This is a genomic window from Prevotella sp. ne3005 (assembly GCF_900110085.1).
Classification (GTDB): Bacteria; Bacteroidota; Bacteroidia; order Bacteroidales; family Bacteroidaceae; genus Prevotella.
Window position 1 is genome coordinate 576717 of record NZ_FOCK01000001.1, and the last position, 57671, is coordinate 634387.

At 50.1% G+C, this 57671-nt stretch carries 47 protein-coding genes and 2 tRNA genes (1 of these 49 only partly in view); 29 read left to right on the top strand and 20 right to left on the bottom strand.

Annotated features, from left to right (window positions below; translation table 11 throughout):
• Positions 1 to 523, bottom strand: partial view of a sodium:proton antiporter NhaD gene (nhaD, locus tag BMY16_RS02350; protein ID WP_091839527.1) — the beginning only. 809 nt of this gene lie to the left of the window's left edge; only the first 523 of its 1332 coding nucleotides appear in the window; its start codon is at positions 521 to 523; its stop codon lies off the left edge, out of view.
• Positions 524 to 703: 180 nt separating this feature from the next.
• Between nhaD and BMY16_RS02355 the strand changes: the two genes are divergently transcribed.
• From BMY16_RS02355 to BMY16_RS02370, 4 genes are all read left to right on the top strand, one after another.
• Positions 704 to 2206, top strand: coding sequence for a rhamnulokinase (locus BMY16_RS02355; RefSeq protein WP_091839530.1), 1503 nt, complete (start codon positions 704 to 706; stop codon positions 2204 to 2206).
• A gap of 28 nt (positions 2207 to 2234) precedes the next feature.
• Complete coding sequence (locus BMY16_RS02360) at positions 2235 to 3665, top strand: arabinose isomerase (RefSeq protein ID WP_091839532.1); 1431 nt, start codon at positions 2235 to 2237, stop codon at positions 3663 to 3665.
• 4 nt (positions 3666 to 3669) lie between these two features.
• Positions 3670 to 5001, top strand: coding sequence for an MFS transporter (locus tag BMY16_RS02365; RefSeq protein WP_091839535.1), 1332 nt, complete (start codon positions 3670 to 3672; stop codon positions 4999 to 5001).
• A 108-nt stretch (positions 5002 to 5109) separates the two neighbouring features.
• Positions 5110 to 6390: a FimB/Mfa2 family fimbrial subunit gene (locus BMY16_RS02370; protein ID WP_170835975.1), complete on the top strand. Its 1281-nt coding sequence runs from the start codon at positions 5110 to 5112 to the stop codon at positions 6388 to 6390.
• Positions 6391 to 6472: 82 nt separating this feature from the next.
• On the opposite strand, the gene rhaD is transcribed toward BMY16_RS02370, so the two are convergent.
• Positions 6473 to 7282 (bottom strand): rhamnulose-1-phosphate aldolase, encoded by an 810-nt coding sequence (gene rhaD, locus BMY16_RS02375; protein WP_091839540.1) that lies wholly within the window; start codon positions 7280 to 7282, stop codon positions 6473 to 6475.
• A gap of 154 nt (positions 7283 to 7436) precedes the next feature.
• On the opposite strand from rhaD, the gene BMY16_RS02380 reads away from it, so the two are divergent.
• The 3 genes from BMY16_RS02380 to recA all read left to right on the top strand — a co-directional run bounded on the left by BMY16_RS02380 (position 7437) and on the right by recA (position 10410).
• Complete coding sequence (locus BMY16_RS02380) at positions 7437 to 8048, top strand: DUF6621 family protein (RefSeq protein ID WP_091839543.1); 612 nt, start codon at positions 7437 to 7439, stop codon at positions 8046 to 8048.
• Positions 8049 to 8118: 70 nt separating this feature from the next.
• Positions 8119 to 9354, top strand: coding sequence for a saccharopine dehydrogenase family protein (locus BMY16_RS02385; RefSeq protein ID WP_091839545.1), 1236 nt, complete (start codon positions 8119 to 8121; stop codon positions 9352 to 9354).
• Positions 9355 to 9381: 27 nt separating this feature from the next.
• Positions 9382 to 10410 (top strand): recombinase RecA, encoded by a 1029-nt coding sequence (gene recA, locus BMY16_RS02390; protein WP_091839547.1) that lies wholly within the window; start codon positions 9382 to 9384, stop codon positions 10408 to 10410.
• A 42-nt stretch (positions 10411 to 10452) separates the two neighbouring features.
• Here recA and BMY16_RS02395 read toward each other — a convergent pair whose 3' ends face one another.
• A complete protein-coding gene (locus tag BMY16_RS02395) occupies positions 10453 to 11832 on the bottom strand; it encodes a hypothetical protein (protein WP_091839550.1) in 1380 nt (459 codons plus the stop codon).
• 185 nt (positions 11833 to 12017) lie between these two features.
• Between BMY16_RS02395 and dnaK the strand changes: the two genes are divergently transcribed.
• Positions 12018 to 13934 (top strand): molecular chaperone DnaK, encoded by a 1917-nt coding sequence (dnaK, locus tag BMY16_RS02400; protein ID WP_091839552.1) that lies wholly within the window; start codon positions 12018 to 12020, stop codon positions 13932 to 13934.
• A gap of 83 nt (positions 13935 to 14017) precedes the next feature.
• Here dnaK and gltS read toward each other — a convergent pair whose 3' ends face one another.
• Complete coding sequence (gene gltS / locus BMY16_RS02405) at positions 14018 to 15286, bottom strand: sodium/glutamate symporter (protein ID WP_091839554.1); 1269 nt, start codon at positions 15284 to 15286, stop codon at positions 14018 to 14020.
• Between the two features lie 19 nt (positions 15287 to 15305).
• The gene (locus BMY16_RS02410; RefSeq protein WP_091839555.1) at positions 15306 to 16844 is read right to left on the bottom strand and encodes a TonB-dependent receptor; all 1539 of its coding nucleotides are present in this window, start codon (positions 16842 to 16844) and stop codon (positions 15306 to 15308) included.
• Between the two features lie 202 nt (positions 16845 to 17046).
• Between BMY16_RS02410 and BMY16_RS02415 the strand changes: the two genes are divergently transcribed.
• Positions 17047 to 18585, top strand: coding sequence for a phosphatase PAP2 family protein (locus BMY16_RS02415; RefSeq protein ID WP_091839559.1), 1539 nt, complete (start codon positions 17047 to 17049; stop codon positions 18583 to 18585).
• Here the strand turns inward: BMY16_RS02415 and BMY16_RS02420 are convergent.
• Together BMY16_RS02420 and BMY16_RS02425 are read right to left on the bottom strand one after the other, a co-directional pair.
• Positions 18556 to 19521 (bottom strand): D-alanyl-D-alanine carboxypeptidase family protein, encoded by a 966-nt coding sequence (locus BMY16_RS02420; RefSeq protein ID WP_091839561.1) that lies wholly within the window; start codon positions 19519 to 19521, stop codon positions 18556 to 18558. The two genes, BMY16_RS02415 and BMY16_RS02420, sit on opposite strands and share 30 nt — an antisense overlap.
• Positions 19518 to 21632, bottom strand: a complete 2115-nt coding sequence (locus tag BMY16_RS02425; RefSeq protein ID WP_091839564.1) for a virulence-associated E family protein — start codon at positions 21630 to 21632, stop codon at positions 19518 to 19520. The genes BMY16_RS02420 and BMY16_RS02425 overlap by 4 nt, the downstream gene beginning before the upstream one ends.
• Positions 21633 to 22475: 843 nt before the next feature.
• On the opposite strand from BMY16_RS02425, the gene BMY16_RS02430 reads away from it, so the two are divergent.
• Positions 22476 to 22793 carry a type II toxin-antitoxin system RelE/ParE family toxin gene (locus tag BMY16_RS02430; protein WP_091839567.1) on the top strand — a complete coding sequence of 106 codons (318 nt, stop codon included), beginning with the start codon at positions 22476 to 22478 and terminating at the stop codon, positions 22791 to 22793.
• Positions 22786 to 23151 (top strand): HigA family addiction module antitoxin, encoded by a 366-nt coding sequence (locus tag BMY16_RS02435; protein WP_091839569.1) that lies wholly within the window; start codon positions 22786 to 22788, stop codon positions 23149 to 23151. The genes BMY16_RS02430 and BMY16_RS02435 overlap by 8 nt, the downstream gene beginning before the upstream one ends.
• A gap of 188 nt (positions 23152 to 23339) precedes the next feature.
• Here the strand turns inward: BMY16_RS02435 and BMY16_RS02440 are convergent, their stop codons facing one another.
• From BMY16_RS02440 to BMY16_RS02450, 3 genes are all read right to left on the bottom strand, one after another.
• Complete coding sequence (locus BMY16_RS02440; RefSeq protein ID WP_091839572.1) at positions 23340 to 24296, bottom strand: hypothetical protein; 957 nt, start codon at positions 24294 to 24296, stop codon at positions 23340 to 23342.
• 281 nt (positions 24297 to 24577) lie between these two features.
• Complete coding sequence (locus BMY16_RS02445) at positions 24578 to 24934, bottom strand: HepT-like ribonuclease domain-containing protein (protein ID WP_091839575.1); 357 nt, start codon at positions 24932 to 24934, stop codon at positions 24578 to 24580.
• On the bottom strand, positions 24918 to 25202 hold the full coding sequence (locus tag BMY16_RS02450; RefSeq protein WP_244512823.1) for a nucleotidyltransferase family protein: 285 nt from the start codon (positions 25200 to 25202) through the stop codon (positions 24918 to 24920). The genes BMY16_RS02445 and BMY16_RS02450 overlap by 17 nt, the downstream gene beginning before the upstream one ends.
• Positions 25203 to 25307: 105 nt before the next feature.
• On the opposite strand from BMY16_RS02450, the gene amrB reads away from it, so the two are divergent.
• The 5 genes from amrB (at position 25308) to BMY16_RS02475 (ending at position 30906) form a co-directional block, all read left to right on the top strand.
• Positions 25308 to 26756: an AmmeMemoRadiSam system protein B gene (amrB, locus tag BMY16_RS02455; protein ID WP_244512825.1), complete on the top strand. Its 1449-nt coding sequence runs from the start codon at positions 25308 to 25310 to the stop codon at positions 26754 to 26756.
• Positions 26737 to 27600, top strand: a complete 864-nt coding sequence (amrS, locus tag BMY16_RS02460) for an AmmeMemoRadiSam system radical SAM enzyme (protein ID WP_091839577.1) — start codon at positions 26737 to 26739, stop codon at positions 27598 to 27600. Before amrB ends, amrS begins: the two co-directional genes overlap by 20 nt.
• A 97-nt stretch (positions 27601 to 27697) precedes the next feature.
• The gene (locus BMY16_RS02465) at positions 27698 to 28765 is read left to right on the top strand and encodes a glycerate kinase family protein (protein ID WP_091839580.1); all 1068 of its coding nucleotides are present in this window, start codon (positions 27698 to 27700) and stop codon (positions 28763 to 28765) included.
• Positions 28762 to 30147 carry an MATE family efflux transporter gene (locus BMY16_RS02470; protein WP_091839583.1) on the top strand — a complete coding sequence of 462 codons (1386 nt, stop codon included), beginning with the start codon at positions 28762 to 28764 and terminating at the stop codon, positions 30145 to 30147. Before BMY16_RS02465 ends, BMY16_RS02470 begins: the two co-directional genes overlap by 4 nt.
• 12 nt (positions 30148 to 30159) lie before the next feature.
• Positions 30160 to 30906: a peptidylprolyl isomerase gene (locus BMY16_RS02475; protein ID WP_091839586.1), complete on the top strand. Its 747-nt coding sequence runs from the start codon at positions 30160 to 30162 to the stop codon at positions 30904 to 30906.
• Positions 30907 to 31310: 404 nt separating this feature from the next.
• On the opposite strand, the gene rsmA is transcribed toward BMY16_RS02475, so the two are convergent.
• On the bottom strand, positions 31311 to 32117 hold the full coding sequence (gene rsmA / locus BMY16_RS02480; RefSeq protein ID WP_091839589.1) for a 16S rRNA (adenine(1518)-N(6)/adenine(1519)-N(6))-dimethyltransferase RsmA: 807 nt from the start codon (positions 32115 to 32117) through the stop codon (positions 31311 to 31313).
• A 339-nt stretch (positions 32118 to 32456) separates the two neighbouring features.
• Between rsmA and BMY16_RS02485 the strand changes: the two genes are divergently transcribed.
• The 4 genes from BMY16_RS02485 to BMY16_RS02500 all read left to right on the top strand — a co-directional run bounded on the left by BMY16_RS02485 (position 32457) and on the right by BMY16_RS02500 (position 38086).
• On the top strand, positions 32457 to 33503 hold the full coding sequence (locus BMY16_RS02485; protein WP_091839592.1) for a lysylphosphatidylglycerol synthase transmembrane domain-containing protein: 1047 nt from the start codon (positions 32457 to 32459) through the stop codon (positions 33501 to 33503).
• Positions 33504 to 33505: 2 nt separating this feature from the next.
• Positions 33506 to 34963, top strand: coding sequence for an aminoacyl-histidine dipeptidase (locus BMY16_RS02490; RefSeq protein ID WP_091839595.1), 1458 nt, complete (start codon positions 33506 to 33508; stop codon positions 34961 to 34963).
• Positions 34964 to 35237: 274 nt separating this feature from the next.
• Positions 35238 to 36164: a magnesium transporter CorA family protein gene (locus BMY16_RS02495; protein ID WP_091839597.1), complete on the top strand. Its 927-nt coding sequence runs from the start codon at positions 35238 to 35240 to the stop codon at positions 36162 to 36164.
• 113 nt (positions 36165 to 36277) lie between these two features.
• Positions 36278 to 38086, top strand: a complete 1809-nt coding sequence (locus BMY16_RS02500; RefSeq protein WP_411267763.1) for a DUF349 domain-containing protein — start codon at positions 36278 to 36280, stop codon at positions 38084 to 38086.
• 34 nt (positions 38087 to 38120) lie between these two features.
• Here the strand turns inward: BMY16_RS02500 and BMY16_RS02505 are convergent.
• Positions 38121 to 38191 (bottom strand) — tRNA-Gln (locus tag BMY16_RS02505).
• Positions 38192 to 38370: 179 nt separating this feature from the next.
• On the opposite strand from BMY16_RS02505, the gene rsfS reads away from it, so the two are divergent.
• From rsfS to BMY16_RS02520, 3 genes are read left to right on the top strand one after another with little or no spacing between them, the layout of a single operon-like run.
• Positions 38371 to 38730 carry a ribosome silencing factor gene (gene rsfS / locus BMY16_RS02510; protein WP_091839603.1) on the top strand — a complete coding sequence of 120 codons (360 nt, stop codon included), beginning with the start codon at positions 38371 to 38373 and terminating at the stop codon, positions 38728 to 38730.
• Positions 38731 to 38787: 57 nt separating this feature from the next.
• A complete protein-coding gene (ftsH, locus tag BMY16_RS02515; protein ID WP_091839606.1) occupies positions 38788 to 40857 on the top strand; it encodes an ATP-dependent zinc metalloprotease FtsH in 2070 nt (689 codons plus the stop codon).
• 2 nt (positions 40858 to 40859) lie between these two features.
• On the top strand, positions 40860 to 41711 hold the full coding sequence (locus BMY16_RS02520) for a phosphatidate cytidylyltransferase (RefSeq protein WP_091839864.1): 852 nt from the start codon (positions 40860 to 40862) through the stop codon (positions 41709 to 41711).
• Here the strand turns inward: BMY16_RS02520 and BMY16_RS02525 are convergent, their stop codons facing one another.
• A complete protein-coding gene (locus tag BMY16_RS02525; RefSeq protein ID WP_091839609.1) occupies positions 41712 to 42179 on the bottom strand; it encodes a hypothetical protein in 468 nt (155 codons plus the stop codon). It lies immediately after the preceding gene.
• A 92-nt stretch (positions 42180 to 42271) separates the two neighbouring features.
• Here BMY16_RS02525 and BMY16_RS02530 point away from each other — a divergent pair, with 92 nt between their 5' ends.
• Positions 42272 to 44332 carry a TonB-dependent receptor plug domain-containing protein gene (locus BMY16_RS02530; RefSeq protein WP_091839612.1) on the top strand — a complete coding sequence of 687 codons (2061 nt, stop codon included), beginning with the start codon at positions 42272 to 42274 and terminating at the stop codon, positions 44330 to 44332.
• A 4-nt stretch (positions 44333 to 44336) separates the two neighbouring features.
• Positions 44337 to 45146 (top strand): DUF4249 domain-containing protein, encoded by an 810-nt coding sequence (locus BMY16_RS02535; protein WP_091839615.1) that lies wholly within the window; start codon positions 44337 to 44339, stop codon positions 45144 to 45146.
• On the opposite strand, the gene BMY16_RS02540 is transcribed toward BMY16_RS02535, so the two are convergent.
• Together BMY16_RS02540 and BMY16_RS02545 are read right to left on the bottom strand one after the other, a co-directional pair.
• Positions 45116 to 45601: a hypothetical protein gene (locus BMY16_RS02540; RefSeq protein ID WP_091839617.1), complete on the bottom strand. Its 486-nt coding sequence runs from the start codon at positions 45599 to 45601 to the stop codon at positions 45116 to 45118. The genes BMY16_RS02535 and BMY16_RS02540 overlap by 31 nt on opposite strands.
• Entirely contained in the window at positions 45591 to 46604 is a 1014-nt protein-coding gene (locus BMY16_RS02545; RefSeq protein ID WP_091839620.1) for an aspartate-semialdehyde dehydrogenase, read from the bottom strand. Before BMY16_RS02545 ends, BMY16_RS02540 begins: the two co-directional genes overlap by 11 nt.
• A 102-nt stretch (positions 46605 to 46706) precedes the next feature.
• Here BMY16_RS02545 and BMY16_RS02550 point away from each other — a divergent pair, with 102 nt between their 5' ends.
• The 4 genes from BMY16_RS02550 (at position 46707) to BMY16_RS02565 (ending at position 52432) form a co-directional block, all read left to right on the top strand.
• Positions 46707 to 48845, top strand: coding sequence for a cation:proton antiporter (locus BMY16_RS02550; RefSeq protein ID WP_091839622.1), 2139 nt, complete (start codon positions 46707 to 46709; stop codon positions 48843 to 48845).
• Between the two features lie 2 nt (positions 48846 to 48847).
• The gene (locus BMY16_RS02555) at positions 48848 to 49555 is read left to right on the top strand and encodes an ABC transporter ATP-binding protein (protein ID WP_091839625.1); all 708 of its coding nucleotides are present in this window, start codon (positions 48848 to 48850) and stop codon (positions 49553 to 49555) included.
• Complete coding sequence (locus tag BMY16_RS02560) at positions 49519 to 50349, top strand: CvfB family protein (RefSeq protein ID WP_091839628.1); 831 nt, start codon at positions 49519 to 49521, stop codon at positions 50347 to 50349. The genes BMY16_RS02555 and BMY16_RS02560 overlap by 37 nt, the downstream gene beginning before the upstream one ends.
• Positions 50350 to 51043: 694 nt before the next feature.
• Positions 51044 to 52432 (top strand): aminopeptidase P family protein, encoded by a 1389-nt coding sequence (locus BMY16_RS02565; protein ID WP_091839631.1) that lies wholly within the window; start codon positions 51044 to 51046, stop codon positions 52430 to 52432.
• Here BMY16_RS02565 and BMY16_RS02570 read toward each other — a convergent pair.
• The 5 genes from BMY16_RS02570 to BMY16_RS02590 form a co-directional block, all read right to left on the bottom strand.
• The gene (locus BMY16_RS02570) at positions 52429 to 53301 is read right to left on the bottom strand and encodes a hypothetical protein (protein ID WP_091839634.1); all 873 of its coding nucleotides are present in this window, start codon (positions 53299 to 53301) and stop codon (positions 52429 to 52431) included. The two genes, BMY16_RS02565 and BMY16_RS02570, sit on opposite strands and share 4 nt — an antisense overlap.
• 16 nt (positions 53302 to 53317) lie before the next feature.
• Entirely contained in the window at positions 53318 to 54754 is a 1437-nt protein-coding gene (gene asnS / locus BMY16_RS02575; RefSeq protein ID WP_091839636.1) for an asparagine--tRNA ligase, read from the bottom strand.
• A 27-nt stretch (positions 54755 to 54781) separates the two neighbouring features.
• Positions 54782 to 56104, bottom strand: coding sequence for a pseudouridine synthase (locus BMY16_RS02580; protein ID WP_091839638.1), 1323 nt, complete (start codon positions 56102 to 56104; stop codon positions 54782 to 54784).
• Between the two features lie 62 nt (positions 56105 to 56166).
• Positions 56167 to 57513, bottom strand: coding sequence for an adenylosuccinate lyase (gene purB / locus BMY16_RS02585; protein WP_091839641.1), 1347 nt, complete (start codon positions 57511 to 57513; stop codon positions 56167 to 56169).
• 25 nt (positions 57514 to 57538) lie between these two features.
• Positions 57539 to 57613: transfer RNA gene (locus BMY16_RS02590), tRNA-Val, on the bottom strand.
• Positions 57614 to 57671 lie beyond the last annotated feature (58 nt).

Below are 57671 nucleotides of genomic sequence, written 5' to 3' on the forward strand. Positions count from 1 at the left end.
TAACATCGCCAATCGGAGAGAAAGCACCACCGGAGTTGGCAGAGATAACCACCAGGGCGGCATAGATGAGCCGGTCGCCACGTGACTGAACCAGTTTACGAAGCACCATGATCATGACAATCGAAGTGGTCAGGTTGTCAAGGATAGCCGACAGGAAGAAGGTCATAAAGGCCATGCGCCACATGAGCTTACGCTTAGAGCGGGTTTTCATGGCATCGCGGACGAAGTTGAAGCCACCGTTGGAGTCGACAATCTCCACAATGGTCATGGCACCCATCAGGAAAAAGAGGGTACCTGCGGCATCTCCGAGGTGATGCTCGATGACCTCAGAGATGTGGTGAATCACCTCACCACCAGGAATAGCGGGGTAATAAGATGCCGGCGCCATCATCAGCAGTGTCCAGCAGCACACACACATCAGCAGGGCAATGGCTGCCTTGTTGATCTTTGTCAGGCTCTCCAGGGCGATACACAGGTAGCCGATACAGAAAACCGTGACAATCAGAATCGTTAATGTTGACATTTGACTAGTATAATTATAATTGTTCGTATCTGGGTGCAAAGGTACGGCAATTCGAGGGAAATGCAAAATAAATATGGGTTTAAAATCAAATTTTCAAGACTAAAAATCAAATAATAATGGTATATCTATCAAAAACGACGTACCTTTGCCAGCGAATCTGCTAATCAAACGAAAATTAAGATGGATAAAAAGACCTATTTCTTCGCCGTGGATCTGGGAGCCACCAGTGGACGAACCATCATCGGACGTATCGAGGACGGGACGTTCAGTCTGGAGGAGGTGACCCGTTTCCCCAACAACCTCATTGAACAGGGTGGCCATTTCTACTGGGATATCCATGCCCTCTACTTTGAGATGATCCGCGGACTGAAAGAGGTGGCGAAACGCGGACTGGAGATTACCAGTATCGGTATCGACACATGGGGTGTGGACTTCGTGTTCATCGGGGAAGACAACGCCATCTTAAGAAACCCGCGCGCCTATCGCGATCCTATTACTTTTAAGGCGATGGACGACTATCTGGAGCATGTCATCTCGCGCAGGGAGGTCTATGACATCACTGGTATCCAGCTGATGAACTTCAACAGCATCTTCCAGCTCTATGCCATGCGACAGGAAGACAATGCCGCCCTGAAGCATGCCAAGAAGATACTCTTCGTGCCAGATGCCCTGAGTTGGATGCTGACAGGTCAGGAGGTATGTGAATATACCATCGCCTCCACCTCGCAGTTGCTCGATCCTCGCAGTAAGGAGTTGGACGAGCGACTGTTGGAATCCTTAGGACTGAAACGAGAGGTATTCGGAAAGATGGTGATGCCCGGGGCAGTGATTGGCACGCTGACAGAAGAGGTGCAGAAGATGACTGGCCTGGGGGCTATTCCCGTGATTGCCGTGGCCGGTCATGACACAGGCTCTGCCGTGGCTGCGGTCCCTGCCAAAGACGCACACTTCGCCTACCTCAGCAGTGGTACCTGGAGTCTGATGGGTATCGAGACCAAGGATGCCATCATCAACGACCTGAGTTACCAGCGTAACTTCACCAATGAAGGCGGTATTGAAGGAACGACCCGTTTCCTGAAAAATATCTGTGGCATGTGGCTCTATGAGCGTTGTCGGAAAGAGTGGGCCACCAGTCCTGTAGTAGCAGACCAGGAAGCTGCAGGCATGTCACACCCAGAGTTGCAGGGCTCGGCCATGCAGGTGGAGGCATTCCGCAGTTTGATTAATCCCGACGACCCGATGTTTGCCAACCCAGCCTCGATGTTGGAAGCTATCCGCCAATACTGTCGTCAGACAGATCAGGTCATCCCAGAAACCCCGGCAGAGATCTGTCGCTGTATCTTCGATTCACTGGCCCTGCGCTATAAGCAGGTGTTCCAATGGCTGCAGGAGTTTACGGATATCCCCTTGTCAACGCTCCACATCATCGGTGGTGGCAGCCTCAACAAATACCTGAATCAGTTTACGGCCAATGCCACTGGCGTGACAGTGCTGGCTGGTCCTCAGGAGGGCACGGCCATCGGCAACATCCTATTGCAAGCCAAGGCAGCAGGTCTGGTGAAGGACATCTGGGAGATGCGCCAGATCATTGCCAACAGCCTCGACCTCGTCAGGTATGAGCCTCAGGACCAGGCTGTCTGGGATGCAGCGTATGAGAACTATCTGAAGATAACAAACAAATAAAACTAATATAATAAAAAAAATCACAATTATGAGTAAACCATTAGTAGAAACCAAAGCCAGAATAGGTGTGTTCTCCATTGCCTTGCAGGCATACCTACCTCAATTTCCCCAACTCGTACCAGAGTTCGAGGCCCAGTATGAAGCGTTTAAGAAGACACTGCCAGATACAGTAGAGATCGTTGACGGTGGTATGGTGACCACGAAAGAGCAGTCGATGGCTGCAGGGGATAAGTTCCGTGCTGCCGATGTCGACCTCGTCATCCTGCAGTTGCTCACGTACTGCACCTCTTATAATATGTTGCCTGCCGTGCGTGACCTCGATGTGCCTGTGATTCTCGTCAACGTGCAGAAGAAGAAAGCCCCCGACTATGAGAAGACCGACATCCCCACATGGCTTGGTGAGCTCTATGCCTGTGGTGCTGTGGGTGAGATGGTGGCCGATCTGGAACGTGCCGGTAAGCGCCACGCGGTGATTACAGGTGTTGTAGAGGGTGGCGATCCCCAGGTACAGGCTGAGATAGAGGACTGGTGCAGGGCTGCCCAGGTGCGTCGCAGGTTCCGCGATACCAACATAGCCCAGATAGGTCGCCCCTACCCCGGCATGATGGACCTCTATATCGACGAGACTAACCTCTACCACCGGATGTATGTCTACACGAAGCAGTTTGACTGGGAACAGATGTGGGCCATCGCCGATCATATCACTGACGAAGCTGCCATCCGTGCCAAGGCACAGGATATCCTCGACACCTTCGAGATTGAGGGTGGCGGCAGCATCGAGAAAGTCTGGGACATGGCGAAATATGTCGTGGCTTTCGAACAGTGGGTGAAGGATGAGCAGCTCGGCATGATTGCCTCGCACTATGCCGGTTTTGCGCAGGGTGTGGCCGGTAAGCTCGACTCCATGCTGATTCCCGCATTCTCGATGCTCATCAAGCAGCACACTGCCTGTGCTGTGGAGGGAGACATGAAGGTGGCCATGGCCATGTCGATCCTGAAGACCATCTCCGGCACAGGTACACTGAGTGAGATGTACAGCATCGACTTCGACAAGGATATCTGCATCATCGGTCATAGTGGCTCGGGCGACTTCGACATCTCCCAGGCCAAGAAACCCACGATGAAGATCGTGCCCGTGTTCCATGGAAAGACAGGAGGCGGCTATCTGACGCAGTTCTATCCTCCCACAGGTCCTGTGACCTATCTCGGTATCACGCAGGACAAGAACGGTGTGTTTAAGTTTGTCGTGGCAGAGGGTGTGAATGAGGACGGCCCGATCTTCACCTTTGGTGACACCAACATGCGTACCCGTTTCTCTATAGGAGCCCGTGAGTTCTGTAACCGTTGGAGCGAGGCAGGTCCTACGCATCACATGGCTGCTGCCGTGGGTCATCATATCGACACCATCCTCAAGGTGGCCAAGATCTTCAATATCCAGGTAGACATCGTGTGCAGATAAGGCTATGGCAAAGTCAAGTTCCCTGAAGAGTACCCTTGCGGTCTCGCTCAACAACTATCTCGATGCAGGTGCCATCGTGGCAGGTGCCAGTGGTGTGACGCTCTGGCAGAACTACCTCGGTCTGTCGGAGATGCATCTCGGCTGGCTCAACGCCTTGAGTGCCAATGCTCTCGGTGCAGCCATCGGTGCCATCATTGGTGGATTCCTGGCCGACAAGTTCGGACGCAAGTTCATCTTCACCTACAATCTGCTGGTCTATATGACGGGCGTTCTCATTGTGATGTTAGCCATGAACTTCCCCATGCTCCTGGCCGGTTTTCTTATCACAGGCATCTCCGTGGGTATCGGTGTGCCAGCCTCATGGACCTATATCTCTGAGAGTTCCGAGGTCAACAACCGCGGCAGGAATATCTGTATCTCACAGATGTCATGGGGTGTGGGCCCGATGGTCATCCTTTTCTTCGGCATGCTCCTGGCTCCCGGCGGTTTCCTCTATGCCCCGGTAGAATCGCTGGCACAAGCTGTTGTTGGAGCAGATGCGCCACAGGCGTCCATCCAGGTGTTCTCTTCGCGCGTTGTATTCCTCACCCTCTTTATCGTGGCCTTTATCGCATGGAACCTTCAGCGCCAGTTGGAAGAGAGCGCCGAGTTTACAGCCAATAAAGCCAAGGACAAGAGCGGTATCGTCGAGAATATCAAATTGCTGTTCACCAACCGCATTGCCGTCAAGACCGTTGCCTTCCTTGCCACCATCTACCTCACGTGGAATCTCGTGGCCAGTGTGATGGGATTCTTCATGCCCCACATCTATGAGACAGCTGGCGGACTGAGCAATGAGGATGCCAATATGCTAAGCTGTATCAGTTGGGTATTCGTGGTCGTCACCACCTTCATCATCTCGTTCTTTGTTGACAAGGTAGCCCATCGCTTCTTCTATATCTTTGGTCTGGCAGCAGCACTGACGGCCTGGATCCTGATTATTGGCGGAGGAGTATCAACGATAGGCGGCATCTGGCTATTCACCATTCTATGGGGTATCAACAACGGCAGTTCGGTACAGGTGTTCTATGCCCTCTGGGGATCAGAACTGTTCCCTGCCAAGTTCCGTGCCGGTGCCCAAGGACTGTTGTTCTTCATCGTGCGTGGTCTCTCGGCAGTGTGGGGACTCGTCTTCACCTTCATCTACGGTGACAATGGCGAGGGCTTTACCCTGGCAGCTTATTGCATGGTAGTCCTGCTGCTCATCGCCCTTATCGTGGGTCTGCTGGGAATGCCCAATACCCGTGGCAAGACACTCCACCAGATCACGAAGGAGCGTTACGGCGACGATTATTAAGTTTTTTAATATAGAATTGACAAAAAATCCCGGAATCATTTGGTGGTTTCGGGATTTTTCTTTACCTTTGCACCAGTTAAAATTAATTCTATTTTCATTATGGAAGACATGAGAAAGTATTTTTTGCATTATGTGGCCGCTTTTTGCGGAATGGTAACCCTGAGTTCTTGTGCTCAGGAAGTGATTAACGAAGACATGTCAGCATCTGACAGTAGGATGACCGTCATGACACGTGGTGAGGGGGATCCTGTCACGAGTCCTGTACGTCTCTATGTGTTTGACAGTGACGACGGGTGTGTGACCATGGAGACATTGGATGCCGGGAGCAGTTCTTTTACGAAGAACCTGCCTGCCGGCACTTACGATGTCTATGCCTTAGCCAGTGACGAGAGCCGTTATGCGCTGCCCTCAAAGGACGAGGCGACAAAGACGACACCCATCGCTCTCAAGTCGGGCGAGCAGTATGGCGACCTGATGATTGGACATTCGTCTGTAACACTAAGCGATGGTAACACTAATGAGATCACCTTGAACCTGAGTCGAAAGGTGATGCTCCTCAGAAGCGTCATCATCAAGGATGTGCCTGAAGGTACAACAGACGTCAGCGTAATGGTCAGTCCTATCCAGGAGTCGATACTGCTAAACGGCTCTTACCAAGGCGATGACGGGTCCTTCTCTGTAGCCCTGACCAAGCAGAGCGACGGTACCACCTGGAAGATGACAACGGAGGATGTATTTCTGCTGCCTTCTGTTGGCAAGCCCACGATTACGATCACTATCGGAACGACATCCTTCTCTTATAGCTGTCCGAACGAACTGGAGGCTAATCACAAGATCACCATCGAGGGTACCTACAAGGAGCCGACAACCCAGCCTGCAGAGTTGACACTGACAGGAACCATCAATGGTGTTGCCTGGGGAGAGGACAGTCATGTATCCTTCGACTTCGGGCCAGATGATTCCAGCACAACCACACCCCCAGAAATCCCCGCCCAAGGATCAACATATCTTGGCTGCTATGTGCTGAGTGTCAGTGGGAATGATGTAACCTTACTGTCACCAAGCCAAAAACAACATGTTATTGAAGATAAAGAGGAACAAGCGATTATTTCATCTAAGATAAATGCCAAACTTCAAACATGGGAAACAACTATCTCATCAAACTGGCGGCTAATGACCAAAGAGGAAGCTGGTCTTATTCGGTCTAACTACACTTCGATAAACACCTTGAGTGAAACGGAGAGAGGCGAAACTATAAGCCCGTCATTCTCTTATTTCTGCACAGACGGAAATAGTATTTTTGAATTTCTACCAAATACAACAAATTTCATAGTTGGAGGTAGATATGCCACTTACCTCCGCCCTGTAACAACTATCACTATTCAATAACAACGAAATCCCCGATGCTTCACAGCGTCGGGGATTCAATTAAAACCAAAATATATGTTGTCTGTAGTTTGTTTTTCCTTTTTTATTTAGGCAGGTTGAAAGCCAATGTCATTTCAGCTAACTGCTCGTCGTTCATACCCTCTGGCTCAAAGCCCATAGCCTTGGCATTGATATAGATCTTGGCACTCTTGGAGAGCACGTCAATCTGGTCGAAAGCATCCATCACGTCGAGACCCTTGGCAAACACACCATGCTTCTCCCACATCACCACATCATAATCCTCCAGTTCCTGGAGTGTGGCATCGGCGAGAGCCTTGCTGCCAGGCAGCTGGTAAGGAACGATGCCTAAGCCTAACGGGCAGAAAGCCTTTGTCTCAGGAATCATCGACCACAGGATCTTAGTCAGCACATCCTTGCCAAGGAACTGCTTCGAGTGGCTCATAGCCACCAGTTCGATGGGATGGGTATGTACGGTGGCCTTATAATTGCTACCTTTCTCAATCAGACTGGCATGAACCGTCAGATGGCTGGGCAGTTCACTTGTAGGCATCACGGCATTGTCGGCAATGATAACATACGAGTCACAGCCGTCAAGGATGCGGATGATAGAGCCATTATCCATGGGCCAGCGAGCCAGGTCGCGCATACGTTTCCCTGTACCCTTGCAATAGAAATAGCATCCCTTCAGGGCAGGCAGCTCAACCCCTATCTGTTTCACCTCACTGATAGCCGGCAACTGACGAATCTCATCGTCCACCAGGTCTGTCACGTTGACTGTGATATTACCACCATTACGCTCAGCCCATCCGTTCTGCCACAGATAGCCTGCCACCTCAGCAATCTTCTCAATCTCAGCCTTCAGGGCCGGACGTCCTTCCAATACACTCTTCATTCTTGTCGTATTTAATAGTTGTGTGCAAAGTTACTCTTTTTTTCACTGACAGACCCGCAATATTTGATATTTGAGCCGTGATTTATGATTATGTATAAAAAAAGAAAAAAAGTTTGTGGATTAAGGAAAATCTTCGTATATTTGCACCTTAGATATGAACAACAACCTACAAGAAGCGAAATGGAGTGAAAACGTGATACTCGTCGATGCTGACTACGTCGATAAAGTAGCGTTTAACCTCATCGTGAACTTTGAGCGGATGATAGGCCGCAGGATTCCACAGGCAGACATTGCCAAGTGGATTGACTGTGTGGCTCTCGACGGAGGTATCCGAGAGGGGGAGCATGAGACACTGGTCGTGCTGATCCATCGGAAAGACAAGACGAAGTTGGAGAATTTCACCCCCAGTGACTACGGGAAAGAGTTGAACGGCAAGGCTTTCAAAGACCATCTGGGTGAATTTACCATCAGTGCCTATCCCATAGAGAGCATTGCCGGAGGGGAGGATTATTTCACAGATGCCCTGCAGTTGATTACAGGTCAGAAAGAGGTGAAACGCGTGATGGTGATTCCCGATGCAGAGAACGCCTATATATATAATAAGGTACGCGAGACACTGAATCGTCTGGATGATGACGATGATCCTAAGCGCATCACCGTCTTTGCCATGCAACCCATGCCAGGTGGCAACTTCCGACAGGAAATCCTGGGTTACTCGCTAATGGCAGCCTTAGGTATCAGAAGCGAAGAAATCAGGGAAAGGTAAGAAGGGGAAAAGGTAAGAAGGTAAAAAAGTAAAAAGGTAAAAAAGTAAAAAGGTAAAAAATAGAAGAATTATGGCAAAAGTATTAATGATTGGCGCCGGAGGCGTCGCAACGGTAGCAGCATTCAAGATTGCACAGAATGCTGACGTGTTTACCGACTTTATGATTGCCAGCCGCAGAAAAGCTAAGTGCGACAAGATTGTGGAGGATATCCACAAGGCTGGCTACAAGATGGACATCAAGACCGCACAGGTGGATGCCGATGATGTGGAGCAGTTGAAGGCACTCTTCAACGACTATCAGCCAGAACTCGTGATCAACCTCGCCCTGCCCTATCAGGACCTGACAATCATGGACGCCTGTCTGGCTTGTGGCTGTAACTATCTCGACACGGCTAACTATGAGCCCAAGGACGAGGCACACTTCGAATACTCCTGGCAATGGGCCTATAAGGACCGTTTCGAGCAGGCAGGACTGACAGCCATCCTGGGTTGTGGCTTTGACCCGGGTGTCTCGGGTGTCTATACGGCCTATGCCGCCAAGCACCATTTTGATGAAATCCACTACCTCGATATCGTGGACTGTAACGCCGGTGACCATCACCATGCTTTCGCCACGAACTTCAATCCGGAAATCAACATCCGCGAGATTACCCAGAAGGGACTCTATTATAAAGACGGCCAATGGATTGAGACAGAGCCGCTGGAGATTCACAAGCCACTCACCTACCCCAACATCGGTCCGCGTGAGAGTTATCTGCTGCACCATGAGGAGCTGGAGAGTCTGGTAAAGAACTATCCCACCATCAAGCAGGGTCGTTTCTGGATGACCTTCGGCGAACAGTATCTGAAGCACCTCGACGTGATTCAGAACATCGGTATGAGTCGTATCGATGAGATTGAGTACGAAGCACCTTTGGCTGACGGTTCTGGCACTGCCAAGGTGAAGATTGTGCCCCTACAGTTCCTGAAGGCCGTGCTGCCTAATCCTCAGGATCTGGGTGAGAACTATGAGGGCGAGACCTCTATCGGCTGTCGTATCCGTGGTATCAAAGACGGTCAGGAGCACACGTACTATGTATACAACAACTGCAAGCATCAGGAGGCCTACAAGGAGACTGGTATGCAGGGTGTGAGCTATACCACTGGTGTGCCTGCCATGATCGGTGCGATGATGTTTGTTAAGGGCATCTGGAAGAAGCCGGGCGTATGGAATGTAGAGGACTTCAATCCCGATCCCTTCATGGAACAACTGAACAAACAAGGTCTGCCTTGGCACGAAGTCTTCGACGGTGACCTCGAATTATAATTATTAACTCTTAAATTTCTAAAAGCTATGGCAAAGAAAGAAGAAAGTGCGGAGCAGTTGACTCCGCAACAGCAGAAGCTGAAGGCCTTGCAGGCTGCAATGGCCAAGATTGAGAAAGATTACGGCAAAGGCTCCATTATGCGTATGGGTGAGGAGCAGATTGAGAATGTGGAAGTCATCCCAACGGGTAGTATCGGCCTGAATGCCGCACTGGGTGTAGGCGGTTATCCTAAGGGACGTATCATAGAGATCTATGGTCCGGAGTCATCAGGTAAGACCACGTTGGCTATCCATGCCATTGCCGAGTGTCAGAAAGCCGGTGGTATCGCCGCTTTCATTGATGCAGAGCATGCCTTCGACCGTTTCTATGCAGAGAAGTTGGGTGTGGATATCGACAACCTGTATATCTCGCAGCCTGACAACGGAGAGCAGGCCTTGGAGATTGCCGACCAGCTGATCCGTTCAAGTGCCATCGACATCATCATCATCGACTCCGTGGCAGCCCTGACGCCAAAGAAAGAGATTGAGGGTGACATGGGCGATTCTGCCGTTGGTCTGCAGGCACGTCTGATGAGTCAGGCCCTGCGCAAGCTCACCTCTACCATCTCGAAGACCAATACCACCTGTATCTTCATCAACCAGTTGAGAGAGAAGATCGGTGTGATGTTCGGTAATCCAGAGACCACGACAGGTGGTAATGCCCTGAAGTTCTATGCTTCCGTCCGTCTGGACATCCGTAAGGTGACCACCTTGAAAGACGGTGACCAGCCCATCGGTAACCAGGTACGTGTGAAGATTGTAAAGAACAAGGTGGCTCCTCCCTTCCGCAAGGCAGAGTTTGAAATCACCTTCGGTGAGGGTATCTCAAAGATTGGAGAGATTGTGGATCTCGGTGTGGAGTACGACATCATCAAGAAGAGTGGATCGTGGTTCTCTTACGGAGACTCGAAACTGGCACAAGGTCGCGACGGCACCAAGGCTCTGTTGAAGGACAACCCTGAGTTGTGCGAGGAACTGGAGGCCAAGATCATGCAGGCCATTGCCGATAAAGGATAAATAAGAACCCCAGCCGTTTGGCTGGGGTTCTTATTTTGTATTCTAATTTTGAATCGGGGTTGCATTCTTGCTCTTGGTTGCCGAACGCTTTTTAGTAGCCTTCTTAGCACCAGGAGCATCACCGACGGTGGTCTTCGTCACTGTGCCAGTACCATCGAAGTGTACAAACAGCAACTTATTGTTCGAACGGTTGTAGGTCCATGTATACTGACCATTCTGCCCATAATCCACCTTGTCAGGCTCACCTGCTGCCAGCATCACCTCATCCTCAGAGAAGCCAATACCGACGTGACCAGCACGAATCATCGCACGACTACCCTCGGTAGTCTGAATCTTCTTACCAGGACCAGGAGCGAAGACATAGCCAAAGTAGTCTTCCTGATTATCAGCATTCTGCTGGTCAAGTACCACATCCGTATAGAAATAAGTTCCCAGAATCGTACTCTTCAACTTAATCGTTGCCTTCTCATCGTTCTTATGCGGATTGATAGCCTCAATCTGATATTCTGTCAGACGTGGAATAGGCTGAAGTTTCTTGGAAACCTCATTCAGCATCTTCGTGGGATACTTCGTGTGGATCACCTTACCTATATATACACGATAGTTATAGCTGTTGATGCCCATAATATCGTCAACCAACTCGAATGAATTGTTGAAGAGATATTTGGCCTCGTCCATGATGAACTCATCATCACGCATACCACTATTCGTCTTCGAGATAGCCACGTTCTGATAGAACTCATTACCATCCTTATCCTCAACGATAATCTTGACAGGATAATGGCGCGAGCCAACACCTACTGCAGTCACCTTCACTTCCATGTCCTTGTCGACAAGCACATTCTGGAAGCCTTCGCCATCATACTCCGTGTCCACACGATACAACTGCGTTTTGGTGTAGAGCGTCTTACCCATCAGCTTTTCACGGGCGATATCCACATCCCCCAGATAGGCCAGTGTGGGCACACCTGTCTTCTGATAACAATAATCCTCGAAAGAACCATAAGGGATCTCATAGAAATACTTCTTCCCATTGTCCTGACATTCGAAATCAATTCTCGAATGACCGTCAGTACTCTCATGGTGGCCCTTATAGACCATAATCTTGTACTTCAGGGGCATACTACTCACCTCCTTGCCAGTAGCGGCATCGGTAAACGTTTTCACCACCAGATCATACTTCTCCGGCATCACCATGAACTTCATACCCTCTTTCCAGTCACAAAGACTGTAATACTTGAAGTTCTGACCGATGAAATCCTTAGCATCCTCAGCTTCCTGCTGGGCTTCTGCCAACTCGTCGGCCATCTGGGTCACCGCACTCTTCTTAGCGCCACGGGTCTTCACGATATACGGATTCTCCTGAGCAGATACTGCCAAAAAGACAAGAGCCATAAAGGCTGTACAAACCATTCTTTTCATAACTATCGATAGTTTTTATTTAGAATTCTGACTGCAAAGATAGCGTAAATCCATTGAAATACCAAATTTTATGTGCCAAAATGACGCGACAAGAAACATTTTTCTTCAAAAAAGACATTTTGGCACATGCTTTGCTATCAAAATTGTGTCAAATTGAGTATAAACTAATATAAAAAATAAGAATTATGGGAAAGATTATTGGAATTGACTTAGGAACTACGAACAGCTGTGTTGCCGTATTCGAAGGTAACGAGCCTGTAGTAATTGCCAACAGTGAGGGTAAGCGTACAACACCTTCTGTCGTTGGTTTCGTTGAGAATGGTGAGCGCAAGATCGGTGATCCTGCCAAGCGTCAGGCTATCACCAACCCGAAGAACACCGTTTATTCTATCAAGCGTTTCATGGGTGAGAACTGGCAGCAGACCGAGAAGGAGATTGCTCGCGTACCTTATTCTGTAGTGAATGAGGGTGGTTATCCCCGTGTAGACATCAATGGTCGTAAGTACACCCCGCAGGAGATTTCTGCCATGGTGCTTCAGAAGATGAAGAAGACCGCCGAGGACTATCTCGGACAGGAGGTGACAGAGGCAGTGATCACTGTACCTGCTTACTTCTCTGACTCTCAGCGTCAGGCTACCAAGGAGGCTGGTCAGATTGCCGGTCTGGATGTGAAGCGTATCGTAAACGAGCCTACAGCCGCAGCTCTGGCTTACGGTGTGGATAAGGCCAACAAGGATATGAAGATTGCCGTGTTCGACCTGGGTGGTGGTACATTCGATATCTCTATCCTGGAGTTTGGTGGCGGTGTGTTCGAGGTGCTCTCTACCAATGGTGATACCCACCTCGGTGGTGATGACTTCGACCAGGTGATCATCGACTGGCTCGTACAGGAGTTCAAGAACGATGAGGGTGCCGACCTGAAGGCCGATCCTATGGCTATGCAGCGTCTGAAGGAGGCTGCCGAGAAGGCTAAGATCGAGTTGTCTTCAAGCACCTCTACTGAGATTAACCTGCCTTACATCATGCCTGTAGCAGGTGTACCTAAGCACTTGGTGAAGACTCTGACACGTGCTAAGTTCGAGCAGCTGGCTCACGAGCTGATCCAGGCTTGTCTGGCTCCTTGTCAGAAGGCTATCGCTGATGCCCACCTGACAACGGCCGATATCGACGAGGTCATCCTCGTAGGTGGTTCTAGCCGTATTCCTGCTGTGCAGACACTCGTAAAGAACTACTTCGGCAAGGAGCCTTCAAAGGGTGTGAACCCCGATGAGGTGGTGGCCGTAGGTGCTTCTATTCAGGGTGCTATCCTGAACAAGGAAGGTGGTGTAGGCGACATCGTTCTGCTCGATGTTACTCCGCTGACACTGGGTATCGAGACCATGGGTGGTGTGATGACCAAGTTGATCGAGGCCAACACAACCATTCCTTGCAAGAAGAGTGAGACCTTCTCTACCGCTGCTGATAATCAGACGGAGGTAACCATCCACGTGCTGCAGGGTGAGCGCCCAATGGCTGCACAGAACAAGAGTATTGGTCAGTTCAATCTGACAGGTATCGCTCCTGCCCGTCGTGGTATTCCTCAGATTGAGGTAACCTTCGACATCGATGCCAATGGTATCCTGAAGGTTTCTGCCAAGGATAAGGCTACAGGTAAGGAGCAGGCCATCCGCATCGAGGCTTCGTCTGGTCTGTCACAGGACGAGATCAACCGCATGAAGGCCGAGGCTGAGCAGAATGCTGAGAACGATAAGAAGGAGCGCGAGCGTGTTGACAAGCTGAATCAGGCTGACTCTATGATCTTCCAGACCGAGAACCAGCTGAACGAACTTGGTGACAAGATTCCCGCACAGCACAAGCCCGCTATCGAACAGGCCCTCCAGCAGTTGAAGGATGCCCACAAGGCTGGTGATGTTGCAGCTATCGACAGTGCCATCGCAGCCCTCAATCAGGCTTGGCAGACCGCTTCTGCCCAGATGTACCAGCAGAGTGGTGCAGCAGGTCAGCCTGGTGGCGACACCTATCAGGGTGGTCAGCAGCAGGCTCAGCAGGAAGGCCCGAAGTCAGAGGACATCCAGGACGCCGACTTTGAGGAGGTGAAGTAAGATTGTAATACATATTAGAAATCGTGCGGGCCAATAGTGGTCTGCACGATTTTATTTATCTGTCTTTCCATGGGCACCTTGCCTTACAGGAAATTGAGGAAGAGGGTGATCATTCCTGTATTGATCAGATCGGCGAACATGGCACCAATGATCGGAACGATGAGGAAAGGCTTGACGGTATAGCGGTATTTATAGCAGACGGCACTCATGTTGGCCATGGCATTGGGAGTGGCACCCAGACCGAAACCGCAGAGTCCTGCACACAGGACGGCTGCATCGTAATCACGCCCTAACAGGGGGAATGCCAGGAAGTATGCAAAGAGTGCCATCAGCAGTACCTGAGATGCCAGGATGACAATCAATGGAAGGGCCAGACTCTGAAGTTCCCAAAGTTTCAGGGAGATCATGGCCATACCGAGGAACAGAGACAGACAGATGTTACCTACACTGATGATTCGCTCCATGTCAAGCAGTTTTTCTGCCTTCTCCCATTTACCTTCATCTTTGTAACTGACGAATCCGATGGTGTTACGGACAATGGCGGCTAAGATCAAAGCACCGAAATAGGTGGGGAACGTAACACCTGTCTTTGCAAACAGCCAACTCAACAAAGTGCCGCCACCCATGACGAGGATAATGCAATAAGAAGCCTTCGCATACTGCTGGAACTCCTGTTCGTTCGTACTGATACGCTTTGTACGACCTGTGGGAGAAGCCTCATCACTCTCGATACCAGCCATGGCCGGATCAATATCCTCATCTTGTGGCTGCATCTGTTCATGCGTCAGTTTCTTGCGGATAATCCGCTCTGCCAATGGACCGCCAATCATAGAGCCGGATATCAGGCCAAAGGTAGCTGCTGCCATACCGATCGTTCCTGCGCCCTGCAGGCCCAAGCCTTCGAGCACGCTTGCAAATCCGCCTGCGGTACCATGTCCGCCAGTCATGGATATACTACCGGCTGCCATACCTATCAGAGGATCAACCCCCATGAGGCGGGTAATGCCCAATGGCATGATGTTCTGCATGGCAATGATAACGACCAACAGGACCAGCATGATGATCAGCAGTTTACCACCTTGCTTGATGACTTTCAGGTCGCTTTGGAAACCAACGCTGGTAAAGAACGCCAGCATAAACACATCCTTCAACGTGCCATCAAACGACACCTCTATATCGAACCAACCATATAGTATCAAGGTTATCAATGAGAAGATGATACCTCCGCTTACTGGCGACGGCACACAGAATTTCTGGAGGAAAGCAACCTTTCTCGTTAAGATCATACCGACAAGGAGCGCCAAGGCACCAATGCCAGCCGTTTGTATCATGTCTAGTTCAACATTTGTCATACCCACTTTCTTTTTATCGTTAGAATCTATACTGCAACTTTATATTGGCGGCATGTCTGTTTACTGCCACATCACTACAGACGGCATCAAACATATCATGCCAATCCACGCCCAAATTCCATCTCTTTCCAAATTGCTTGTTCACAGACAGACAACCATACACTGGTTCACCTGTCAACTCACGTCTTGGTGATTCCTTGGTGTAATACACCAACTGCAAGCCTATCTGCCATGCATGAGGAAGATCAGCATGGGGTGCCAACCGGAATGCGGCATAGGTTCTGCTCTCAGCAATATAGAGGTTAGCGCCGCCAGAGATACTCAGCCAGTCCTTCTTCCAATAGGCAGATGCACCCAGTTGCGTGAAATTCTCACCATCTTCAATGACATAATAGCTCGCCTCCGTCTGCACCGTCAGTTTCTGCCTGCTATAGGCATAAGCCAGTTTCATCTGGTTGATGGTCTGTTCCTCCAGTTGTCCCTTCGTCATCGCCCATTCCTCCTCAGATATGGTCCCGGCATCCATAAAGAGAATTGAATAGACAGGATTAGAGTATTTGCGATAATAGCCCAACTGGATCTGATTGCGGTTGTCAGGAACATAGATGACGCATGCATTCGCATTGGTACGGGTGTCGTTATACTTCTGGGTGGTTCCTACATCCTTCATTTTGTAGTTATAGAACATCACACGACCACCAGCCGTAAACTTCCACTGAGGTAAGGCATAGGTAAACTGCAGATAGAGGTCATGGTTGAATACATCCCAGTTTCTGTCCGTATCCTCCTGCCTGGTCATCAGGAAATCACTCTCATAACCCAGCATCATGGACAGCCGTTTGGTCAGGAAAGGTGTATTCAGTTCAACGGAACACATTGGCAGTTTGTTGGAGATAATCGGATCGCTGGCATACTGATAACCACCCACGAGAAGCAGTTCTGTTCCTATATCATTAAAGATGTGGAAAAAGCGCGCTCTGCCCATGAGTTTACGCGATGTCCCTGAAGGATGGTCAAGAAACTGCTGCGTGAAATAGGTCAACAGTCTGTTCCTGTTGTCAAAGCGGTTTGTCATGTGAAGTGTCAGATACTCCTCATTCCCGTCGTTATGACGATATGAGGCGTTGGCATAGAGATCGGTATGCCGACTGCCGTATAGCGCATTCACGGAGCCGATGCCCTGCACATCCTTCCCGAAGTCACCTTGTCCTTCCACGAACCCCTTCAGCTTCTCAGGCATCTTCATTTCTATATCCAACACCCTACCCATTCCAATGGTTCCCTTCGCCACACCCGTATTGTCGCAAACCTGAATCCGTTTGATATCCTTGGCTTTCATCTGACTCAAAATCAGTCTGGTATCGCCATTCACCGGACAGTTGTCGATGCGGAGGTTGTAATTGGAGATGAGATCCTCATAACCGGCAATCATCAGGTCGGGCACCATCTGGAAGATATCCATAAGTGTCTCCTCCCCTGCCAGCTCCAGTCGCTGAGGATAAATCATCGTCCTGTCAGCCTTCATCTCGATGATGGGCAAATCACCTTCTGCGCACATGGGGACAGATAATAGCAAAAGGCTAATCAAAAAAAGAATTCGTCGATGCATACGAGTGTTAGGAGTAATTAATTGCAAATATACAAAATATTCTGGTATCTGATGGAGAAATTAATCCTTTTTAACTTTATCCCTTCCATATTCTTATGGCTATTTGGATAGATAATCGTATCTTTGCAGCAAAATACATAACAATTGGATCATGAAAGTAGTCAAAAAAGGGAGAATTATTCTTATACTGATATTGTTTTTCGTCTTCGTATCATGCGACAAACAAGGTTCGGATGGCCCAGACGGACCTCCTGAGACAGAGGTCAGCCTACTTCTTGACGCTGTGCTAAAGGATGGTTTCAGTCAATCCATTCAGATAAAAAGGAGCAGCGACACCTATGCCTATCTGCTGGCATTGTCTGAAGAGGCAGTGGCCCAGGTAAGGGGCAGGAGCAACGTGGGACTGCCTTTGCTGTATAAGGAGAAGAACTTCCCGACAGTTTACGATTACTATACGGGCAACAAGACCGATAGCGTTGCACTCTTCAAGACCATGATTGGCTGGCTGAGTGCCATGCAGTTGTCCGAGCTCTGTCCTTCCAAACGCAATCAGTTCTATCGGGCAGGATATGAAGCGGGCGGTTTTACGATGTATAAGCCCATCTACGGCTATCCCTTCAAGGGAGACCCCAATGTGGCAAGACTTGTTGCGAGTGCCGTCTACGCAGCCTTGCACAGTATCCTGAAACCAAATACGGATGTGATGAGGGCAGAAGTAGGTGGCAGCAAGTACGCCGGCACCCTGGCCGAGGTTCTCAACCAGGAATCGCGCACCCACGTCACCAATGATGGTTTCTATGTAGACTTGCGCATGTTCCTGGCAAGTGCCCCTGGCCCTTATGCCCCCGACCACCAATACCGTGACGACAACAACCCGACCTTCCCCGACGAGAAACTTCCCAATGGTTGTCTGAAGGTTGACATGGATATCTATAACCACATTGTTGAGAAATACAACTTGCCAGACAAGAGGGCCGTTCAGGCCATCGCTGACGAAGAAGGTGGCATTCGCCATATCTTCGGCACTGACAAACGGAACATTGGAGGTATGTATGATTTCAATGCTGTTTTTGGACAGTCAACCATTGGTACCACCATCAACCCCGAAGGAAAGATGGCATCATTTTTCTTACTTATACGTGATGCAGGCAGTTCGGCAAGAGGCATCCTTCAGCACACCGACTATTCCGTTGGGCCATATGAATATGGCAGGTTAAGGCCGGGATGCTCTGAAAGCTTCGAGGGAGTGCGCAAGTCGTACACCGACGACAGACTTAATGTCTTGTCTAATTTTGTGATTGAGGACAATGACGGACATAAGGAAACATATGAAGCTGATGGTGTCGAGAAGTATTATTGTGATGAGAACGGCAACTGGACTTCTCCAGAGATAAAATCTGAAGCGGATTTTGAAAGTTGGGCCAAAGACCAGTTGTATGCAAACTCCTATCCAAGCGGCCATTCTTCAGCGATATGGTCTGTTGCCATGTCATTGATAGAGCTCTATCCCCTGAAAGCTGATTTGATCATGAGGGCAGCCAACGATTTTGCCTTATCAAGAACCATCAGCCGTTATCATTGGAACAGCGATGTCATACAAGGCAAGATTGCTGGTAGTACCATCAATCCTGTCTGTCATGCCACATCAGACTACAATCAGCTACTTGAGGCTGCCGCCACCGAGCGTTGACCTGCGGTAAGCCTTCATCACCTCGAAACCATAGTCGAGAAGGATGGCCGACTCTGTGAAGCGCGTCGACATGCTACGGCTATTGAGCAACACCAGATAGAGGGTGACACCATCGCGTGTGGCTACCGAGGCCAGACAGTTGCCTGCCTGACGGGTAAAGCCAGTCTTGATGCCAAGACACCCTTCATAGGTTGTCAGCAGGGCATTGGTGTTTCTGCAAGGCATGTGCCGCCCGTCTGTCAGAGGGATATCCTTCTCCTGCGTTCCCACAATCTGGGCAAACAGGCTGTCTCGCATGCAATAGCGCGATAGTTTGACCAGATCGCAGGCTGTGCTGTAATTATCGAGGTTGGGCATACCGTTCGGATTGACGAAATGGGTGTGGCCCAACCCTATAGAGATTGCCTTGTCGTTCATCATCTCACAGAACTTCAGCGTGTCGCCACCGATATGTTTCGCCAGGGCATAGGCGGCATCATTGTCGCTCACCAGCATCATCTCGTCGATCAGGTCACGCATCACGTAGCCATCGCCCAGCCTCACCCTCGAGTCCTTGGCCACAAACACGTCTTGCGTAATCTGGACCGTATCGTTCAGATTGCCGTTCTCAACAGCCAACAAGCAGGTCATCATCTTGGTGATCGAGGCCATGCAGGCAGTCGAGTCGGCATTCCTCTCACTGATCACCAGCCCCGTAGAGTCCTCGAGGAGCATCCAGAACTCTGCCGTGAGGGCTTCCAACTTCTCGGCACCCGCAATCGTGTCTGGATTGAGTACCGTTCGAAGCGTTGTGGAGTCGATCTTGTTGATGTGCTCTATACGCTGTCGCTCAGGGTCTATAGGCTTGGCTCTCTCTTCCGAACAACCTATCAAAATCGCTATGACGACACAGAGTGCCAACAGCCATAGCTCTACTTTCATCTCCTTTGTAATCATTTCTCTACCAGCCAATATTCCATGTGTTTGGTCTTGCGTTTGCTCGTGAAGTTGAACTGAACATCGTTCAGGGCGTTGCCTATCTTCTGGAACGGGGTCTCAGGGTCGAAGTTCTGGTAGCGCGAGGCCAGCAGCTTGCTGATATCGCCCAGGCTCCACCATTGGCCCTGTTCTGTGTCCTTCGGACTGCGGAACGTCTCGCCGATCATCTCCACCAGGTCGTTCAGGTGCTGATAGGGTTCGTTTTCCCTGATCAGCTCCCGGATCTCGTCATCTTCCAACCAGAAGCGCTCTCCTTTATTAAAGAGGTATAGGGCCTGGGCAAAGAGCTGGCGATGGTTCAGATTATCGGTGAAATCGATGTTCCCATCGACACCCACACAGACAAACCTTCGCGAACCAGTGGGATCCACCAGAGGCTTCAGCTGGTTGGTAGTGCCGATAAACGAGGTGTAGCGGCGATAGAATCGGATGGTCTTGCCGTATGGCGGACGGAATTTCACATCGCTCGACGACAAGAGATATTTCAAGACGATCTGCTGCGAGTTGGTGGTCTTGTCGAACTCGTCGATATTAATCAGCGCAAACGAGGTCAGGGCGATGTTCAGGTCGAACTCGTTCTTGAAGTTCAACTTGTCGTTGTAATAATCTCTCAGTTCTGGAGGCAGAATAATCTTGCAGAAACGAGTCTTACCACAACCCTGGCGACCAATCAGCAACGGCGTCAACGCATTGCCAGTCAGCTGCTTATCGCTCTCACGCCACTGGGCCACCATGCCCACGAGCCAGTATCTCAGGTACTTCTCCCAATGGGGCTGTGAGGTAGGCACGCGCTTGGCGAGTGCTGCGATACGGTCATTCCCGTCCCACTGTGGCAACTTGTCGAGCCAGGTGTTCACTGGGTCATACTGTTCGATGCGCGTGGAGTCGATGAAACGGTTCACGTCCCTATCCCACGACTTCAGTCCTAACTCCGTGGCCCTCAGCGTCATATCGTTGCGCACCTCGTCTGTCAGAGGCTTGAACCGCTGGTCGTCGCTGAACTTCTCCCGATACTCGGCCACACCCGTCAACAGGTTCTTGCGCATCTCGAAGTTCGAGTTGAGGAATATCTCTGTGCGCATGGCCTGGATGGTGTCTTCGGGCACGCTCTTCAGGGGCCTCACCTTGTGGGTCTTGCGATACTCCTCCTGCTCAGCCACACTATACACCGTCTGGAAGATATGCTCCACCAGCATCCTGTCCCTGTTCAACACAGGATGCAGCATCGTCAACCCCTGGGCATGGGCCTTGGGGATGCCCTGATCCAGACACATCGACGCTATCTGCATCAGCAGCGTGGCCTCTTTCTCCTCATCCGGCAGGTCGAAGTAACGACCCAACACCTGATCGACGATAAACGACCAGTTCAGCTGATAGGTTCGCGTAACAGTGCGCCCAGGCATCAGCCGGTCGTCCTCATCGGTAATCACCACTGGCTCCACCGCATCGTGCCGATCGGTATCAGCCAGGAATGGGCGCGCCTCAGGATGATACCCCATCTCTCGGTCGGCACTCACATAGACCGTACGGTCGAGACGAGGTTCCAAAAACTCGATGTCGAAGCCAAACTGGTTCTGATAAGCCCTGCGCGCCGTATTGTATAGATTAAAGTGGAACTGGCTGATAGCCGCATCGCCCTCAGGCAGGCCGCCATCAAACAGCTCACCTCTGCACACAATCTTCACGCTCTTGCCCGAGCCGCCCAGGAAGCACATCAGCGTCTCTGGCAGTTTCTTCGCCAGCTCCCTGATTTCCACGGCCTTCTCGTAGGTCGGCAGGTTGTTCACCTCCAACACCACCAAACCGTTATACATGAGCATCTTCTTGGTGCCTTTGCGGTTGACCCACGCACCAGCGAAGCACACCCTCGGCAACAGGATGCCACCTTTCCAGTTGGTGATGATCTGTCCGTCGTCGAGCCGTTGCGTTTTCATCAGATGGTAAACGCCACGGAGATTATACACTTCCTTGTCCAACACCGCATTTTTAATGGCGCCAGCCATCTGTTCCAGTGTCAGACGGTTGATCACCTCCTTTTTCCTTTTTCTAATGAGTAATGTTACATTCATTGTGATTTCCGTTAATTCATTTTGGCTACAAAATTACACAAAAATTTCGAAATAGCCTACATGCCTACATAAAAATTTTCGATTTTCCTTTAAAATAAGGCATTTTGGAGCATAATAACCTACAACGAGCCTACATAAAGCCTACATAAAGCCTACATGAAGCCTACATGTTTTTAGCGATTATAGCGACATAAACTGCATGTTTAGTTACTCTAAACCTCCCTTTTATGCTACTTAAACGCCCAGTATGCTCCTTAAGGACTTTGAAATTCTCTAGAGAATTCATGAGTTTAGTCGTCACTCTCTGGAACTTTCCCCGGACTAAAGTCCGCAATTCTCTAGAGAATTGGTGAGTCATCCGTAACATCCCTTGGCCTTTAGACTATCCTTCGCAGCACTTTAGATAGTCTTTCGTGTGTCAAAAGATAGTCTTTTGAATGTCGAAAGATAGGCTCTTGCATGACAGAAGATCATCTTTTGTGTTCTAAAAGAACATCTTTTGAACACAAAAAGACACTATTTTGCTCAGAAAACCCCGTTTTTATGTAGGCACAATGTAGGCTTTATGTAGGCTTTATGTAGGCTTTATGTAGGCTATAATTTTGCTAACCTATTATATATCAATCCTTTATAGTCCATTTATGTAGGCATGTAGGCAAGATTATAGTATTTCTAGAGATAATTTCTCATTGGTGAAAATACGAAAAGAATAAGAGAATAATTTCTAGTGTCCATCCAAATAATATCCAGGAAATGACGTAGGGAGCAAATAAAATTAGCAAAAATGCGAATTATTTGCGAATTTATTATTATCTTTGCACCCGTCAAGTATAATTAACGACGATGAATATAGAATTTGAAAATGCGGCTTTAGAGGAACTCTACACCAATGGTGCTACGCAAGATCATCAGTACAAACGCTTACCTAAAGACATCATTAAGCGATATATAAAGGTGGTCAACTACATCAAAGGTGTTCGCAGACTTGAAGATCTCTTCCTTATAAAGTCGCTCCACTATGAGAAAAAGAAAGGTGACCTGAATGGTGTGGATGCCGTCTGGATCAATGACCAATATCGCCTTTTCTTTTATAGTTCACCAGACGAAACAGGCATTATAGTAAACGCATTATTATTTGAAATTTCGAAGCATTATGAGTAAGAAAAATCCGATTCCATTTGTTGCAACGCATCCTGGTGAGATGATTAAGGATGAGTTGAAAGAACGTGGCATGACTCAGAAACAACTCGCTCATGAGACAGGCATCAAAGCCTCAGTAATCAGCGAAACAATCAATGGAAAACGTAGTGTATCACTCAACGTTGCAGTGGCTTTAGAAAAAGTTCTTGGCATACCTGCTGATATCTGGATGAATATGCAGACTCAATACGACCTTGATTCTGCCAACATAGCAGAGCGTGACAATCAGCGTGAGACAGTATCAGTTACTATTCCTGTGCGCGATCGCAATCTCTTGCAGGAACTCGTTCGGAAATTCGGTTGGGCGTGTGTATTCTAAATATTGAGGATGCACATTTTCCAGAAAAAGCAAATGATTAGATGATTAATTTCAAAAACCAGGCAATATGAAACGGAAGCCAAATGCTTCCGTTTCATATCTCATTTTTCGGGAATAGATCAAAGAATCTATCACCTTAATCTCTAAAGGACACCCAAGTGCCAGTCCTCACAACTACTCGCTAAAAATCAATCAACGATCTTAGCACTATTCTCCTTGGGGACAATTTTAATCTTTACTGTCTTTTTCTCACCACTATATGATATTAACTGGCATTCTAGCAAATAATAAGAATCCGTAGATTCCAGTAAAGAAGCAGTATTTACTATAAAATCTTCGGTGGTATTAAAAGGAGATTGAATGTTAAAACTTATATAATCATCCTTATCCAAAGAAAGTATTTCAATGATTAATTCATTTTGGTATTTACCACGGCGATCTACTTCATTAGCGACGGTAATATAAGAATTATAACTTAGAGGTATTACTTTACCATTAGTAAACAAATAATAACTGGGTCTAACAAGAGAACTTTCAAATACAGATATTAGATTACCATTATCCGAAAGGATATAATAATCACCTGACTCGTCACGATATAATATAGAATTGTTATACCATTCTATGATATCCTTCTTATCCCGATAAATTCTTCCCTTATATTTTTGTGCCGATAATTTTTCTCCATTGAGTAGCAGCAAATATGAGTAATCATTCTTGCTATTATTATATGATAAGTTTAAGTAATACAACTCTAGATTTTTAACTCTACATAAAAAAAATGGTTGAGGTGTTCCTATAAGATCACATGTTACAATATTACCAAAGCCCTGATCTTCTGTAATTTGCATAGGAATATTGATTATTATTTTTCCAACAATATTAAAAGAATCGCAAAGCCATATATAAAAATCTTCTGTATTTCTTTTAAAACCACAATAACACCTTGTTACTTTAGATAAGTGATCTGTTCCCATTTGACTTTGCCTATCATCAGGAAAGTCTTCGTGGTTAATATGGTTATAATAATAAAATCCCTCATTAATGTCCACGTATAAGACATCGTTTCTTTCATCATCGCTTTTACTACATGAAGCTATTACTGCGGTCAGAATAAATACAACTAAATACTTGAACTTTTTCATATTTGATTCTTATAGATTGTTATAATAATAGGAAAAAAAAACTTTTCTAGATAAATACAAAAACGTGAGCAATTTACTACGCTTACGTTATCCGAGGCATCGCCAAACGCCCAAGTTCCTTAAACGAGAAAGTGCCCACGCCATCAGGCGCGAACCATCTACTTTACTCTTGGAACTATTATTGAATTTTGGCGAATTTCGAATAACAAGAATTAAAGCGGAAGCTTCACAATATGTCTGTTGTGTTAGTTTACTATGTTACCATACGCTTTACATTTAAATTATACATTATCTTTAAATTCTTCCAGATATTTAACCATGTGTTCACGAATAGGTTTGAGATCCACAGAAATGGCTTCCCAGACCAAATCCGGTTCTACATTATGATAGCCATGTATCAGGAAGTTACGCATATTCGTAATCTGTTTCCACTCAGTATCAGGATGGGATTCACGAAATTCATACGTTAGCATATTTGCAGCTTCGCCCATAATCATAATGTTATAGATAACTGCATGATAGGATTTCTTGTCAGCAAGAAATGACTCCATATCACGATTATCCACATATTGGAAAATCGTGTCAATAGCCTGGAGGATATCATTCAGGCGCTTTGGGTCGTTACGCTGCTCTCTCATAGATTAAAATCTTATCACGATCGGCACTTTCACGGGCGAAGGGCATTAAACCGCCATCAGTTATCAAATCGACATCGCGACCAAGGAGATTCTTCAAGTCCTCATACATGCCACTCAATGTGAAAAGGCTGAAATGCTGTGACCTATCAGGCAGAATCAACAAGTCGACATCGCTATCCTCACGTTCTTCTCCTCGTGAGAACGAGCCGAATATCCAAACCTTCAGAACGGGTTGTGTCTTGAAGTATTCAGCTATCTGTCGAATCATTTCCTGCGTAGTCATCACCATTCATATTTGTTTTATGTTTGCAAAGATAGAAAGTTTTTCTCATAATTGCAAATTATTGAGGATTTTTTTGTATCTTTGCGGCATATGACGATATTAATCATAGTAATAGCTATCATCATGATGAATATGTTCAATCAGCAGGAGCCTGTGGTGAGGCCAGCCACACAGGCAGGAAGATTCTACGATGGCAATGCCCAGAGGCTGAGCCACGAGGTGGACAGTTTTCTGGCGCTTCACGCCAATGACCAACAGTATGACGAGGCGGCAGCCCTGATAGTGCCCCACGCTGGTTACTATTTCTCGGGCAATGTGGCGGCTAAGGCCTATATGGCGTTGCCCAAAGGGAAGACGTTTAAGCGTATCTTCCTCCTGGGACCCAGCCATCATGAGTGGTTGGATGGAGCCTCGGTGAATAGTGAGGCCGACTATTACGCCACACCATTAGGACAGGTGAAGGTGGATCGAGAGACAGCCAGGAAGCTGATTGCTGCCGACAGCTGCTTTGCCTATCGTCCTGAGGCCCATGACAGAGAGCACTGTCTGGAAGTACAACTGCCTTTCCTGCAAAGACGCCTTGGCGAGGTGCCTCCCATCGTACCTATTATCATCTCAACCAACGACTTCAGGAAACTGCAACGTCTGGCGGATGCGCTGAAGCCTTATTTCACAGACGAGAATCTCTTCATCGTGAGTAGCGACTTTTCCCATTATCCGTCGTATGAGGATGCCTGCAAGGTGGATGCCAAGACGGGAAAGGCCCTTGAGAGTGGTGATGTGGAGGCGTTTATTACCACCATCAACCAAAATGCCGATAGTGGCATCCGCAATCTGGCAACGAGTGCCTGTGGGGAGTTGGCCATCGTAACACTGATGCTGATGATGGACCATCATTACGAGGTGAAACACCTGTTGTATCAGAACTCTGGAGATATCGATGACCATGACCACAGTCGCGTGGTGGGCTATCACGCCTTTGCGATCCTGAGGGGTGAGAAGAAGGCGTTCTCACTTTCCGACGAGGAGAAGCAGATGCTGAAGAAGATAGCCTATGAGAGCATTAAGGATTCGCTCGATGGCAAGGAGTATCAGGGGGGCAAGGTTTCTGAGATACTGCAACAGAAATGCGGTGCCTTTGTATCCCTCCACAAGCATGGTCAGCTGCGGGGCTGTATCGGACATTTTGGTGAAGACACGCCTTTGCATGAGATGGTGGCAGAGATGGCGCGTGCTGCCGCTTTCGAAGACCCCCGATTCATGCCTGTGACGCGCGATGAACTCGATGACCTGGATATTGAGATTTCCGTCCTCACCCCCATGCGGCGCATCCACAGCCTCGATGAATTCGAGTTGCATCGTCATGGCATCTATATCCGTAAGGGCTATCGCAGCGGGACGTTCCTGCCACAGGTGGCCGATGAGGTGAACTGGACGAAAGAGGAGTTTGTGGGGCATTGCTCACAAGACAAGGCCGGACTTGGTTGGGAAGGCTGGCGCGACGCAGAACTGTTTGTGTATGAGGCCATTGTATTTTAAGCCATTAGAGGACGGCAGGGTGGAGTGCTTGGTCTGTCCGCATCATTGCAGGATAGCCAATGGCAAGACGGGCCTTTGTCGTAGTCGCAGGAATCACGATGGCGAACTCGTCAGCGAGGTCTATGGCAAGCCTTGTTCGCTGGCCATCGACCCCATCGAGAAGAAACCGTTGTATCATTTCCATCCAGGGACGACCTGTCTGTCCCTGGCTTGTACGGGTTGTAACTTCCATTGTCTGAACTGTCAGAATCATGACATCTCTCAGGTTGCACCTTCCGAGGTGGGCCATTATGATCTGGCGCCAGAAGAGGTGGTTCGTCTTTGCTTGGAGCATCACTGTCCAGGCATCGCCTACACCTATACGGAGCCCCTTACCTATATAGAATATGTGACGGAGACTGCCCGTCTGGCCCATGAGAAGGGACTCTGGAACATCCTCGTAACAGCAGGTTATGTTTGTCAGGAACCACTTGCCGACCTGCTACCTTATCTCGATGCGGCCAACGTAGACCTGAAATCGTTCAGCGATGAGATCTACCAGCGGGTCAGTGGAGGGCATCTCGCCCCAGTGCTCGACACCATCCTCGCCATGAAGGAGGCTGGCGTGTGGATAGAACTGACAAACCTCCTGATTCCTACCATTAACGACGATATGGATATGATCCGGAAGATGTGTCAGTGGCTGGTGGCTCATGGTCTTGCCCATGCACCTCTCCATTTCAGCAGGTTCTTCCCACGCTATAAAATGCAGGACCTGCCTCCCACACCCCTTTCCACCTTGAAAGCAGCCCAGCGTATCGCCCTCGACGAAGGCATCGAACATGTGTATCTAGGGAATGTATAGGCATTTCAGGCAGACCACCAAATACGAAAAAACGTAAAAACAGTAGTAGTCTCGGAAAAAAGGATTATCTTTGCAGGGCAAAGATTCATGTGGTAGTATGAAGGTCATTGTTGCAATAGATTCATTCAAGGGTTGTCTGACCTCGAAGGAGGCTAACGGGGCAGCTGCAGAAGGCATCAGGAGCGTTTTTCCTGAGGCTGAGGTTGTGGAGGTGCCCGTGAGCGATGGTGGGGAGGGCTATATGGAGGCCTTCCATGCTGCCGTTGGTGGACAATTGGAGGAGGTTACTGTGAGGGATCCGCTGATGCGGCTTATCACAGCTAAGTACCTGTTGCACAACGAGATGGCCGTGATAGAAATCGCAAAAGCCAGTGGACTCACCTTGTTGGCCAAGGAAGAACGAAACCCCATGGTAGCCACAAGCTATGGCACAGGTCAGCTGGTGGCTGATGCTGTCAGGAAAGGAGCGAGACAGATCATCATCGGTCTTGGCGGTAGTGCCACCAGTGATGCTGGAGTGGGTATGCTCAGGGCGCTGATAGATACGTTTGCCAGACATGGACGATGGGATGACATTGAGGTATTGAAGGATGTGAGCTTTACGATAGCCTCAGACGTAAAGAATCCGCTTTGTGGCGAGAATGGTGCAGCCCACGTGTTTGCCCCACAGAAGGGAGCTACACCAGAGATGGTGCTTACCCTTGACGAAAGGGCCCGGAAGTTTGCCGAGGTCTCTGCCAGGCATTTCGGCTATGACCGTTCTGAGATGGCGGGGGCTGGCGCTGCAGGCGGACTGGGCTATGCCTTCCTGCAATACCTTGATGCAAAGTGCATCTCGGGCATCCAGTTGTTGCTCGACACCATCCGATTCAAGGAGATGGTCAAGGATGCCGATCTGATTATCACTGGCGAAGGCTCTGCCGATCGTCAGACGCTGATGGGGAAATTGCCCGTGGGTATTCTGGAACAGGCAGGAAAGGTACCTGTCTGTCTGATAGCAGGAAAGATCAGTGATCGAGAGGAACTGCTGAAGGCGGGCTTTGCCAATGTGGCATGTATCAACCCACCAGGCATCGCCCTCGAGGAAGCGATGAAGCAAGAGGTGGCAAAAGAAAACATACGACACACGATAGTTACAACCAGCACAAGCATCATGAGCAGATGAAGAAAGTAAAGAACAGCGAACTGCTGCTCTCCTATATCAGGGAGGGAAAGACGATGACGCAGAGAGAAAAACTCTGGCTCATCGTCAGCTTGAGTATTCCCTCCATCCTGGCACAGATATCTGCAACGGTGATGTTCTTCATCGATGCCTCGATGGTGGGACATCTGGGAGCAAAAGCCTCAGCAGCCATCGGACTGGTGGAGTCGACGGGATGGCTGATGGGCGGTCTAGCCTCTGCTGCAAACATGGGATTCTCTGTGCAGGTGGCCCACTTCATTGGCGCCAACGACTTTGACGCTGCACGCAGGGTCTTGCGGCAATCGCTGGTTTGTTCTACGATATGGGCACTAATCACCACGACAATTTCCCTCGCCATCTCACCCTTCCTACCCTACTGGCTGGGAGGGTCGGAGGAGATTGTACACGACGCCTCGGTCTATTTCGCCATCTTCGGTGCCTGTGGCATTTTCTTCCAGATGGAGGGTCTGGCTGGTTCGATGCTGAAATGTTCAGGCAACATGAAGATTCCCTCGATCCTGAACATCGGCATGTGCGTGATGGATGTCTGCTTCAACTACCTATTTATATATATACTGGAACTGGGAGTGATGGGAGCAGCCATCGGAACAGGACTGGCCATGCTGATTACGGCAGGACTGATGCTGTATTTCCTGTTGGTGAAGTCGAAGATGCTCTCACTGGTCAGTCGTCCAGGATCGTTCAAGCCCAAGTCGGATACGGTCAGCACAGCCTTTAAGATAGGAGCCCCCATGGGATTGCAGCACATGTTGATGGGAGGAGCCTATATCGTGAGCATCCTCATCGTGGCACCTTTGGGTACCATCGCCATTGCGGCCCACTCGCTCGCCATCACGGTGGAGAGTCTCTGCTATATGCCTGGCTATGGCATCGCCGAGGCAGCCACCACCCTTGTAGGACAAGGCATTGGCGCAGGACAAAAGCTGCTGACCCGCTCGTTTGCCAGAATGTCAGTAGGACTGGGCATCGCCGTGATGACCCTGATGGGTATCCTGATGTGGGTCTTTGCCCCAGAGTTGATGGGCATCATGTCACCTGTGGAGGAGGTGATTGCCCTTGGCACTGAGGTGCTCCGCATCGAGGCCTGGGCAGAACCGATGTTTGCTGCTGCCATCGTGGCCAACGGTGTGTTTATAGGTGCTGGCGACACGATGATTCCTGCCATCATGAGCCTCTGTTCGATGTGGTTCGTCCGATTGACGCTGGCTGCCAGCCTCGCTCCGATGTTCGGTCTGAAGGGTGTGTGGACAGCAATGGCCATCGAGCTCACCTTGCGTGGCAGCATCTTCCTGACCAGGCTCTTCAAAGGTGGCTGGGTGGAGAAGTTAAAAGTGAAATACTAAAATTTAAGAATTATGCGTAGAATTCTATTATGTTTATCATTTTTCATTGGTCATTTATCATTCAGCGTAGCGCAAAGTACTGAGGTGCTCTTTGAGACTACAGCAGGCAACATCCGTATTGCCCTCTATGACGAGACGCCCCAGACGCGCGACAACTTCCTGAAAATCACGAAGATGGGCGTTTACGACTCCTTGCTGATCCATCGTGTCATCAAGGACTTTATGATTCAGAGTGGCGACACGAACAGCAAGCACGCCAAACCAGGTCAGCTGTTGGGTACTGGTGATTTTGACTATACCACTGAGGCCGAGTTCCGTCTGCCTCAGATATTCCACCGTCGTGGTGTTGTGGCAATGGCCCGCGAGAGTGACAAGGTGAATCCTGAGCGTCGCTCGTCAGCCTGCCAGTTCTATATCGTTTGGGGAAAGGTCTACGATGACAAACGTCTGGCCAAGGTACAGGAGAAACTCGACTCAGCTACCCAAGGACAAGTGAAGCTTACCCCAGAGATGTTGGAAGTCTATAAGACTGTTGGTGGCACACCCCATTTGGACGGTCAATACACCGTGTTTGGCGAAGTGGTTGAGGGTATGGACATTGTGGAGAAGATACAAGGGGTGAAGACAGACAAGAACGACCGTCCCCTGGAGGATATCCGCATCCTGAAGGCTACTGTCACCAAGGATCTACCCCAGCCAAAGCCAGAGAAGAAAGCTGTTACGAAGAAAGTTGTCAGGAAGCCCGTCAGAAAGAAATAGACAAAAAAAAGCCGCTCAAGGGTCATCAACGACTCAAGGGCGGCGCCAACAATCTATGAATAACTAAAAACCTTTTTCTGAGAAAAACGGAGTGTCACCACTGCGTTTGTTATCCTTACTAACAACTTTCTAACACCTTAGAAATACCTATCTCAATCAATCATTAATAAACCTAAAACCAAAATTCTAACTAACTATTAACTCTAACTAAAACCTAATTCAATCTTTATATACCTTAACTAATACCTCTGTATTATTGTGTCTTCTATTGAAGATTGTCAATTGTTTCCTTTTGACGATGCAAAGGTACGACGATTTTTGCAATCTTCAAAGAAATATGATGCACTTTCCTCAAAAAAGTGCCTTTCTTTTGATGTAAATCAAGTGATTGTGTGCGAACACATTCAAATTGTGCCCGCAAACAGCTCTTTTTCCACTTTATTGGTCAGGTCAACGAACTCAGGAATAGATAGCTGTTCGGGTCTGCGAGTCATCATCGGGTCCTCAAAGAAGGCTGCCGAACCCTGATTAGCACCGTTGAAGATTTGACGGAGAGAAACGCGCAACATCTTACGACGCTGGTTGAACACCGTTTTGACCACTCTACGGAAAAGTTGTTCGTCACAGCCAAGGTCTGTAACATCGTTACGGGTCATACGGATAACGGCACTCTGAACCTTGGGAGGAGGATTGAACACACCCGGTTCAACCTTGAAGAGGTATTCCACATGATACCAGGCCTGAATCAGGACAGAGAGAATACCGTACTGTTTGTTGCCAGGTTGCGAGGCCATACGCAGGGCTACCTCGTGCTGGATCATACCTGTACAACAGGGAATCAGGTCTTTATTGTCGAGCATCTTGAAGAATATCTGCGACGAGATATCATAGGGATAGTTGCCCGTCAGCACAAACTGCCGGCCCTCGAAGACCTCACGGAGATCCATACGGAGGAAGTCACCACCTATTATATTATTAATAAGACGTGGAAAATGTTCCTGCAGGTAAGCCACAGACTCACGATCGATCTCAACAACCTTGAAAGGCCGGGGCTTCTCTACGAGAAACTGGGTCATCACCCCCATTCCGGGGCCAACCTCCAGGACAGGTATTTCAGGACATGCATCAACCGTATCGGCTATCTGCTTGGCGATATTCAGGTCGGTCAGAAAGTGCTGACCGAGATTCTTCTTAGGTCGAACTTGTTTCATGGGTGCAAAGATAAGGGTTTTCAGGCGAAAAGCCAAATGAAAAGTAAAAAAAGACAGGCAAGAATGAATTCCTGCCCGTCCCTAACTATGCTTTCTTCTCTCTCTAAAACTTATTTCATTCCAAGATTCATGCCATTGTTTGCTCTGAGAGCCTCGGCTGCGCAAACGGCAACGATGAATGTAATCATAAATAATACTACCATAACGTTATCCTTTTTATTATTATTTCTGCTGCAAAGGTACTACTGTTTACGTACACAGCCAAGAAAAAACACTCAAAACGGCGAAAAACAGGCAATTCATTGACACGAATCAATTATTATTCGTATCTTTGCACCCATGGAAGCAAAAACAATCCTCACCAATACGGCCAAAATCATCTTCCCGATACTATTGGGAGGAGCGATTCTCTATTGGATGTACCGTGGTGAGGACTTCGGGCGCATCAGTCATATCCTGACCGAAGAGATGGACTGGACATGGATGCTCCTGTCGTTTCCATTTGGCATCCTGGCACAGATGTTCCGAGGGTGGCGATGGAAACAGACACTAGACCCTATCGAGGACCTGAGTCCAAGTACGGTCAAGTTGTCGTCTTCCGACCCCAGAATACGGGCTCGCAGTACCACCTGTATCTATGCCGTATTCATCTCATATGCAGCCAGTCTGGTGATTCCGCGCATCGGTGAGTTTTCTCGCTGTGCCATACTGAAGCGCTACGATGGCGTATCGTTCAGCAAGGCATTAGGTACCGTGGTGACAGAACGGGCCGTCGACACCCTGATTGTGATGCTCTACTCTGGTATCATCCTACTGATAGAGATGAGTATCTTCGGCACTTTCTTCAAGAAGACAGGTACCTCCTTCAACCATATCCTGAGCGGTTTCTCGCTGACAGGATGGTTGGTGACAGCCGTCTGTGGCATCGCCGTCCTCATCCTGTTGCACCTCCTGCTGAAAAACTTCTCTATATATAATAAGGTGAAGATGACGTTGAGCGGTATCTGGGAAGGGGTGCTCTCCTTACGAGGCATCAAGAACCTGCCGCTATATCTCTTTTTCTCCATCGGCATCTGGGTGATGTACTTCCTGCATTATTACCTCACCTTCTTCTGTTTCGACTTTACAGCCAACCTCGGCATCGGTTGTGCACTAGTATCCTTCGTGGTAGCCAACTTCGCTGTCATCGTCCCAACCCCCAATGGAGCGGGGCCTTGGCACTTTGCCATCAAAACGATGCTCATCCTCTATGGCGTGGCTGACGAACAGGCCCTCTGGTTCGTGCTAATCGTACATTCCGTACAGACACTACTCGTGGTAGCCCTTGGCATCTATGCTTGGGCAGCCCTCTTATTTACGAAACGTTTAAACCCTAAGACAACATAACTATGAGTGAAATTCAAAACTTAAACCCAGCGTGCATCTGGAAGAACTTCTATGCACTGACACAAGTTCCACGTCCCAGCGGACATCTGGAGAAAGTACAGCAGTTCCTGCTCGACTTCGGCCAGAAGGCCGGCGTAGAGGTCTTCAAGGATCCTGCCGACAACATCGTAATGCGCAAGCCTGCCTCACCCGGTATGGAGAACAAGAAAGGCGTAATCTTGCAGGCTCACATGGATATGGTGCCCCAGAAGACACCTGAAAGCACCCATAACTTCGAGACGGATCCCATCCAACCATGGATTGATGGCGAGTGGGTAAAGGCTAAGGGCACCACCCTCGGAGCCGACAATGGTCTTGGCGTGGCTGCCATCATGGCCATCATGGAGGACAAGTCGTTGAAACATGGACCTGTGGAGGCCCTGATTACTGCCGACGAAGAGACGGGCATGTTTGGTGCCAACGCCCTGCCTGCAGGTGAGCTCAATGGCGATATCCTCATGAATCTCGACTCTGAACACTGGGGCAAATTCGTCATCGGCTCTGCAGGAGGCATCAACATCACTGCCACCCTCGACTATCAGGAGGTGGACACCGACCCAGAGGATGCTGCCGTAAAGGTGACCGTAAAGGGTCTGCGTGGCGGACACTCTGGTCTGGAGATCCACGAAGGACGCGGTAATGCCAACAAACTCCTGGTTCGACTGGTACGTGAAGCCATCGAAGAGTGCGAGGCCCGCCTGGCCTGTTGGCAGGGTGGTAACATGCGTAACGCCATCCCCTTCAAGGCAGAAGCCGTGCTGACGCTTCCGAAGGAAAACGTGGCAGCCCTGAAAGAACTTGCAGCCGACTGGCTCGAGGACTTCACCGATGAGTTCAAGGGTATAGAAAGTGGTATCGAGGTCATCTGCGAGGATGTAGAGACACCGAAGAAAGAGATTCCCGTTGAGATTCAGGACAACCTCATCAACGTCATCTACGGTTGTCACGACGGCGTGGTACGCATGATTCCCTCCTACCCCAACGTGGTAGAGACATCCTCTAACCTCGCCATCATCAACATCGGTGAAGGTAAGTCGATGATTAAAATTCTCGCCCGCAGTAGCCGTGAGGACATGAAGGACTATATCGTGAAGACGCTTGAGAGCTGCTTCAACATGGCAGGTATGAAGGTGGAGACAGCCGGTTCATACGGTGGTTGGGATCCCAACCCCGATTCTGAGATTCTGCACCTCCTGCTGAAAGAGTACAAGGACCTCTTCGGTGAGGACGGCATCATCCAGGTAGACCATGCCGGACTGGAGTGTTCCATCATCCTCGGCAAGTATCCACACCTCGACGTAGTGAGCTTCGGACCAACGATGAAATCGCCCCACACCACTACCGAGCGTGCCCTCATCGCCACTGTCGAGCCCTTCTGGACGCTCCTGAAGAAAGCCCTCGAGGATATCCCTGAAAAATGAAAGAATGAAATAATGAGGAAATGAAAACCTCAAAAATAGCATAAAAAATGAAAGAATGGATAAAAAATCGCATCGCAGGTTAATTTCATTCTTTCATTTTTTCATTTTTTCATTTTTATTTCTTATCTTTGCACCCGATAAATTAAACTTTCAATAAATTATGGACGATTACCCGGCGGACAATTACGAAAAGTAATGGCGGGGGATGAGCGAGCAAGGCTGCTAATCCCTTTGCCGCTAAAACCATTTCACAAACGAAAAAAGGATTAGCACAATGAAGACTTTCTGGAACACCCAAGGCGGACTGAACCAACTCTCAGAGTGGCAGCCCAATTGCTGGATACAGGTGACATGCCCCACCGAAGAAGACCAGCACGAACTCGAAGAGAAGTACAACATCCCTGACTACTTCATGTCGGACATCAGCGATACCGATGAGCGTGCCCGTTATGAGTACGACGACGGTTGGATGCTCATCATCCTCCGTATCCCTTATGTCAAGGAGATACGGTCAAGGACGCCATATACCACTGTACCCTTGGGTATTATCCACAAGCGTGACGTCACCATCACCGTCTGCTATTACGAGACCAATATGATGATCGACTTCGTATCGTTCCAGCAGAAACGTAACGAGGGTTTCACCGACTATGTCGATATGATCTTCCGCATCTTCCTCTCCAGTGCCGTCTGGTACCTGAAGCGCCTGAAGCAGATCTCGATGCTCATCGACAAGGCCAAGCGCAACCTGGACCGTGAGGTGAACAATGAGAGCCTGATAGGCCTCAGCCGTCTGCAGGACTCACTCACCTATTTCCAGACCTCCATCCGAGGTAACGAGAACCTGCTGTCGAAGTTGAAGTTCAAGTTGCAGATTGACGAACTCGATGCCGACCTCATTGAGGATGTGAATATTGAGATGACCCAGGCCCGTGAGACCACCAGCATCTACTCCAACATTCTTGAGTCGACGATGGATACCTACCAGAGTATCATCAACAACAATATGAATACGGTGATGCGTACGCTGACATCGGTCACAATCCTCATGATGATTCCCACATTAGTTACCTCCATGTTTGGCATGAACCTCATCAACGGCATGGAGAATAAACCCTGGGGATTTGTCTTTGCCATGATAATTTCGGTGGCAATTTCAGGCATTGCATGGTGGATTTTCCGCCACAAACGGCTAGTTTAACATCTTTTAGCTTTATTTTAGGCTTTATTCTTTACTTTTTTAGTACCTTTGACCCCAAATGCGATGATGCACCGCATCATTATACTCATTGTCAATAACTAAATAGTTAAATGATGGACTCTCAAGACAAGATCCTCGAACAGGAGGTAAAACAAGAAGTAAGCCAGGAAGTAGAAGCTCCTGAAGTTGTAAACGAAGAAGAAGCTCAGCCCCGTAAGGTCTATGAGACCAAGGCCGAGGTGCTGCGTCGTGTGCAGGATATCGCCCATGGCGAAGAGGCACCCCAGAAAGAAGAGGTCGACTATCTGAAGACAGCCTTCTACAAGCTGCACATTGCTGAGCGTGAGGCCAAGCTGAAAGCCTACCTCGATGCTGGCGGTGACCCCGAACAGTATGTAATCACCCCCGACGAAGACGAGGAGAAGTTCAAGGCCGAAATGGGTATCATCAAGGAGCGTCGCGCCAAGATCTTCAAAGAGCAGGAGGCGGAGAAACAGGAGAACCTGGTGAAAAAGCTGGCTATCATCGACAAGATTAAGGCGATGATTACCACCCCCGAGGATGCCAACAAGAACTACCAGGACTTCAAAACCCTGCAGCAGCAGTGGCGTGAAATCAAGAATGTACCTGCTGAGAAGGCCAACGAACTATGGCGTAACTACCAGCTCTACGTAGAGCAGTTCTACGACATGCTCCGCCTGAACAGTGAGGCCCGTGAATATGACTTCAAGAAAAATAAGGAGCAGAAAGAGCGCTTGTGCAAGGCTGCCGAGGACCTCGCCGAAGAGGAGGATGTCATCAGCGCTTTCCACCAGTTGCAGAAGCTCCACCAGGAATACCGTGAGATCGGCCCTGTAGCCAAGGAGCTCCGCGAAGAAATCTGGAACCGCTTCAAGGCAGCATCCACTATCATCAACAAGCGCCATCAGCAGCACTTCGAGGGTGTCCGTGCCAAGGAAGAAGATAACCTGGCTCGTAAGACCGCCCTTTGTGAGAAGGTGGAGGCTATTGCTGCCAAGGAGAATAAAGGCAGTGGTGACTGGGAAAAGCATACCAAAGAAATCATTGATATCCAGACAGAATGGAAGACCATCGGCTTTGCTCCTCAAAAGATGAATGTAAAAATCTTCGAGCGATTCCGTGCTGCCTGTGACGATTTCTTCGGTCGTAAGGCTGAATACTTCAAGGGACTGAAAGATACATTCAAAGACAATGCAGAGAAGAAGCGTGCCCTCATTGAGAAAGCCAAGGCCCTGCAAGACTCCACAGACTGGAAGTCGACAGGCGACAAGTTCATTGCCCTGCAGAAAGAATGGAAGACCATCGGTATCGTACCCAAGAAATTAGGCGATCAGCTGTGGGCAGAGTTCCTCAGTGCCTGTAACAAATTCTTTGAGGCCCGTAATGCCGCTGGAGCAGGTCAGCGCAATGAAGAGCATGCCAACCTCGACAAAAAGCGTGAGGTAATCGAGAAGCTCAAGGCCATAGCTCAGGAGACTGGCGACAATATTCAGGAGAAGGTGCAGAAGCTCGTTGAGGAGTACAATGCCATCGGCCACGTACCCTTCAAGGAGAAAGACAAGATCTTCGAGGAGTATCATGCTGTGCTTGATAAGCTCTACAAGGATCTGAACATCAGCGTGGCCAAGCGCCGTCTGAACAACTTCAAGCAGAATCTCAAGCAGGTGGCAGAACGCGGAGAGAATGCCCTCGACAACGAGCGAGCCCGTCTGTTCCGTCAATATGAGACCCTCAAGCAGGAGGTACAGACCTATGAGAACAATCTCGGTTTCCTTAATGCCAGCAGCAAGAAGGGCAACAGTCTCATCGACGAGATGAATCGTAAGGTACAGAAGTTGAAGGACGATATGAACCTCGTTCGTGAGAAGATCAAGGCGATCGATGCACAGAACCAAGAATAAAAAAAATCCCGCCGATTGGCGGGATTTTTTTTAGTTGGGGTACTCGGACTCGAACCAAGAATGACAGGACCAGAATCTGTAGTGTTACCATTACACCATACCCCAATGTCTTTTCGCTTCAGAACAACCTTGTTCCGTTTTGCGGGTGCAAAGGTAGTGCTTTTTTTGGAAACAACCAAACTTTTAGGGGAAAAATTATAAAAAAGCGCAAATTTTTCTCTTTTCTTTTGTATTTCGGGCGATTTACAGTAACTTTGCAGACAAATTCACCTATTTATATTTTAATGGAGCAAACAAAGACATTAGTCAAAACAATAACAGAGGCCATTCAGGAGAAGAAAGGCAGTAGCATCGTGATTGCAGACTTGAGGAAGATTGAAGGCACTATCTGCCAATATTTCATCATCTGTCAGGGTAATTCCCCAACACAGGTAGAAGCCATCACGGAGTCTGTCGGCGATATGGTCAGGGAACAGTTGCATGAAAAGCCTGCCCACGTGGTGGGTCTGGAGAATGCCCAATGGGTAGCCATGGATTATACCGACGTACTAGTACATATCTTCCTACCAGACGTTAGGGAATATTATGACCTAGAGCACCTGTGGGAAGATGCTCCCCTGACAAGGATTCCTGACTTGGACTAGGAGAAGTGAAAAGTGAGATGTGAAGAATGAGAAGTAAAAAATGAAAAGTGAATAATAATGGATAATAATCAAAGACAAAACAATAATAACGGCAACGGCCCGAAGATGAATATGCCCCGGTTTAACATGAACTGGATCTACTTCATCGCCATCCTGGCCCTCGGACTACTTTATTTCTCCAGTGGCGGTCCCACTAACAGCAGTGTAGCCAAGACAGCCACTTACTCTGAGTTCAAGTCGATGGTCACTAACGGCTATGCTTCGAAGATTGTTGTCAACAAGTCGCAAAGTACCATCAAGATGTATGTCAAGCCGGAACATATCCGCGACGTGTTCCATCAGGGTACACAGCAGACGGGCACTGATCCCTATGTCGAGGTAGAGTTCGGCAGCATCGATCAAGTAGAGGAGTTCATCGAGAAAGCCAAGGAAGACAAGACCTTCACTGGCAGTTATTCCTATGAAAATAAGCGTGATAACGAGTTCTTCACCAATATCATTTATAACATGCTACCCATCCTGCTCATCGTGGGAATATGGATCTTCTTCATGCGCCGCATGGGTGGTGGAGGCATGGGCGGTGGAGGCGGTGTCTTCAGCGTTGGCAAGTCGAAAGCCAAGATGTACGAGAAGGGCGGCGACCTAGGCATCACGTTCAAAGACGTGGCTGGTCAGGCTGGTGCCAAGCAGGAGATTCAGGAAATCGTGGATTTTCTGAAGAATCCGGAGAAATATACCGAGTTAGGTGGTAAGATTCCCAAGGGTGCGTTGCTTGTAGGCCCTCCAGGAACGGGTAAAACGTTGTTGGCAAAGGCTGTGGCCGGAGAGGCTGGCGTACCGTTCTTCTCGATGTCAGGTTCCGATTTCGTGGAGATGTTCGTCGGCGTCGGTGCCAGTCGTGTCCGCGACCTCTTCCAGCAAGCAAAGCAGAAGTCACCCTGCATCATCTTCATCGACGAGATTGATGCAGTGGGACGTGCCCGCAGCAAGAACCCTGCCATGGGTGGTAACGACGAACGCGAGAACACGTTGAATGCCCTCCTCACGGAGATGGACGGCTTCGGCACCAACTCGGGTGTCATCATCCTCGCAGCCACCAACCGTGCTGACATGCTCGACTCCGCCTTGTTGCGTGCAGGACGATTCGACCGTCAGATACATGTCGACCTGCCAGACCTCAACGAGCGTAAGGAGGTATTTAAGGTACATCTCAAGCCGGTGAAGATCGATGATAGTGTAGATATCGACTTCCTCGCCCGCCAAACCCCAGGTTTCTCGGGTGCCGATATCGCCAATGTCTGCAATGAGGCAGCCCTGATTGCGGCCCGTCATAACAGTTCGATGGTAAAGAAGCAGGACTTTCTCGATGCCGTCGACCGTATCATCGGCGGTCTGGAGAAGAAGACCAAGGTGATGACCGAGGCCGAGAAACGTTCGATAGCCATCCATGAGGCAGGCCACGCCACCATTTCGTGGTTCACTGAGTTTGCCAACCCATTGGTGAAGGTCAGCATTGTGCCGCGCGGTCAAGCTCTTGGTGCCGCTTGGTATCTGCCTGAGGAGCGCGTGCTTCAGACAAAGGAGGCAATGCTCGACGAGATGTGCTCACTCTTAGGAGGACGTGCTGCTGAGGAACTATTCATTGGTCATATATCCACAGGTGCCATGAACGACCTGGAGCGCACCACCAAACAGGCTTATGGTATGATTGCCTTTGCCGGTATGAGCGATAAGTTGCCCAACATCTGCTATTACAACAATGCGGAATATCAGTTCCAAAAGCCATACTCCGAGACAACGGCCAAGATTATGGATGACGAGGTGCTGCGCATGATCAACGAACAGTACGAGCGCGCCAAGAAAATCCTGACGGAGCACAAGGAGGGGCATGCCCAACTGGCTCAGTTGCTTATCGACCGTGAGGTAATCTTCGCCGAAGATGTAGAAAAGATTTTCGGCAAACGTCCCTGGATCAGTCGTTCTGAGGAGTTGCTCGAAGCCCAGATGAAGGCCGATGCCGAGCGTATGGCTGAGGAGCGTGCCAAGGAATTAGAGGCCGAGGCTGCAAAGGAAGCCGCCAAGGGTTTGGAGAAGAAAGAAGATGAAGATGATAAAACCGAAGCGTGAATATGAATAACTTTATCGTACGCACCATCACAGCCGTATTCTTCGTGGCTGCCATCGTTTGCAGTTTCCTGCGCCCAGAGGCCATGGTACTGCTCTTCGCCCTTGTCACAGGGCTCACCGTCTGGGAGTTCACCGGTCTGGTAAATCAACGCGAGGGAGTTACAACCAACAGGATGATCTGCACCGTGGCAGGCGTCTATTTCTTCCTTGCCATGGCGGGGTACAGCAGTGAGCTCACGCCCTCGGCCGTCTTCATCCCCTATCTCGTCACACTCATCTACCTCATGGTAGAAGAACTTTACCTGAAGCACGAGGACCCCATCAACAACTGGGCATACACGATGATGAGCCAGCTCTACATCGCTCTGCCTTTCTCTTTGCTCAACGCCCTTGCCTTTCATTTCTCACCACAGGGATTCGTCACTTTCGACCCCATACTGCCCCTCTGCGTGTTCGTCTTCCTATGGATCAACGATGCCGGTGCATACATTTGCGGATCCTTGTTGGGCAAGCACAAGCTCTTCCCTCGCATCTCTCCGGGAAAATCCTGGGAAGGCAGCATAGGCGGAGGCATCCTCGTGATGGCTGCAGCCATTGGCGTATGGTATCTCACAGAACAATATGGCGTCAACCAGTTTCAGCTCTCTGCCATCCAGTGGGCAGGTCTTGGACTGATGGTTGTCGTCTTCGGCACTTGGGGCGACCTCATAGAATCGCTCTTCAAGCGCACCCTTGGCATTAAGGATTCTGGACATATCCTGCCTGGCCACGGAGGAATGCTCGATCGCTTCGACTCTTCCCTCCTGGCCTTCCCCGCTGCCACGGTCTATATCTATACGCTGATTGTTTTCTGATTACTTCCTGTCGTAACGGACAGTAAGTGTCGGTTTGTAAGTATTTTCGAGGGTGAGAGTGATGAAACCGCCGTCGGCCTCAAACTTAGCCACCTTGTGGTCGTCACCGTGCTTCGGCATGTTGGGCCAGGCACCAAGGTCCTTCTCGAAGTCATCACGCATCTGCTGCCAGAGCTGACGAGTACTGTCGTTAGATAGGAGATTCCAGTTCTCCTGAAGGGCAGCCACCTGTCCGTCCTTCTGAGCAATCACAAGACGATAACGCACGGCATCGCAGCCCATGACTACCATCTGGAAAGCAGAGTCGGTCTTAGCCGAGTCAACGGCAAAGCCGCGCTGCTGGAGAGAGTCGATGAATGTCTGGAAGGGCAAGCCCATGGAGAGTCCACGATAGGCGAGTTCTTTCTTCTCGCTGCTGCAGGCGCAAAACGCTGCAATTGCCACAAGGGCTACAAAGATTTTCTTCATAATCACGAATTGTTAATGGTTTCTGGCGACAAAGTTAAGAAAAAAACCGAAGATATTCAAAAATATGAAGAAAAAACACTAACTTTGCAGCCATGTTTGCACTTAACTTATTGCTTTCGACACTTTTTGCCCTGCCTCTGGCAGAGGAAGACACCATCCGGACGGAACGTCTGGACGAGGTGGTTGTGACTTCCAACTCTGCCCGCCAGCGTGTGCAACAGGTACAGACAGGTGCCGAACAGCTGCAGTTGAAGGAACTGACTGCCTCGCCACAGCTTTTCGGCGAGCGCGACATCATGCGTTCCATCCAGCTGTTACCCGGTGTCAAGGCTGAGAGCGATGCCTCCAGTGGTTTCCAGGTGAGAGGTGGTACGGCGGCACAAAACCTGATACTCTACGATCTCTCACCCGTCTATAACGCCAGTCACCTGGGCGGACTCTTCTCTGCTTTCAACGACGATGCTCTGGCTGCAGCCACCTTATATAAAGGAATGCTACCTGCCCAGTATGGCGACGCCTCATCGGCTGTGCTCGACATCACAGGACGCACAGGCAATAAACAGCACCTACATGGTGGTCTGAACATCGGACTGTTGGCCACGAAGGCCACCTTTGAGACACCCATCGTGAAGGATAAGGCTGCACTGCTCCTGACAGCACGCCGTAGTTACATGGACCTGTTTTTGAACTTCTCTGATGAGTTTAAGGGCAACAAACTCTATTTCTACGATGTAAACGTGAAGGCCGACTGGATTATTAACCGTCGTAACCAACTGTTTCTCAGTTTCTTTACAGGAAACGACCGTACGGTCATTAAGGAACTGGCCGATATTGGTTGGCAGAACCTCTCTGCCAGTCTGAAGTGGCTTCACCATTTCAACAACGACGGCAACTATTCACAGGCCACAGCCTACTACAGCGGTTATGACACAGACAACGGCATCGACATTCTCGACCTCAACGCCTGGTTCTCAGGCCATATCCGTCATACAGGCTTCCGCGAGGACCTGCACCTCTCGTTGGGCACTTGGCAGATGGATGCTGGTGTGCAGACAGCCCTGCTGAACGTGAAATCGGCCGAGTGGGAACATATCAGCATCCATGAGAAAGAACAACGCCGGGCTTGGGAGAATGCAGTCTGGGTCAATATGAGCCTCCCCTTGACCAAGCAGATCAATGTGTCGGCAGGTCTGCGCCTCAACTTGTTCTCTCCCTTAGGCGGTTCCCTCTACTACGACATCGAGCCCGACGGTTCCATAGGTTGGTACTACAACTATGGTAACAACGAGATTGTGAAGACCCATACAACGTTGGAGCCACGCCTCTCGCTGAACTGGCAGACCACCGAGCTGACTAGCATTAAACTGGGCTATACCCGTACATCGCAGAATGTCCATGCCCTCCGCAATCAAAGCACCTCCACCCCCTTCGACCGCTACACTATGAGCAGTAACATCATCAAGCCCGAGGTGGCCGATCAGGTGAGTGCAGGTTTCTATATGATGACCCCTTTACAGACCTATGACTTCTCTGTAGAAGCCTATTACCGTCTCATCGACAACGTAATCGACTATCGCGACGGCAAGACTTTCAGCAGTGAGATTGAGATTGAACGCCTCGTATTGCCCGGCAAGGGGAAAGGCTACGGAGTGGAACTGAGCGCCCACAAGAACAACGGACGGCTGACGGGTTGGGCCAGCTATACCCTCTCATGGTCGAAGACGAAGATCGAGGGTGTGAACGGAGGCCGCTGGTACGATGCCAACAACGACCGTCGCCACGATGTTAATATTGTGGCCATGTATAAACTCAACAAGCGGTGGATGTTCAGTGCCTCTTGGATCTTTAACAGTGGCCAGGCATTTACAGCCCCCAGTGCAAAATACCAGCTAGAAGACAACTGGATCTACTACTACACTGAGCGCAATGGCTATCGTGCTCCCGACTATCACCACCTTGACGTGAGCGCCGTCTGGAGTCAACAATACAAGAAGCACTCTACTGAGTGGGTCTTCAGTATCTACAACATCTATAACCGTTATAACCCCTATCTCATCAACTTCGAGGACGGCGAGAACGGTGCCGGCACAAAGGCCACGCAGTACAGTCTTTTCGGCATCCTGCCGAGCGTATCGTTTAACATCAAATTCTGAAACGATGAAGAAACACCTCCTATACCTTATATATTTAACGAGTGGCCTCATCCTTACCGCTTGTGAGAAGGAGATTGACATCGACTACCACGATGCCGACATGAGATATGTGGTCGAGGCTTTCGTCTCTAACACGGGGACTACCGTTCGCATCAGTAACACCAAGCCCATGGATGACAATACCACCAGCAGCAACATCAACAATGCGACGGTGATACTCACGACCGACGACGGTACCCACATGACCATCCCCTACAGCAACAACGGCTTTTATACCTCTGGTTTCAAAGGTATTCCAGGAACTACTTATCACCTTGACATCGACCTCGACGGCTATCACTTCACCTCGTCATCCACCATGCAGCGCATGCCCATGATGAACGAGTTCCGCATTGTCAGGAAGAAAATGTTGTCCAACGATTACATCTTCGGCGACATCCGCCTACAGGATATCCCCAACGAAAACAACTACTATTTCGTGCATATCTACCGCAACGGCTTAGGCTACCGTTGGGCTGCCTTGAAGGACGAGTCCAACCCCAACAAGGAACTACAGCAGCTGTTCGGCTTCTTCCGTGAGGGCAGCAACGAAGATGGAGTGCTCCACGAGGGCGACAGGCTAAAGATCGTCATCCGCGCCATCGACAGGGGTGCCTACGATTTTCTCAAATCCATGGGGACCATGGACCAGACGAGCACGAATCCTATCGACAACTTCACAGGAGGCTGTCTCGGTTATTTCTCTGCCCATAGCGAACTTATCTATGAGCTGGTCTATTCCAGTTATTTGATTGTCAACGACGATGAAGACTGACCTTTGCGGATGACAAAGGCCACCGTCACGTGGTGTGTTTCATCCTCATACTTCAGCCAGATGGTCTCTTCAGTAAACGATACCACCTGAGCCAAGATTTTCCGGTCTACACCCTCGGAATCGGTGTATTCCAGTTTCATATTGTAATTATCGCACTGATAAGAACCTTCAGAGATCAGACTGCCGTCGAAACTCCAGGCAGAGAACGAGCCCTTACGCACCATACCGTTGTAAGTGCCGTCGCCAGTAAACACAAACTTATCATAGGCGATTTCCTCCGGTTTTATTTCCGTAGTGCCATCAATGATGACATCACCCTCGCCCCAGCCACGCTGCCAGGTACCGACGATGATATCCCCGAGGCGGCGCCCATCGTCATCGCCCGCACCACAAGCAGGGAGGAATAAAAGGGCAGCCAGAAAGGCTGCCCTCCATATTGTTTTCTTACTTAACATTTCCAACCTTAACCAGATACTCGGCAATCTGAACAGCGTTTAAGGCAGCCCCCTTGCGGATCTGGTCGCCTGAGAGCCAGAATGTCAGACCGTTTTCGTCGCTCAGGTCCTTACGGATACGTCCTACGTAGACATCATCCTTGCCGGCAGTCTCCAGCGGCATCGGATAGGTCAGCGTTGCGGGATCATCCTTCAACGTACAGCCAGGTGCAGCGGCGATGGCCTTCTGGGCCTCCTCCACGCTGATAGGCTTCTCGGTCTCAATCCATACACTCTCCGAGTGAGAGCGCAATGAGCTGACGCGGACACACATGGCCGAGCACTTGGCATCGGTATGCATGATCTTACGGGTCTCGTTATACATCTTCATCTCCTCCTTCGTATAGCCGTTGGGCTGGAACACGTCAATCTGGGGAATCACGTTATAAGCCAGCTGGTGGGCGAACTTCTTCACGGTCTTCACCTCGCCATCTTCCACCATCTCCTTATACTGCTGCTGGAGTTCGGCCATGGCAGCAGCACCTGCACCTGAGGCACTCTGGTAAGAAGCTACGTGGATACGCTTGATGTGAGAAATATTTTCCAGGGGCTGCAATACCACCACCATCATAATGGTTGTGCAGTTCGGGTTGGCAATAATGCCACGGGGACGGTTCAGGGCGTCCTCGGCATTGCACTCAGGCACCACCAGGGGCACATCATCATCCATACGGAAGGCACTCGAGTTGTCAATCATCACGGCACCATATTTCGTGATGGTCTCGGCAAACTCTTTCGACGTACCGGCACCAGCAGAGGTGAAGGCGATGTCGATATCCTTGAAGTCGTCATTGTGCTGAAGCAACTTCACTTCGATCTCCTTACCCTTGAAGGTGTACTTGCGGCCAGCACTGCGCTCTGAGCCAAACAACACCAGTTCATCCATCGGAAAATTACGTTCGTCGAGAATACGCAGGAACTCCTGTCCCACGGCACCACTCGCACCTACAATTGCTACTTTCATCTTGCCTATTTCTTTAATTGGTTTATAATTTGGCTGCAAAATTAATAAAAATCTATCAATTCTGCATCATTCGGCTAAAAAAATCGTATCTTTGCACACGAAATGATGATTTTAACATCCTATTTGCCAATCACCGACCCCACACTTATCTTCTTTGTGGTGCTGTTGATCATTCTCTTTGCGCCTATCGTGATGAGTAAGCTGCGCATCCCCCATATCATCGGCATGGTGCTGGCGGGTGTCGTCATCGGGCAGTATGGATTCAACATCCTGGAGCGCGACAACTCCTTTGAGCTCTTCGGCAGGGTGGGACTCTACTACATCATGTTCCTGGCCGGACTGGAGATGGACATGCAAGGCGCGAAGAAACAATCCCAGCGGTTCCTTATCTTCGGACTCCTTACCTGCCTCGTGCCCCTCATCCTTACCTACGTCATGGCAATGGCTTTCCTCGGATACTCGGGTAAAGCCTCCTTCCTCTTAGGCTGTATCATGGCATCCAACACGCTGATTGCCTATCCCATCATCGGGCGCTACGGTCTGCAGCGCCACCCGAGTGTCGTTCTCAGCGTAGGTTCATCGATGATCTCACTGTTCCTGGCCCTGGTGATGCTGGCAGCCCTCTCCGGCTCATTCGAGAACAACAGCGGCTGGATGTTCTGGTTCCTCTTTGTGGCGAAGTTCACCCTCTTCTGTGCGGGCAGCATTATCCTCATACCGAAGCTGACGCGCTACTTCCTGCGCCGTTACAGTGATGCCGTGATGCAGTACATCTTCGTCCTGGGCATCATGTTCCTCAGCGCCTCCCTGACCTCACTTATCGGCCTCGAAGGCATCTTCGGCGCCTTCTTCTCCGGACTGATCCTCAACAGATACATCCCCCACGTCTCGCCCCTGATGAACCGCATCGAGTTTATCGGTAATGCCCTGTTCATCCCCTACTTCCTGATTGGTGTGGGCATGCTCATCAACGTGCGCACCCTCTTCACGGGCATCGACGTCATCTGGGTGGTACTCCTCATCGTCTTCTTCGGCACCTTTGGAAAGGCTGTCGCAGCCTATATCTCCAGTCTCATATTCCGACTGCCGAAGGCCGATGGACATATGATGTTCGGCCTCACCTCGGCCCATGCGGCTGGTGCCATCGCCATGGTTATGGTGGGCATGCGCCTCGAAATGGCCCCCGGTCAGTATCTTGTCAACGACGATATGCTCAACGGTGTGGTCATGATGATCCTCTTCACCTGTATCATCAGCACTCTGATGACTGAGCACGCCTCCCAGCAGATTATCCTGCAGGAGAAGCGCCATCCCCATAACGAGGCGCCACAGACCGACGACGAGAAGATCCTGCTTTGTGTGAAGTATCCTGAGATTGCGCCCCACCTGCTCTACCTCTCTATCCTGATGCGCAACCAGCGCCTGAACCGTGAGCTCGTGGCACTCAATGTGGTCTACGACGATCAGAAGAGCAACACCGCCCGCCAAGAGGGTATCCAGTTGCTCGAACGGCTCCAGCAGACGGCCAGTGCTTCGGATGTTAAGGTACAGACACAGGTACGTCTCGCCACCAATATAGCCAACGGCATCAAGCATGCCTTCCGCGAGTTTGCCTGTTCCGAGATTATCATGGGTATGCACGTCCATACCGATGCCAACCCGCGTTTCTGGGGTGAGTTCATCCAGAGCCTTTACAATGGTCTGAACCGTCAGATCATGCTTACGCGCTTCGTCCAGCCCATGTCCACCCTGCGCCGCATCCAGGTGGTAGTGCCCTCCAGGGCTGAGTTTGAGCCGGGCTTCCACCGTTGGCTGGAGCGTCTGAGCCGATTGGCAGGCCAGCTCGACTGCCGCATCCAGTTCCATGGCCGCAACGAGTCGCTGGTACTGATAGCCGAATATATCAACAACCGCCATCCCAACGTCAGGGCCGAATACACCTCGATGGCCCACTGGAACGAGCTTCCACAGCTTGCTGCCGGTATCGCTGAGGATCATCTCTTCGTTGTGGTCACCGCCCGTAAGGGTACCATTTCCTATAAGAACGCTCTCGAACGCCTGCCCGACGAGCTGCAGAAGCACTACTCCGGCAAGAACCTCATGATTATCTTCCCCGACCAGTTCGGCAACACGAAGGACGAGCACATGAGCTTCACCGAGGCCCAGCACCATGAGGAGAAGAGTATCTACGACACCATCCTGCGATGGATACACGAGAAACGAAAAGTGAATAATGAATAGTTATGATTGACATCAAGAATATCACCAAGAGCTTTGGCTCACTGCAGGTGCTCAAAGGCATCGATCTCCACATCGACCGTGGCGAAGTGGTGAGCATCGTCGGCCCCTCTGGAGCCGGTAAGACCACGCTGCTACAGATCATCGGCACCCTCGACCGTCCTGATTCAGGAACTGTCTGTGTAGATGGCATCGACGTCACCAGCCTCTCCCAGAAGAAGCTGTCCGACTTCCGCAACCAGCACCTCGGCTTCGTGTTCCAGTTCCACCAGCTGTTGCCAGAGTTCACGGCCATCGAGAACATCATGATTCCCGCCTATATCGCTGGCACCTCACAGAGGCAGGCCAAGCAGCGGGCCAAGGAACTGCTCGATTTCATGGGTCTCACCGACCGTGCCACCCATAAGCCCAACGAGCTCTCCGGTGGTGAGAAACAGCGTGTGGCTGTGGCCCGCGCCCTTGTCAACAACCCGGCTGTCATCCTTGCCGACGAGCCCTCCGGCTCCCTCGACACGAAGAACAAGGAGGAGCTCCACCAGCTCTTCTTCGACCTGCGCGACAAGTTCGGCCAGACGTTTGTCATCGTCACCCACGACGAGGCGCTGGCCAGTATCACCGACCGCAACATCCATCTGCGCGATGGACTCATAGAAACTCCCATCATACCCCAAGAAACATGCTTAGACTCGGAGACTACAACACCCTCAGAATAGTCAAGTCCGTAGACTTCGGACTCTATCTCGACGGTGGCGAAGAAGGCGAGATCCTCCTTCCCCAGCGTTACGTAACCAAAGATATGCACATCGGCGACGAGATTGAAGTGTTTATCTACCTTGATCAGGAAGAGCGCCCCGTAGCCACCACCGAGCATCCTATCGCCAAGGTGGGTGAGTTCGCCAGCCTTGAAGTGGCATGGGTCAACCAGTATGGCGCTTTCCTGAAATGGGGACTGATGAAGGACCTCTTCTGTCCCTTCCGTGAACAGAAGAAGCGGATGGAGCAGGGACAGCGACACATTATCTATATTAAGGTAGACAAAGAATCCTACCGCCTGATGGCCACTGCCAAGGTCGAGAAGTACCTTGAACCCGCCCCAGCTATGAAGCATGGCGATCCTGCAGATATCCTCGTCTGGCAGAAGACCGACCTCGGATTCAAGTGCATCGTCAACAACCGCTATCAGGGTCAGATCTACGACAATCAGATATTCCAGCCCCTCCATAGCGGCGACCGTCTCTCAGGCTTCATCGACCACGTGCGCCAGGATGGTAAGATCGACCTTACCCTCCAGCCCTCAGGCCGTCAGCACACCCTCGACTTTGCCGAAGTGCTGCTGCGTTACCTCTATGAGAACGATGGCTATTGTAATCTCGGCGACAAATCGCCCGCCGAACTTATCTACGACCGCTTCCAAGTCTCGAAGAAGGCCTACAAAAAGGCTATCGGCGACCTCTACCGCCGCCGCCTCATCACCATCACCGACGATGGCATCCGATTAGTCAAATAGCAACACCCCACCAAAAACTCCCGGAAGTCCAGTGTTTATCGGAGATTGAGCGTGGTGGGGTGATGGTCTAACACTCCACCAAACACTCCACCAACACTACACCAAACACCCCACCTCCTGATTATTAAACCAGTACGGAAGTATCAGCTCACGAATCTCATAAAACCATCTGCTCATAAAGCCGATGGTGGAACTATCGAGTCGCCAATGGTGTAGTCTTTGGTGGGGTGTTGGTGGAGTGTTTGGTGTAGTGTTTGGCCAACACCCAACCATACGGAAAGCTGATAAACACAGGGCATGCGAAAGATTGTGGTGGGGTGTTGGGTGGACGTTGCAGTAAGCTAATTCATAGTTATAATACGACTAACTACCAGTTAGGATAGTCCAAACCTGGAGATTCTCAAGAGAATTCAGAGGTTTACCCGGAGTAAACTCTGACTTTAGTCGGAGTAAAGTCCCACTTTACCCGGCACTGACTCTATCCCTGCATCACCGGAAGATAGTCTTTTTACACTCGTTCAAATAGTCTTTTACGCTCGTCCAGATAGTCCTTTACACTCGTCCAAATAGTCCCTTACCCCTATAAGGGATTATCTCAACACTTTATTGGAGATATTGGAACAACCGTTACAAACAACAAAGAAAAAGCCATGAAAACTTGCAAATATCAATAATAGTTCCTATCTTTGCATCTATGAATAAGGAAACATACATCAGCCGCAGGGCAAAACTAAAGAAGGACATGGGCAGCGGGCTGCTGCTCTTCCTGGGCAATGACGAGGCTGGCATCAACTATGCCGACAATACCTATCGCTTCCGTCAGGACTCCACATTTCTGTATTTTTTCGGTCTTAACTATGCCGGCTTGGCCGCCATCATCGACATAGATGCTGACACAGAGATCGTCTTCGGTAATGATCTGACCATCGATGATATCGTCTGGACGGGTATCCAACCGACACTCAGCGAGAAAGCAGCGACCGTAGGCATTACGAAGACAATGGCTCTGAGCGATTTGAAAGGCTATCTCGACAAGGCTCGCAGTAAGGGGCAAGCAGTGCATTTCCTGCCTCCCTACAGGGGCGACCACCGCGTGTGGCTGTGGGAGCTGCTCGGCATAGAGCCGAAGGCACAGACCTCCATGGCCTCTGAGCCACTCATCAAGGCCATCGTCTCTCAGCGCAACCATAAGGATGAAGAGGAGATTCGCGCTATTGAGGCATCGGTGGACCTGAGCACCGAGATGCACCTGGCCGCCTATCGCATGGTGCGCCCAGGCATCTACGAGTCGCAGGTGGCTGCCGTCGTTGAGGAAGTGGCATGCCGATACGGTGATGCACTGGCCTTCCCCACCATCGCCACGATACAGGGACAGGTGCTCCACAATCATGGATTCATCCACCAAATGAAGGAGGGTGACATCTTCCTGCTCGATGCCGGTGCAGAGACGAAAGAGCATTATGCGGGTGATCTGTCATCGTCGATGCCTGTAGGCGATCGTTTCACAGACCGACAGGCAGAGGTCTATCAGATTCATCTGGAGAGCTTCTATGCAGCCGTGGATAAACTGAAACCTGGGGTGCCCTTCCGGGAGGCCCATATGGCTGCTGCCACAAAGATTGCCGAGGGAATGAAACGGCTGGGGCTGATGAAAGGCGACCCTGCCGAGGCTGCGGAGACGGGGGCTTATGCGATGTTCTTCCCTTGTGGACTGGGCCACATGATGGGCCTCGACGTACACGATATGGAAAACCTCGGAGAACAATATGTAGGCTATGCCGAGGGGGAAGTGAAAAGCAGGCAGTTCGGTTTTAAGTCCTTACGCCTGGCGCGTCCTTTGGAACCAGGGTTTGTATTTACCGTAGAGCCTGGCATCTATTTCATTCCGGAATTGATGGACAAGTGGCGCGCAGAGCATCTGCATGAGGATTTTATCTGCTACGATGCACTTGATGCATGGCGTGACTTCACGGGACTACGCAATGAGCTCAACTACCTGATAACCCCCACAGGCGTCCGCCTTTTAGGTACTATCAAGAAGCCCATGACCATCGAAGAGGTCTACAAAGCCAAAAACAGTTAGAAGATACGGCCGACGAGGCGGATATTGAGAACGGGGAAGACCTTGATACGGCTGACAAGGCTGAGGATGTCGTCGAGGTCATCGCCCACCTTATCGGCTTCGAGGCGTTCGTCATTGACGTAGACTTTGGGCGTGCCCCAGAACTGGACACCCAGGTCTACCTGACAGCCTATACGCTTATGGGGTACGGAACGTCCGAAACCCAGTCCTAAGTAAGGGCGGAAACCAGACACCACAATCTTAGCATCGATGTTACCCTCCTCATCGGGCATGATGAAATAGTCGCCCATGGCAATACCGATGCGGCGCAAATTGTATTCCTCGACCACAGGCTGTACCTCGGGATCGACCATCGCATTGTTCCACTGGGTGATGGGCATAAGGATGCCATCGTGACGGTTGTGGAAATTGACCACGGTGCCCGTACCGATATGAGCGCCTGCCGAGAGGTGGAAACTGCTACGACGGGGGACGGGGAAATAATCGAGTATCACATGGCCCGCATTAAGTTTGGGCAACACATGGACATCGACATCCATGATATCGGCCACGGAAGGCGACACCCAGTCATCAGACGACAGCTTTGCATTAACTTCCTCAAGATGCTGGAGACATTCGCCCGGCTGATGCTCACCATCGGACTCGAGGCGCATGTGGAGGCCTCGCTTCATCTTGAACTTTGGCCAGATGTTGACACCAGCACGGAGGCCGAGATAGGGGTTAAGAACGGAAGAGACATTAATGCCGATAGCTGTTGTACCGACACTAATGCCAATTCCCATATGACTAAAAGCCTTCTGACTATCATCCTGCGCAGAAGCGACAGCGACAATGGATGTCATCATAACAATGGCCAGAAACCTTTTCATCAGCAAATGAATTTGATTAGAACTCTGCGCTCTTCGGCGTTCTCGGGAAGGGGATGACGTCACGGATATTCTGCATACCGGTAACGAACAGGATGAGACGCTCGAAGCCAAGACCGAAACCGGCATGAGGACAGGTGCCCCAGCGACGGGTATCGATATACCACCACAGATGGGTCTGATCCATCTCGCGGCGGTTGATCTCTGCCATCAGCTTGTCGTAGCTCTCCTCACGGACTGAACCACCGATGATTTCACCAATCTGGGGGAACAGCACATCGGTGCCCTGCATGGTGGGACCAGGAGCCACAGCACCCTTGTAACCAACAGAGCCTTCGCCCTGAGCCTCGTTCTGCTTCATATAGAACGACTTGAAGGCACGGGGATAGTCGGTCATGATAACGGGCTTCTTGAAGTGTTCCTCCACAAGGTAACGCTCATGCTCGCTGGCCAGGTCATCACCCCAGTTGCAGGGGAACTCGAATTTCTTGCCCTTCTTGATAGCCTCTTGAAGGATATTGATACCTTCAGTATAAGGCAGACGCACGAAGGTATCCTTCAGTACACCCTCCAGACGCTGGATAAGGGTCTTGTCAATCATCTGATTGAGGAACTGCAGGTCGTCCTTACAGTTGTCGAGGGCCCAGCGGACACAGTACTTGATGAAATCTTCCTCAAGGTCCATCAGCTCTTCCTGATCGAGGAAGGCCACCTCAGGCTCTACCATCCAGAACTCAGCCAGATGGCGCGGGGTGTTGGAGTTCTCAGCACGGAACGTAGGACCGAAGGTGTAGATGGCACCCAGGGCTGTAGCACCGAGTTCACCCTCGAGCTGACCAGATACGGTGAGAGATGTCTGCTCACCGAAGAAGTCATCATCGTAGATAATCTTGCCGTTCTCGTCTTTCTTCAGGTCGTAGAGGTTCTTCGTGGTAACCTGGAACATATTACCAGCGCCCTCACAGTCGGAGGCTGTGATCAGCGGAGTGTGGAAATAGAAGAAGCCATGCTCGTGGAAGTAGGTGTGGATGGCCATCGCCATGTTGTGGCGGATGCGCATCACGGCACCAAAAGTATTGGTACGCAGACGCATGTGGGCATTCTTACGCATCACTTCGAAGCTCTGCCCTTTCTTCTGCATGGGATAGTCATTACCACAGAGACCATAGACCTCCAGACGGGTGGCCTGAATCTCACTGCTCTGGCCGGCACCCTGGCTCTCTACCAGTGTTCCTTCGGCACAGATACAGCTACCAGTGGTAATCTGCTTCAGCAGATCCTCATCAAACTTAGCGGGGTCGACCACAATCTGTACGTTCTTGATGGTCGAACCATCGTTCAGGGCGATAAAGTCGACTGCCTTAGAGCTGCGGTGCGTGCGCACCCAGCCCTTGACGCAGATGTCCTTACCGTATTCTGTGCTCTTCAGCACATCGATAATCTTAGTACGTTTCATCTTCAATTTTCAATTTTCAATCTTCAATTACTCATAAGCTCCCATACGCAGGCGGTCTACTTCCTCCTCAGTAAGGTAACGCCAGTCACCACGCTTCAGATTCTTCTTCGTCAGACCGGCAAACTGTACGCGGTCGAGCTTCTGTACACGATAGCCAAGGCTCTCGAATATACGGCGCACGATGCGGTTCTTACCTGAGTGAATCTCGATACCCACCTGTTTCTTGTCTGTGGGGTGAGCATACTGCACATCGTCGGCCTTAATCTCGCCATCCTCCAGCTGGATGCCCTCGACAATCTGCTGCAGGTCGTGAGCGGTGACGTTCTTATCAAGATAGACATGGTAAATCTTCTTTTTCAGATACTTCGGATGAGTGAGCTTTGAAGCGAGGTCACCATCGTTGGTAAGCAGGAGCACACCCGTAGTGTTACGGTCGAGACGACCTACGGGGTAGATGCGCTCAGGACAAGCGTTCTTCACGAGGTCCATCACAGTCTTACGCTGCTGGGGATCGTCGCTCGTGGTGACATAGTCCTTAGGTTTGTTGAGCAGCACGTACACCTTCTTCTCGATGGTTACAGGCTGATCGTGGAACTTCACCTCGTCAGTGCGGAGGATCTTGGTACCCAACTCAGTGACCACCTCACCATTGACGGTGACCACACCTGCCTGGATGAACTCATCGGCCTCGCGACGGCTGCAGATACCAGCATTGGCGAGGAACTTATTCAGACGAAGCGGCTCATTGGGATCGTAGTTGATCTCCTTGTACTCGATACGCTTCTTCATGCTGTACTTGGCATTGGGATCATAGTCGGCAGTGTGTTGACGAGGACCTTTTTTATAAGGAGAAGCTCCGTAAGGCTTGCCATAGCCACCCTGCTGGGGACGACCATAACCGCCCTGAGGACGCTGACCATAGCCACCCTGCTGAGGACGACCATAACCGCCCTGAGGACGCTGCTGATAGCCACCCTGTGGGCGCTGACCATAATCACCTCCCTGACGCTGGCCATACCCCCCCTGCTGGGGACGACCATAACTGCCCTGAGGACGCTGCGGACGCTGACCATACTCGCCCTGCTGAGGACGCTGCTGATAGCCACCGGCATTATAGTTGTTACGCGGACGGAAGCTGCGCTGAGGTGTGCTGCTCTGCAGACCTGCCCCGAAACCTTCGGGACGGAAGCCTCCCTCCTCACGTGTGTTACGATAATTCGGACGCTGTTCATAGGCTGGACGCTGACCCGTGTGAATACGTGGACGTGGTGAACGTCCTGCACGGAACTCTTTCTGGAAACCTTCTTTCTGTGTTTCTTCCTGATTTTTCTCGTTGTTCTCGAAATCCATTGTTTTGCTTGTTTTTTAAATTGTAAATACTCTTGTTTTTGCTTATGGTTGCATCTTCATGCTTAAATACCTGTATAAGTGGCCGGTGAGATGGCACGCAGCTCTTCCTTCACGGCTTCGCTGACGTTGAGTGTCTCGATAAAGTTCTTGATTTTCTCACCAGTAAGTTTCTCGTTAGTTCGTGTGAGGGCCTTCAAGGTCTCGTAGGGGTTGGGATACGCTTCACGACGCAGGATAGTCTGGATTGCCTCAGCCACCACGGCCCAGGTGTTGTCGAGATCCTCCTGCAGCTTCTCCTCGTTGAGGATAAGCTTGCGCAGACCTTTCAGTGTGCTCTGGAAAGCAATGAGGGCATGGCCCATGGGTACACCGACATTACGGAGTACTGTGGAGTCGGTAAGGTCACGCTGCAGGCGACTCACGGGCAGCTTGGCTGCCAGGAACTGCAAAATGGCGTTGGCGATACCGAGGTTACCCTCAGAGTTCTCGTAGTCGATGGGGTTCACCTTGTGCGGCATAGCACTCGATCCTACCTCACCGGCCTTGATCTTCTGCTTGAAGTAGTCCATGGAGATATACATCCAGAAATCGCGGTCAAGGTCGATAACGATAGTGTTGATACGGCGCATGGCATCGAAGATAGCACCCAGCCAGTCGTAGTTGGATATCTGAGTGGTATACTGTTCACGCTCCAGACCGAGTTTCTCGCTGACAAAGGCATTACCAAACTCACGCCAGTCGTACTGGGGATAGGCCACATGATGGGCGTTGAAGTTACCCGTGGCACCACCGAACTTAGCGGTGATGGGGGTCTCCTTCAGACCACGCAACTGCTCTTCAAGACGGTAGACATAGACCATCACCTCCTTCCCCAAACGGGTTGGAGAGGCGGGCTGTCCGTGGGTCTTGGCCAGCATCGGGATATTCTTCCACTGTTCGGCATAGTCGTTGAGCTGCTCGATAAGCTCCTCCACCAGGGGATAGTATACCTGCTCGAGCGCCTCCTTGACAGAGAGGGGCACAGAGGTATTGTTGATGTCCTGGGAAGTGAGGCCGAAATGAATAAACTCTTTGTACTGTTCGAAACCGCCCATGGCATCGAGACGCTCCTTGATAAAATACTCCACGGCCTTCACGTCGTGGTTGGTTACCTTCTCAATGTCTTTCACCCGCTGGGCATCAGCAGGTGTAAACTGGCGATAAATGTCACGGAGTTGGTCAAACAGTGAATGGTTGATGTCTTGCAGTTGGGGCAGAGGCAGTTCGCAAAGGGTAATAAAGTACTCTATTTCCACACGAACGCGATACCTGATAAGGGCATACTCTGAGAAGTATTCTGCCAACGGCTGTGTCTTACTCCTGTAACGGCCATCAATAGGCGAAATGGCTGTCAGTAAACTTAATTCCATGTCTTCTTAAAAAAATGTGTCGTCGTGGGCGTTGACGGATTCGAACCGCCGACCCTCTGCTTGTAAGGCAGATGCTCTAAACCAGCTGAGCTAAACGCCCGATTTGCATGCGATTTTGGAAATCGCGTGCAAAGTTACGAAGAATAAATGAATCTGCA

Bases quoted from the DNA above. Each gene is read 5' to 3' on its own strand.
- BMY16_RS02420 (WP_091839561.1), bottom strand. From the start codon at position 19,521: ATGATTACAAAGGAGATGAAAGTAGAGCTATGGCTGTTGGCACTCTGT.
- BMY16_RS02365 (WP_091839535.1), top strand. From the start codon at position 3,670: ATGGCAAAGTCAAGTTCCCTGAAGAGTACCCTTGCGGTCTCGCTCAAC.
- ftsH (WP_091839606.1), top strand. From the start codon at position 38,788: ATGGATAATAATCAAAGACAAAACAATAATAACGGCAACGGCCCGAAG.
- BMY16_RS02425 (WP_091839564.1), bottom strand. From the start codon at position 21,632: ATGAATGTAACATTACTCATTAGAAAAAGGAAAAAGGAGGTGATCAAC.
- BMY16_RS02525 (WP_091839609.1), bottom strand. From the start codon at position 42,179: ATGAAGAAAATCTTTGTAGCCCTTGTGGCAATTGCAGCGTTTTGCGCC.
- BMY16_RS02395 (WP_091839550.1), bottom strand. From the start codon at position 11,832: ATGAAAAGAATGGTTTGTACAGCCTTTATGGCTCTTGTCTTTTTGGCA.
- BMY16_RS02355 (WP_091839530.1), top strand. From the start codon at position 704: ATGGATAAAAAGACCTATTTCTTCGCCGTGGATCTGGGAGCCACCAGT.
- BMY16_RS02540 (WP_091839617.1), bottom strand. From the start codon at position 45,601: ATGTTAAGTAAGAAAACAATATGGAGGGCAGCCTTTCTGGCTGCCCTT.
- BMY16_RS02475 (WP_091839586.1), top strand. From the start codon at position 30,160: ATGCGTAGAATTCTATTATGTTTATCATTTTTCATTGGTCATTTATCA.
- BMY16_RS02490 (WP_091839595.1), top strand. From the start codon at position 33,506: ATGAGTGAAATTCAAAACTTAAACCCAGCGTGCATCTGGAAGAACTTC.
- dnaK (WP_091839552.1), top strand. From the start codon at position 12,018: ATGGGAAAGATTATTGGAATTGACTTAGGAACTACGAACAGCTGTGTT.
- rhaD (WP_091839540.1), bottom strand. From the start codon at position 7,282: ATGAAGAGTGTATTGGAAGGACGTCCGGCCCTGAAGGCTGAGATTGAG.
- BMY16_RS02360 (WP_091839532.1), top strand. From the start codon at position 2,235: ATGAGTAAACCATTAGTAGAAACCAAAGCCAGAATAGGTGTGTTCTCC.
- BMY16_RS02430 (WP_091839567.1), top strand. From the start codon at position 22,476: ATGAATATAGAATTTGAAAATGCGGCTTTAGAGGAACTCTACACCAAT.
- BMY16_RS02385 (WP_091839545.1), top strand. From the start codon at position 8,119: ATGGCAAAAGTATTAATGATTGGCGCCGGAGGCGTCGCAACGGTAGCA.
- rsfS (WP_091839603.1), top strand. From the start codon at position 38,371: ATGGAGCAAACAAAGACATTAGTCAAAACAATAACAGAGGCCATTCAG.
- purB (WP_091839641.1), bottom strand. From the start codon at position 57,513: ATGGAATTAAGTTTACTGACAGCCATTTCGCCTATTGATGGCCGTTAC.
- BMY16_RS02545 (WP_091839620.1), bottom strand. From the start codon at position 46,604: ATGAAAGTAGCAATTGTAGGTGCGAGTGGTGCCGTGGGACAGGAGTTC.
- BMY16_RS02380 (WP_091839543.1), top strand. From the start codon at position 7,437: ATGAACAACAACCTACAAGAAGCGAAATGGAGTGAAAACGTGATACTC.
- BMY16_RS02530 (WP_091839612.1), top strand. From the start codon at position 42,272: ATGTTTGCACTTAACTTATTGCTTTCGACACTTTTTGCCCTGCCTCTG.
- BMY16_RS02580 (WP_091839638.1), bottom strand. From the start codon at position 56,104: ATGGATTTCGAGAACAACGAGAAAAATCAGGAAGAAACACAGAAAGAA.
- gltS (WP_091839554.1), bottom strand. From the start codon at position 15,286: ATGACAAATGTTGAACTAGACATGATACAAACGGCTGGCATTGGTGCC.
- BMY16_RS02535 (WP_091839615.1), top strand. From the start codon at position 44,337: ATGAAGAAACACCTCCTATACCTTATATATTTAACGAGTGGCCTCATC.
- BMY16_RS02435 (WP_091839569.1), top strand. From the start codon at position 22,786: ATGAGTAAGAAAAATCCGATTCCATTTGTTGCAACGCATCCTGGTGAG.
- amrS (WP_091839577.1), top strand. From the start codon at position 26,737: ATGAGGCCATTGTATTTTAAGCCATTAGAGGACGGCAGGGTGGAGTGC.
- BMY16_RS02555 (WP_091839625.1), top strand. From the start codon at position 48,848: ATGATTGACATCAAGAATATCACCAAGAGCTTTGGCTCACTGCAGGTG.
- BMY16_RS02370 (WP_170835975.1), top strand. From the start codon at position 5,110: ATGAGAAAGTATTTTTTGCATTATGTGGCCGCTTTTTGCGGAATGGTA.
- BMY16_RS02570 (WP_091839634.1), bottom strand. From the start codon at position 53,301: ATGAAAAGGTTTCTGGCCATTGTTATGATGACATCCATTGTCGCTGTC.
- asnS (WP_091839636.1), bottom strand. From the start codon at position 54,754: ATGAAACGTACTAAGATTATCGATGTGCTGAAGAGCACAGAATACGGT.
- BMY16_RS02565 (WP_091839631.1), top strand. From the start codon at position 51,044: ATGAATAAGGAAACATACATCAGCCGCAGGGCAAAACTAAAGAAGGAC.
- BMY16_RS02440 (WP_091839572.1), bottom strand. From the start codon at position 24,296: ATGAAAAAGTTCAAGTATTTAGTTGTATTTATTCTGACCGCAGTAATA.
- BMY16_RS02415 (WP_091839559.1), top strand. From the start codon at position 17,047: ATGAAAGTAGTCAAAAAAGGGAGAATTATTCTTATACTGATATTGTTT.
- BMY16_RS02500 (WP_411267763.1), top strand. From the start codon at position 36,278: ATGGACTCTCAAGACAAGATCCTCGAACAGGAGGTAAAACAAGAAGTA.
- rsmA (WP_091839589.1), bottom strand. From the start codon at position 32,117: ATGAAACAAGTTCGACCTAAGAAGAATCTCGGTCAGCACTTTCTGACC.
- BMY16_RS02485 (WP_091839592.1), top strand. From the start codon at position 32,457: ATGGAAGCAAAAACAATCCTCACCAATACGGCCAAAATCATCTTCCCG.
- recA (WP_091839547.1), top strand. From the start codon at position 9,382: ATGGCAAAGAAAGAAGAAAGTGCGGAGCAGTTGACTCCGCAACAGCAG.
- BMY16_RS02470 (WP_091839583.1), top strand. From the start codon at position 28,762: ATGAAGAAAGTAAAGAACAGCGAACTGCTGCTCTCCTATATCAGGGAG.
- BMY16_RS02445 (WP_091839575.1), bottom strand. From the start codon at position 24,934: ATGAGAGAGCAGCGTAACGACCCAAAGCGCCTGAATGATATCCTCCAG.
- amrB (WP_244512825.1), top strand. From the start codon at position 25,308: ATGACGATATTAATCATAGTAATAGCTATCATCATGATGAATATGTTC.
- BMY16_RS02550 (WP_091839622.1), top strand. From the start codon at position 46,707: ATGATGATTTTAACATCCTATTTGCCAATCACCGACCCCACACTTATC.
- BMY16_RS02465 (WP_091839580.1), top strand. From the start codon at position 27,698: ATGAAGGTCATTGTTGCAATAGATTCATTCAAGGGTTGTCTGACCTCG.
- BMY16_RS02410 (WP_091839555.1), bottom strand. From the start codon at position 16,844: ATGTGCGCAGAAGGTGATTTGCCCATCATCGAGATGAAGGCTGACAGG.
- BMY16_RS02495 (WP_091839597.1), top strand. From the start codon at position 35,238: ATGAAGACTTTCTGGAACACCCAAGGCGGACTGAACCAACTCTCAGAG.
- BMY16_RS02520 (WP_091839864.1), top strand. From the start codon at position 40,860: ATGAATAACTTTATCGTACGCACCATCACAGCCGTATTCTTCGTGGCT.
- BMY16_RS02450 (WP_244512823.1), bottom strand. From the start codon at position 25,202: ATGATTCGACAGATAGCTGAATACTTCAAGACACAACCCGTTCTGAAG.
- BMY16_RS02560 (WP_091839628.1), top strand. From the start codon at position 49,519: ATGCTTAGACTCGGAGACTACAACACCCTCAGAATAGTCAAGTCCGTA.